The organism is Flaviramulus aquimarinus (assembly GCF_039543205.1).
In the GTDB taxonomy this organism is placed as follows: domain Bacteria; phylum Bacteroidota; class Bacteroidia; order Flavobacteriales; family Flavobacteriaceae; genus Flaviramulus_B; species Flaviramulus_B aquimarinus.
The window spans coordinates 173,015-230,685 of the sequence record NZ_BAABJH010000001.1 but is presented as its reverse complement, the minus strand read 5'-3'; the positions used below and the strand labels follow the sequence as shown (position 1 = coordinate 230,685).

Here is a 57,671-nt window from a genome sequence, read left to right as displayed (position 1 = left end):
TGATGGTGTATTTGCACTAATGGCCATACCAACAATGGTTGCAGCTATAATTCTAGCTCCTAGAGTTGTAAAAGAGACAAAAATATATTTTCAAAAGTTGAAACTTCCTTAAATGTTTAAATAATATATGAAAATGTGAATTTTATACATTTTATAATTGAATTATAGTATCTATGTTTAACTGAATTAAATTATGACCAACAACAACAACAAAGTAAAAACCTATTTAATTAAGAACTAAAAAAGATCGATTTTTTTGGACTTGATTGTTTTATAACCCTGTTTTTGAATGATTTATAGACTATAGATTGCTCAAAATAATATTAAATTTAGTGTTTTGTAAAACACTAATAACCAAACTTAAATTATGACAGATAAAGAAAAAGCTAAAGCCTATTGGAAAGAGAATATAAGATATGTTCTTATGTTAATGTTTATATGGTTTATCGTATCCTTTGGCGCAGGAATTCTATTTAAAGATTCACTTAACGCATTTAAAATAGGCGGTTTTAAATTAGGATTTTGGTTTGCACAACAAGGTTCTATGTATGTGTTTGTTATTTTGATTTTCATTTATGTACGTTTAATGAATAAACTTGATAAAAAGTATGGTTATGATGCATAGTTTATTAGTAGAAGGTATAGGCGTTCAGAATTGGACATATATTCTAGTTGGACTTACATTTACTTTATATATAGGTATAGCCATTTGGTCTAGAGCAGGGTCAACAAAAGAGTTTTATGTTGCAGGTGGTGGAGTGTCGCCTTTAGCAAACGGTATGGCAACTGCAGCCGATTGGATGAGTGCTGCGTCATTTATATCTATGGCTGGTATCATTTCTTTTGCTGGTTATGATGGAGCAGTGTATTTAATGGGGTGGACTGGTGGATATGTGTTACTAGCTCTACTATTAGCACCTTACTTACGAAAGTTCGGAAAGTTTACGGTTCCTGATTTTATTGGAGATAGATATTACTCAAAAACAGCCCGTATAGTTGCTGTTTTTTGCGCTTTGCTGGTATCATTTACATATGTTGCTGGTCAAATGCGAGGAGTTGGTATTGTATTTTCACGTTTTTTAGAAGTCGATATTAATACAGGTGTTATTATAGGAATGCTTATTGTTTTATTTTATGCCGTTTTAGGTGGTATGAAAGGCATTACATATACCCAAGTTGCCCAATATTGCGTACTTATTTTTGCCTTCATGGTACCAGCCATTTTTATATCAATTCAAATGACAGGAAATCCTGTGCCACAATTTGGCTTTGGTAGTGAATTGGCTGATGGCTCTGGAACGTATTTATTAGATAAGTTAGACGGATTAAGCACTGAACTCGGTTTTGCTGAATATACCGAAGGCTCAAAACCCTTAATTGATGTTTTTGCTATTACTTTAGCTTTAATGGTTGGAACTGCTGGATTGCCTCATGTTATTGTTCGGTTTTTTACCGTGAAGCGTGTTAAAGATGCTCGAAAATCTGCAGGTATTGCATTGCTTTTAATAGCTATTTTATATACAACAGCACCTGCTATAGCCGTTTTTGCGAGGACTAATATGATTGAAACAGTTTCTAACCAACCCTATGCTAATGTGCCAGAGTGGTTTAAAAAATGGGAAACGACTGGTTTAATAAGCTTTAATGATAAAAACAATGATGGACGCATTCAATATGTAGCGAATAAAGAGCAAAATGAATTAATTGTAGATAGGGATATCATGGTACTTGCAAATCCAGAAATAGCAAATTTACCTGATTGGGTTATAGCCTTGGTCGCAGCAGGTGGATTGGCGGCTGCATTATCGACCGCTGCAGGATTGTTATTGGTTATATCGGCTTCTGTTTCACATGATTTAATTAAAAAAATAATCAAGCCTTCAATTTCTGAAAAAGGGGAGTTGGTTGCTGCACGTTTATCGGCAATAGGCGCAGTATGTGTTGCTGGTTATTTTGGTATTAATCCGCCTGGATTTGTAGCAGCTGTAGTGGCTTTGGCTTTTGGTTTAGCGGCAGCATCATTTTTTCCAGCTATTATTTTAGGGATTTTTTATAAGCGTATGAATAAAGAAGGAGCCATAGCAGGAATGGTTGTTGGTATTATTGCCATGTTACTTTACATGATAAAATATAAACTCGGTTGGTTTGATCAGGTGCTTCCAGATAAAAGCGAATGGTGGTTTGGTATTTCACCCGAAGGTTTTGGAACAGTAGCTATGGCTTTAAACTTTGTGGTTTCTATTGTGATTATGAATTTCACACCAGCACCTCCAAAAGACGTTCAGGATATTGTTGAAAATATTAGAATTCCTAGTGGAGCAGGAAACGCTACGCATTAATATATAAAATACTTTTTTCTGTATGAAGAATTAGGTTGTTCGTAGAAAAAAGTTATCGTATTGACTGATATTTTATTATTTTAGAACGCAAGATATTCCATATTTTAATATTAAAGATTTCAAAATAAAGTACATGAGTAATTACCACATCAAGCATTTAGAAGAATATTATCAAGTGTATAGAAAATCTCTTAGAAACCCAGAAGCATTTTGGGAAGAAATAGCAGAAGAACATTTTCTATGGAGAAAGAAATGGGACCGTGTTTTGAGTTGGGATTTTAGCAAACCAGAAATCAAGTGGTTTGAAGGTGCCCAACTAAATATTACAGAAAATTGTATAGATAGACATTTAACAACACGAGGCGAAAAAACAGCCATTTTATTTGAGCCAAACGACCCAAATGATCCTGCTGAACATATTACGTATAATGATTTATATGCTAGGGTTAATAAGTTTGCTAACGTTTTAAAAGCCCAAGGCATTAAAAAAGGCGATCGCGTTTGTATTTATTTACCCATGATACCAGAATTGGCAATTTCTGTTTTAGCATGTGCCAGAATAGGAGCTATTCATTCAGTAGTTTTTGCAGGGTTTTCATCAACAGCCCTATCCACTAGAATAAATGATTCCGATTGCAAAATGGTATTGACTAGCGATGGCTCGTACAGAGGATCAAAAACCATCGATTTAAAAGGAATTGTAGATGAAGCTTTAGAGAGTTGTCCGGATGTTCATACGGTTTTAGTTGCAAAGCGAATTCACTCAGACATTAATATGAAATCGGGCCGCGACCAATGGTTACAACCTCTTTTAGATAATGCTTCAGTAGATTGCGAAGCAGAAATTATGCAAGCCGAAGACCCATTGTTTATTCTCTACACATCAGGGTCAACAGGAAAGCCAAAAGGTATGGTGCATACTACGGCTGGCTATATGGTATATACAGCCTATACCTTTAAAAATGTGTTTCAATATAAAGAAGATGATGTGTATTGGTGTACCGCAGATATTGGTTGGATAACAGGTCATAGTTATATTGTTTATGGACCATTGGCAAACGGCGCAACCACAGTTATGTTTGAAGGTGTACCAAGTTACCCAGATTTTGGACGTTTTTGGGATATCGTACAAAAGCACAAAGTAAATCAATTTTACACCGCACCAACAGCCATTCGAGCATTGGCAAAGCAAGGAACAGAATTAGTTGAAAAATATGATTTGTCATCACTTAAAGTATTAGGCTCTGTTGGTGAACCTATAAATGAAGAAGCTTGGCATTGGTATAATGATAATATAGGAAAAAAGCAGAGCCCTATAGTAGATACCTGGTGGCAAACAGAAACAGGAGGTATAATGGTGTCACCTATTCCTTTTGTTACACCAACAAAGCCTACTTATGCTACGTTGCCCTTTATCGGTATTCAACCTGCATTAATGGATGAAAATGGACAAGAGCTAAAAGGAAATCAAGTCGAAGGCCGACTATGCATAAAGTTTCCTTGGCCAAGCATTGCACGAACCATTTGGGGAAATCATGAGCGCTATAAAGAAACCTATTTTTCAGCCTATGAAAACAAATACTTTACAGGAGATGGTGCGTTACGCGATGAAGTAGGGTATTATAGAATAACAGGACGCGTAGACGACGTTATTATTGTATCAGGTCATAACCTAGGAACAGCACCCATAGAAGATGCTGTTAACGAGCACCCAGCCGTAGCAGAATCTGCCATAGTTGGTTTTCCTCATGATGTTAAAGGCAGTGCTCTATATGGTTATGTAACATTAAAAGATACAGGAGAAAGTAGAAACCATGATAACCTTAGAAAGGAAATCAATCAAATAATTACCGAGCACATCGGACCCATTGCTAAATTAGATAAAATTCAGTTTACAAGTGGCCTGCCAAAAACGCGTTCAGGAAAAATTATGCGTCGTATTTTGCGTAAAATAGCACATAAAGACACTAGTAATTTAGGGGATACAAGTACGTTGCTAAACCCAGAAGTGGTTCAGGATATTATGGATAATGTATTGTAAACACAAATTTAATTGGCCTTTAATAACGGTTTCTATATCTTGTTCAGATTACTGATTTTTAAACGTTTATTATTGAATTTATTAAAACGTTTCACAATAACCCCAAAAAGTTTAATTAGTTCATTGTATTAATGATAATAATTAATACTAAATTTATAGAAAATGTAACCAATTAAAGAAAAAAATTATGCAAAAAGTAAATGCTTATGCTGCATTTGATGCAGGAAAGGAATTAAAAGAATTTCAATATGAATTACCTAGTATAGGTAATGAAGAAGTTGATATAAAAGTGCATTATTGTGGATTATGCCATTCCGATATGAGCATGATTAATAATGAATGGGGCATGTCACAATACCCGTTAATACCAGGACATGAAATAGTAGGCGAAGTTTTAGCTTTAGGAAGCGAAGTAAAAGGTCTAAAAGTTGGAGATAAAGTAGGTATGGGGTGGTACTCAGCATCCTGTATGCATTGTAACCAATGTATGGATGGCAAACAACATTTATGTGGTACAGTTGAAAGTACTATTGTTGGTCGTCATGGTGGATTTGCAGATAAAGTTAGAGGACATTGGTCATGGGTAACACCATTGCCCAATGGATTGGACATGGCAAAAGCAGGCCCATTGTTCTGTGGAGGGATTACCGTTTTTAACCCTATAGTTTTATCAGGTGTACAACCCACAGATAAGGTTGGTGTTATAGGTGTTGGTGGACTTGGTCATATGGCTATTAAGTTTTTAAAAGCTTGGGGTTGTGAGGTTACGGCATTTAGTTCTAACCCTAATAAAAAAGAAGCCATTTTAAAAATGGGAGCACATCAGGTGGTAGATTCTACAAATCCAGAAACTTTAGAAAGTATAGCAGGCTCTTTAAATTTCATTTTAAATACAACCAATGTTAGTTTAGATTGGAATTCCTTTTTAACCACATTAGCACCACAAGGTAAATTACATACGGTAGGAGCTGTATTAGAACCTATGGAAATCCCTGCATTTAGTATGATTATGGGTGAAAAATCGGTAGGTGGTAGCCCATTAGGAAGCGTAGCTTTAACGCGTAAAATGTTAGAATTTTGTGTTAGACATGATATTTACCCAACAGTTGAAGAGTTTAAAATGGAAAATGTCAATGAAGCATTGGAGCATCTTGAAGCTGGTAAAGCCCGTTTTAGAGTAGTGCTTAAGGCTTAGATGACCTAAAATTATATTTAAACCACCTTTTTAAAGGTGGTTTTTTTATTTATGATATTATTTAAGTTCATTAATCTCATCCTCATTAAGGGTATATCTTTAAAATAAGTGTCAAATGAAAGAGGTCTTAAAACAATTGATTTATAAGACAAACTTTTATCAGTTTTAATTTTTACACTCTGATATGATTTTATTGTATAACCCGATCCAAAACTTGAATCTTGGATATAATAATGTTCGACCAAGACAATTTCACCCTCTCTTGCCCCACCAGAATCTTTTTTTAATAAACACCAAGCACCGTTCTTAATTTTCTTATTCATAGATTCTCCAATAATTTGGTATATGAAATACCCTCTCTAACATATATATTCATTTTAATTCAACCCATTCAAAATCTTCTTTGCGATTTGTGACTCACTAAAATTACCAGCCACCGCATAAATATAAACTAGAGGTATTGCATTTACATAGGGTTTAACATCTGAAAATGTTAAAATTCTTAATTTGTTTTTAGGATTGTAGAAAACAATATGTTTTTTAAAGTACTCTTGTAAATTTTTGTCACACGCATATGTATAAGTACCTCATAATTCCTCTAAACATTATTTATATGAATCGTTAAAACGATTAGTTAATTTAGCTTATTATTTGCCTCCAAATACCACTTAAATACTACATCTAAAGAATCCTCAAAAGATAAATCCAAAAGTTTAAAAGTGCTGATACAACTGTAGTTCACATTTGTGTGTAAAATTTCGCTTCATAATTATTATGCGCCTATATTTTTGTTATAGCGCTTCATTTTTCTAACTATGGCGAACGCATTTTAAAAAAAATACATTTTGCGCGCATTTATTTTTTTATTAAAAACGACTATCTTGGCAATGCAAACTGTAGCGTATGGCAAAACAAAACAACTCAAATTCGTGGCTTCAAATTATTAAGGAGCTTGTTGAGGCGTATTTTAGAAGCTCAAAATGCACCAATAGAACGTGGCACCAGCACGTCGTACCATACAAGGACGGTTGGGCAGTGCGTCGTGAGGGCAATAAGCGCATCACTTCCAAACACAGAAAACAAAGTACTGCCATAAAAAAAGCCAAAACTATTGCAAAACGACGTAAAGCAGATGTAATCATTCATCGTGCTAGTGGTGGCATACGCGAACGTATTAATTACAACTGACCAACTGTTTTTAGTGTTGTGTTAAGTTTTATCATGAAAACCAAACTCACGATTAGAATAAAGTAATTTGCCTTTATTAGGTGTTTACAAATAATCGTCTTTAACATTTAACCTCGCTCATAAATTTTGTGTTTCTGTAAAAATTTAATCTCCAAGTTTTAAAGTTTTGTGTTTTAAAATAAAAGCATATACCTTAAGTTCTCACATTTTATCTAGCTATAATGCGTAATTTTGCAATCTATATTATTTGACAAATACACATGCAACATCTAAAAGACCCCTCTAAACATAAATCCAAATCAAAACCCAAAGTAACCATGGCGCAAGCCTTTAAAACGATTATATGGCCTAGGCGTAATTTGGTGTTTATAGGTTTAATACTTATCGTAATTAGAAGTTTAGCAGGTTTGGTTTTACCTTGGCAAAGTAAGGTGCTTTTAGATGAAGTCGTACCAAGTAAAGACGCCACACTTTTGTATAATCTAATAGCCATTGTGTTAGCCGCTATTTCAGTACAAGCCGTAACCTCATTTTTGCTTACAAGGATACTTAGTGTACAAGCCCAATATTTAATAAGCGAATTGCGTGCCCAAGTTCAGAAAAAAGTGTTATCCTTACCCATTAGTTTTTTTGACAATACAAAATCGGGTGCCTTAGTATCACGAATTATGAGTGATGTTGAAGGTGTTAGAAATCTTATTGGTACCGGTTTGGTACAATTGGTGGGCGGTTCGTTTACAGCCATAGTATCATTAATCATCTTAATAAAGCTAAATGCATGGATGACCCTATTTGTGTTTGTGCCACTATCTATATTCGGGTACATTGCATTAAGAGCTTTTAAATACATTCGCCCCATTTTTAGAAAACGAGGTAAAATAAATGCCGAAGTTAAAGGGCGACTTACTGAAACCTTGGCAGGTGTGCGCGTTATAAAAGCCTTTAATGCTGAAGCACAAGAAAATATAGTTTTTGAGAAAGGCGTAGATAAACTCTTTCAGAATGTAAAAAAGAGTTTAACAGCTACAGCTTTAATGACTAGTTCATCTACCTTTTTAATAGGTGTAGCAACAACTGGTATTATGGCTATAGGCGGGTATTATATGATGCAAAGTGAAATGACTACAGGCGAGTTTTTGTTCTTCACTTTAATACTTGGTTTTATGATTGCACCTATAGTCCAAATGAGTAACATAGGCAGTCAGTTAACCGAAGCCTTAGCAGGTTTAGATAGAACCGAAGAGCTTATGAATATGACCGCAGAGGAAGATAATCAAGATAGAACGATTGAATTAAGTACTATAAAAGGTGATATTGAATTTACTAATGTATCGTTTTCATATGAATCAGGAAAAGACGTATTGCACCATATTAATTTTAAAGCACCAGCAGGTTCCGTAACTGCTTTGGTTGGGAGTTCTGGTTCAGGAAAATCCACTATGGCTGGATTATCAGCGACCTTTTTAAACCCAAAATCAGGTAAAGTGACTATAGATAATCAAGATTTGTCAAAAGTAAAGTTGAGTAGCTACCGCCAGCATTTAGGCGTGGTTTTACAAGATGAATTTTTGTTTGAAGGCACCATTCGTGAAAATATTATGTTCCCAAGTCCAAATGCTACAGAAGCCGAATTACAAAATGCTGTAAAAGCCGCTCATGTTAATGAATTTACAGATCGTTTTGAGGTGGGCTTAGAAACTTTAATAGGAGAGCGCGGTGTGAAGCTATCTGGTGGACAACGCCAAAGACTAGCAATAGCTCGGGCTATTTTAGCAAACCCAAAAATTATTATTTTAGACGAAGCGACTTCTAGTTTAGATACCGAAAGTGAGGCGCTTATTCAGAAAAGTTTAGGTGAGTTAATTAAAGATAGAACCACTATTGTAATAGCGCACCGGTTGAGTACTATCAGGAAAGCAGACCAAATTCTAGTTATAGAAGCCGGTCATATTTTAGAACGTGGTACACATGATGAATTAATTGCACTTCATGGACGATACTATGATTTATACACCTACCAAGCTAAAATTTAATTAATATTGGTAAATACAAAGTCTATTACAGATAATTAAAGAAACAATTATGATAGTTACAGCATTGAAAAGTACAGAATATAATTCATTTTATAATACATATATCAGTAAAGTGCCAAAGCATATAGATTTAATTTACGGTTTTAAAACTGGCGAAAATCACATTTTGGATTTTTTTAATACCATTCCAGAAGAAAAATTAAACTACAGATATGCTGAAAATAAATGGAGCGTAAAAGAAGTTTTTCAACATATTATAGATACCGAACGTGTTTTTATATACCGATGTTTCACTATAGCCAGACACGATAAAACGGCATTGGCAGGATTTGAACAAGATGATTATATAGTACCTTCAAAAGCAGATAAAAAAACTATTGAAGATTTATTTGAAGAGTATAAAGCAGTTCGATTAAACTCTATAGTACTATTAAAAAGTTTAAATGATGATGATTTAAGTTTTATAGGCAATGCCAATGGAAGTGATATGTCCGCTAGAGCAGCTGCATTTGTTATTCTTGGTCATGAAATCCATCATATGGATGTAATAAAAAAGCGGTATTTGTAATTGTTTTTTTAAGCCATTAAGCTTTAATCAACAATGCTTTCTTTTTCATCATTATAAAAACAAGTACAGAAAGGACTCCAAATATAGAAAACCCTATAAATAGAGGTAACACAGAATCCGTAACAAAACCACCAATATAGTTTGCAATAGGAACAGCCATAACTGTAGAGATAAACCCGTTTATTGCGGCACCAATACCAGCTATATGACCTAGTGGTTGCATAGCTATAGCCCTAAGGTTTCCGAAGAGAAACCCAACAGCAAAAAACTGTAATGCAAAAAAGCTTATTAACACTCCAATACTAGGGTTGTTTGTATTCCAAAATATAACGACGTATAAGAGTGAAATCAAGGCATAGGCTATGGATGCTATGTAAGCAATGCGCATCATACCATATTTAACCACCAGCCTACTATTCAGGTAAGTTGCTAAACCAACAGATATGGCTAAACTTGCAAAAATATAAGGGAATAGATCAGCTAGATTATACTGTATTTCAAAAATCTGTTGCGACGTACTCAAGTACACCATAAACGACCCTGTAATAAAACCAGACACCAATGTAAAAGCAACTGCTTCTTTATATTTGAAAAATTCTTTAGTACCATCAATAAACAAGTGACTTGAAAATTTAATACGTTTTTTTTTCGGCAAGGTTTCAGGTTGTCTTTTCCAAAACCAAAACATAATCAATACACCAAAAATCAAGTTAAAGTAAAAAATAGATTGCCAGTCAAAAAAGTATATTAAAAATTGCCCTAACGTTGGAGCAACAACAGGTACCAGTATAAAAAACATAACAACAATAGATACTATTTTTGCCATATAATCGCCACTATAAGAATCGCGTATCATGGATAGTGCTAAGCTTCTTGGAGAGGATAATCCAATGCCTTGTAATACTCTCCCCAAAATCATAATTTCAAAACTCTTGGTAGTAATACAAACAACACTCGCTATAATAAAAACTATAAATCCAATATATACAATGGATTTTCTACCAAAGCTATCTGATAATGGTCCAAAAATAAGTTGCCCAAAGCCTAAACCTAGAAAAATCATGGTAATTAATAATTGATTATCCGTTGTGTTTACTACATTTAAAAAGTTTCCAATTTCTGGTAAAGCTGGTAATAAAGCATCAATAGATAGGGCTACAATGGACATTAAGGAGGCCATTAATGCTACAAATTCTAATTTAAAATGTTGAGGTTTTTGCATACAGCAAAAGTAGTTTAATTAAAAAGAGTTAAAATTAATTTTCTATTAAATAAACACATGTTATTATTTGTAAATTTGATAGTTCTAAAAAAATACATTTATGTTAACTAAAACATTAATTAAAATTTTCAAAAGAGATTTAGATAAATTAAAAGTTGAAATTGAATCTTATAATAATGAAAAGAATTTATGGGTTTTAAAAGACGGGATTGGTAATTCTGCTGGGAATTTATGCCTGCACTTAGTTGGAAACCTTAATCATTTTATTGGAGCAGAATTTGGAAATACTGGTTATAAAAGGCAAAGAGATTTAGAGTTTTCATTAAAGGATGTGCCTAGAATAGATTTGATAAAGCAAATAAATAATGTCAAAAGTATTGTTGAAAAAACCTTATTAACTTTAGTTCCTGATGATTTAAAAAAAGAATATTCACGTCGCGTTTTTGAAGACAAAATGACTATAGAGTTTTTCTTAATACATTTAGCTACACATTTAGCCTATCACTTAGGACAAATTAATTATCACAGACGCTTATTAGACTCATAAAATGATTAAAGAAAAAGCACAACCTTTATTAAATTATATAAGTAAATATATTTCTTTAACTGAGAGTGAAGAAGCATTTCTTCTCTCTAAAATCACTTACAGAAAATATTTAAAAGGGCAGTTTATGGTCCAGCAAGGTGATGTTTGTAAATATGAATGTTTTGTAATATCAGGTTGTACAAAGACCTTTTATGTAGATGAGGAAGGGCAGGAGCATATTGTTATGTTTTCTATTGAAGATTGGTGGACATCAGACATAGGAAGTTTTATTACCCAAACCCCAGCAGATTATAATGTACAATGCTTAGAAAATACAGAATTAATTATGTTCTTGTATGACGATATTGAACCTCTATATGAGAACATACCAAAATTAGAACGCTTTTTTAGACAAATTATAGAAAAAGCATTGGTGGCTTCGCAAAAGCGGATTGTTAGAAGTTTTAGTCTTTCAGCAAAAGACAGATATTTGTATTTTAGAAATCAATATCCAAAAATAGAACAACGTATACCTCAGTATATGATTGCTTCATACTTAGGTATAACAAAAGAATTTTTGAGTAAAATTAAGAGCCAGCTTATACTAGAACAATAAAAGTTAATCTAGATTAATATCATTTTATAATCTATGTTATTTTCAGTTAAATGGTTCTTTCAGACATTTGTATTATAATACTTAAAACAATATATTATGAATACATTAATTGAAAAAATAAGCACAGTAAACGATTTGATTCTTCAAGGAAGAGCATTAGAAGCTTTTGATGAATTTTATCATGATGATGTTGTGATGCAGGAAAACGATAGCCCCGAGTTTGTTGGCAAAGCCCTTAACAGAAAAAGGGAAGAAGAGTTTTTTGCAGCCATTACCGAGTTTAGAGGCGCGCAACCATTAAAAGTTACAGTAGGAGAAAGTACGACTATGGTAGAATGGTATTTTGATTATACCCATAAAGATTGGGGTATTAAAAACTATACACAAGTAGCCGTGCAAGACTGGAAGGATGGAAAGATTATTAAAGAAAAATTTTATTACGGATCATAAATTTAAAACAATAACAATTAAAAATTTCAAAATGAAAAACACAATTAAAGCATTAGCAATCGTAACACTTGCGGTTTTTACAACACTTTCTTTCACTACAATTGAAGGAAACAAAAAAGAAATAAAAACAGATAAAAGTGAAGTGGTTTGGAAAGGTTATAAAGTAACAGGTTCTCATGAAGGCACCATAGCCATTCAATCGGGTTCCTTAACTTTTGAAGAAGATAAGTTAACCGGTGGGGAATTTATTATTGATATGACCACTATAAATTCAACGGATTTAGAAGGTGAATACAAAGGAAAACTTGATGGTCATTTAAAATCTGATGACTTTTTTGGTGTTACAAATCATCCAACAGCGTCTTTAATTTTTAAAGATGTAGTAAGTTCCGGTAAAAATGCGTATACAGTTTCTGGTGATTTAACCATTAAAGGAAAAACAAACCCTGTAACCTTTACCATTTCAATTTATGGAAATAAAGCAACAGCATCTTTAAAGGTGGATAGAACAAAATATGATGTAAAATATGGTTCTGCAAGTTTTTTTGATGGACTAAAAGATAAAGCTATTTATGATGAATTTGATTTGGTAGCAGACTTAGAGTTTTAATTTAAAGATTAATTAAAATTATAACAAAGGCACTCAGAAATGAGTGCCTTTGTTATTTTAAACAATTTTGGTTAAACGTATTTAATGCTATATTTGCTCTCGTATTACGAGATTCAAATTTATGCCATTTAAAAAACTGATTCAGCCTTTAAAAGACACACTTGAAAACAAAGGTTTTGATACCCCATTAGCATTTCAAAAATCAATATTGTCAAAAATAAAAAGTGGCGCAAATCTCTTTTGCATTGCACCTAAAGGTTCTGGAAAAACTACAAGTATAGTACTTAGTGTGATTCAAAACCTAAACGGAAAGGCTTTTGAAGATGCGCCGAGAGTTTTGATTTTTGTAAAAGACAAACAAGCTGCTTTAAATTTGGAATTAGAATTTAATGCTTTTAAAAGAGGTACAGATTTAAGAGTATATTGCGCTTATGATGAACAAAATATAGATGTACAAAGGGATGAGATCTATGAAGGTGTTGATGTTGTTATAGCGACACCTAAACGCTTAAATAAAATCTTTTTTCTTAATGGAATAAATTTGAACAAGTTGCAAATGTGTATTGTTGAAGATGCAGAATTCTTGTTTAGAAATAACAATTTAGCAGAAATAACGCGAGCACCAGAAAGTATAGGTAAGTGTCAATACTTAGTGTTTTCAACAACGTTTGATAAGCGTTTTGAGCGTTGGCGAGACGCTTTTATGTTTAACGCAAAAATTATTAAATCTAAATAATTTTTAATGAAACAGTATTTTTTGTTTTCTTTTTTTATGGTCTCGATTTTTATTCTCTGTGCTTTTGTTGGAAATGCTCAAATTAAAAAAGAACATTTAAAATTAGGCTTTACTTATGGTACAGGTTCACAAAACAGGTTTCCTTTTGATTTAAAAGATTATACTCATGAGATAACCTTTTATAAAGTCCAAATAAATTATTTGTTAAAGCAAAAGCGTAAATGGGCTTTTGAATTTAATTTAGAACCGAGTTATAATGTTGCTGAACATCAGCTTTTAAATAAATGGTTTGTAAAACAAGAAGATACTGATAACTTTGAAGTATTAAGGGATTTATATACTCAAAAAAGAACGATTAAAGAGTATGTTTTAAATTTAGGCTTAATCGCCAGGTATACAATTTATAAGGATATAAGTATGTATGCTATAGCTAGTGTAGGTCCTATGATTGCAGATAGACCTACAGAGAGACTTGCAAAAGGTTTTGCGTTTTCAGATGTGTTTGGATTAGGGCTTTCATATAAAATCAATACGATTCAATTGGACTTTAGATATACGTTTAGACATACTTCTAATTTGGAATTTCAGCAACCCAATAATGGGCATAACACAACAAATACAGAGATTTCTGTGTTGTTTGATTTATAGCTCCTCTAGACATTAAGACCTTTAATTAATATTAGCTTTTACGACATTAATATTTTTTTTGTAATAGTTTACGCATTTTATTTTATTTCAATACTTTTACTTAACTTTTATAGAGACACTTGCATACTTCTATGTGCTAGTTGTATTAATGATATAGAAATTAGACAATGCTTATAAACAATTTTTCCCTCAAAACAGTTTGCATATATACATACTTTTTTGCGTTTTGTTTATTAGGATTTAGTCAAAAAAATGGAGATTATTATCGATTTATTGACTCCGCAGATTTTTATATAGATACCAGTTCAGATAAAGCTTTAGCTTTTTTAGATTCTATTCCAATACCTCTTGAAGATTATGTTTCAGGAAGACTCGCTGAATATTATGCTCTAAAAGTATTAATACATGATGACTTTAAGGAATACTCAAAAATGCACCAAAGCAATATTCTAACACTTAAATATGCCCAAAAAGAAAAAGCGTATAAGTTAGCAGGTCAGGCCAGTATAGATTTGTTTTCCGATTTATATTTTGTTAATGGAGATACTACTGCATTTAAATATTTAGAAAAAGCTAAGGCATATTATCAAAAGTGTAATTATTCCTATGGTCATATGGAGGTGGAGCAGATGTATGCCTATGCAAAATTCCTTGATGGAGATTACGAGGCCTGTAATAGTTTATTGTTAGAGCATTTAGATGCGTACAGAAACCATACTGAGGATGCTTATTTCAATATGTTTGCTGCCTATATGCTTACTTCTAATTATATATATCTTGATAATTTTAAAGACGCCCATAAGTACTTTAAGGAATTTATGACCTTAAAAAAAAATCAAACCATTGCAAAGTTTAATCATTTATCTTTCGAGAGTGCTATTCATGTTACTTTAGCAGATATACATTTTTATAATAAACAGATAGATTCCACATTCTATTATTTGCAAAAATCAACAAAATTGACAGAGTATATGGGCGAGGACGTGCTAACAAATTATTATGATTTGTATGCTAATGTTTATAAAGAGTTAGGGAATTTTGATGCTTCAAGGTCTTATATGGATTCTTTAATGGTTTTTAAGGATAAAATCTACAAAAATAATATTAATGCAAGTTTTCAAATAAATAAATCACTTTTAAAAGCAGAGTCTAATTTAAAGCTAGAAAAAGAAAAAAAGTTTTTTAGTATTGTAGTCGTTGTCGTTTTAGTTTTTATTTTGGCAGTATTAAGTGTTTTTTATTTTATTTTTTATAGAAAGCAGAAAATTAAGATAGATGATTTTAATAATAAAGCAAGTAATTTTTCTTATCTAAAGTCTAATAATGAAAAGTTGGCTGTAAAAGTTCAAGGTTTAGAAGATTATATAAATAACCTAAAAAAAGAAGTTAAGGAAATAGCAACTATTGATGATGCATCTAACCAGCGCGAAAGAATCAAAAGTTTTTATAAAAACTTACATCAAAAATCTACAACAATTTTAAACAAAAGTGAAAACCATTTGGAATTGGTTAATGACTTAAATGTAGAATTTTTTAAATTAATACAGGAGCACCATCCGGAATTAAATAAATCAGAAACTATTATATGTTATTATTTGTTTATAGGGTTTAATAATAAAGAGATAGCTGTATTCTTAAATGCATCATTAAGATCTATTGAGAGTAAGCGTTATAGAATTTCAAAAAAACTAAATTTTAATAAACAAGAAACGACTTTAGTTGAGTATTTGAACCAAACTTTTAGAGCTACAAAAAAATAGTAAATTTAGTATTTGTTTAGTCATTTTATAGTTTTGCGTAATTAATGCGTAATCTATTTTAATGCTAATTTCGTGGTAATTTATAATATTTGTACAGCTATTAATCAATACCCAATTCTACAAATAAAAACCTACTTGTTTTTTGTTTTTAAGCTTAAAATTATTGTTTGATATGCTTGGGTTGGTTGCGTTTCAAATTAAGTTTAGTTTTTAAAATAAGATTTATGGGGTTAATTAATATAAATTGTTTTTTAAAATAATTTATTTGATTATAAGTAAAAGGAGTCTAGAAATAGGCTCCTTTTGTAATTTATAAAGGGATATTACCATGCTTACGTTTAGGAGTATCTACTATTTTGTCTTCTAGCATTGAAAACGCTTTAATAAGCTTACGTCTGGTGTTTTTAGGGAGGATGACTTCATCTATAAAACCTCGTCTTGCTGCCCGGTAAGGGTTCGCAAATTTTTCAGCATATTCAGTTTCTTTTTCAGCTAATTTTTCGGATGGATTGTTAGCTTTGGCAATTTCTTTTCTAAAAATAATTTCACTAGCACCTTTGGCTCCCATAACAGCAATTTCTGCACCTGGCCAAGCAAAATTTAAATCAGCACCTATATGTTTAGAATTCATTACATCATAGGCACCACCATATGCTTTTCGAGTAATGACAGTAATTCTTGGTACGGTAGCTTCGCTTAAAGCATATAAAAGTTTGGCGCCATGTACAATAATGCCATTCCATTCTTGATCGGTTCCTGGTAAAAAACCTGGAACATCAACCAATACTAATAATGGAATATTAAAGCAATCGCAAAAGCGTGTAAAGCGGGCTGCTTTTTTAGAGCTATTTACATCCAATACACCAGCTAAAAACATAGGTTGGTTTGCAATAACACCAATACTTCTTCCACCTAAACGCGCAAAACCTACAATAATGTTTTCGGCATAATCTTTATGGATTTCATAAAAGGAATCGACATCTATAATTCCAGAAATGACCGAATGCATATCATAGGGCTTGTTTGGATTGTCCGGAACAATTTCGGATAGAATATCCCTAACTTCATCTTTAAGCTCAAAAGCCAGTTTTTCAGGGGATTCTGTGTTGTTTTGCGGTAAGTAACTCAATAGGCTTTTTAAATCCTCTAAACACTCAATATCGTTAGCTGATGTTTTATGAGCTACTCCAGATTTTGAGGCATGGGTGGAAGCGCCTCCTAATGCTTCACTGCTAACTTCTTCATTAGTTACTGTTTTTACAACGTTTGGACCTGTAACAAACATGTAGCTTGTGTTTTCAACCATCATCGTAAAATCGGTCATGGCAGGAGAGTAGACAGCACCACCGGCACAAGGCCCCATAATGGCCGATATTTGGGGGATGACACCCGATGCTTGTACGTTTCTGTAAAAGATATCAGCATAACCGCCAAGAGACCGAACACCTTCTTGAATACGTGCTCCACCAGAATCATTTAAGCCAATAATAGGCGCACCAACTTTAACGGCTAAATCCATGATTTTACATATTTTTTCGGCATGGGTTTCAGATAAAGCTCCACCAAAAACAGTAAAATCCTGTGCATAAACATAAACCAATCGGTTATTGACTGTGCCATAACCTGTAATGACACCATCGCCATAATACAGCTCATTTTCCATACCAAAATCGGTAGTTCTGTGGGTTACCAGAACACCAATTTCTTCAAAAGAACCTTCATCCATAAAATAATTAACACGCTCTCTGGCGGTTAATTTCTTTTTAGCGTGTTGTTTATCAATACGTTTTTGTCCGCCACCTAAATGGGCTAGGGATATACGTTCGTTTAACTTGTTTATTTTATCTTCTTTAGAGCTCATTGTTTACTTTTTATTCGGTTTTGGACAGTAGAAAGGACCAAAATGGCATTATGAAAAGCTTTTATTTTGGCAGACTTAATATTTTTTGGTCTTCTATATACTGTTTTACAGCTATTAAAGCGGCTATTTCTGCTTCGGTTTCGGTTTCGGCTTTTAAAGCTTCAGGGGAATAATAATTTTTAACAAAATGGGTGTCAAAATTCCCAGAACGAAAAGCGTCATGCTCACAAACATATTTACCAAAAGGTAGTGTGGTTTTTACGCCTTCCACATGATAATTGTCAACAGCTTTAATCATGAGTTGAATGGCTTCCTCACGGGTTTGCCCGTAAGTGATTAATTTTGAAAGCATCGGGTCGTAATAAATGGGTATTTCCATACCTTCTTCAAAACCATTATCTACGCGAATACCTTTGCCTAATGGGGGTTTGTAAACATTTAGATGCCCAACACTAGGAAGAAAGTCGTTTAACGGATCTTCGGCATATACACGTAATTCTAAAGCATGACCGTTAATTTTTAAATCGTCTTGTTTGATTTGGAGAACTTCACCACGGGCAATCTTAATTTGTAGTTCAACTAAATCCACTCCAGAAATTAATTCAGTAACGGGGTGTTCAACTTGCAATCTGGTATTCATTTCTAAGAAATAGAAATTATGGTCGGCATCTAATAAAAACTCTACTGTTCCTGCTCCTAAATAATCACAAGATTTGGCAACTTTAATGGCGGCTTCGCCCATTTTTGTTCTTAATTCTGGCGTTAAAATAGAGGATGGTGCTTCTTCAACGACTTTTTGATGGCGACGCTGAATACTACATTCTCGCTCAAAAAAGTGCAATATATTGCCATGGCTATCAGCCATGATCTGTATTTCTATATGGCGAGGCGAACTCACATACTTTTCAATAAACACGGAACCATCACCAAATGCAGAAGTAGCCTCGCTAATAGCACGATTCATTTGAGATTCTAGATCGCTGTCTTTTTCGACAACGCGCATGCCTTTTCCGCCACCGCCAGCTGATGCTTTTATTAAAATTGGAAATCCAATGTTTTTGGCTATGATCTTTGCTTTTTCAACATCTGTAATGGCTTTATCAATGCCTGGGACCATAGGGATGCTGTAATGCTTAACAGCATCTTTTGCTGCGAGTTTACTCCCCATTATTTTAATGGCTTTGGAGCGTGGCCCAATGAAAATGATGTTGTTTTCTTCGCATAATTCAGCAAAGGCTGCATTTTCACTTAAAAAACCGTATCCAGGATGAATGGCTTCAGCATGACATTCTTTTGCAACTTCAATAATTTTATCACCTCTAAGGTAGGATTGACTTGATGGTGCTTCACCAATACAAATCGCTTCATCAGCAAACTTAACATGTGGTGCATTTCTATCGGCTATAGAAAAAACGGCTACGGTTTTTATACCCATTTTTTGAGCCGTTTTCATAACTCTAACGGCTATTTCTCCACGGTTGGCTATTAGTATTTTTTTCATTGATATGTAAAATTAGCCATGAATTTATAATTATTAGATGTATCCAAGTGCTTCATGTTTTATGCTTTCATAATTTTGAAAAGCTGTTTTGTAAATATGTATTATTCGAATTCTATTAGCAATTGATTTTTTTCAACGGCTTCTCCTTTTTTTGCATAAACGGACTTAATAATTCCATCTCTAGGTGATGTAATGCTGTTTTCCATTTTCATGGCTTCTAGGATAAGTAAGGTGTCATTTTCTTTAACTTTTTGACTAGCTTCAATATTAATTTCAAGAATTAAACCTGGCATAGGTGCTTTAATGTCGTTTACATGTTTGGTCGTTCCATGAGCGAACCCCATTTTTTTTATTAATAAATCTAATTCATTGTAAATGTTAATATTGTAGGTGTTATTGTTAACCTTTACTTTATATATTTTATTATTGAAATCTGCATGGGTTATTTCTGCGTTATAGGGCTTTTTTTCTTTAAGAATATGATATTCAGATTTAGAAGTTTGAAGTGTGTTTAGATTTGAAATATCATTTTTATTAACTTCAAAATCAAATGTGTTATTTACTTTTACCTTAAAATTTTTACTCATAGTATGAAAATTGGTAGAAGTAAATATAAGGAATTTATGACCGTAATTCAATTTTGAAAAATAGATTTTTTAGGAAGTTTTTTTAATTTACAAGCGAATTTATTCTCCCGTTTTAATCCTTAAATTGCGAATTCTCTTGATGATTTTTAATGGCTTTTCTAGATAAAAGAATTCCGATAAATAAGGAGATAAAAGCGCCAATCCAAATACCAGGGACAAAATCTATGAATAAGAAAAAATCATAAGCGCCATGAAATACTATCGCTAGTAATAGTCCCGTTAAATTTAAAAACCTTTTGTTTTTTGAAAATTTAGCTTTTCCCATATAAAACCCCATGAGTATACCAAACGTTGCATGGGCAGGAACGGCAGTAAAAGCCCTCAATAAGGCGGTTTGATATCCGCTTTCTAATACGTAAAAAATATTTTCGGTAGCAGCAAACCCCATAGAAACCATTACGGCATATACAATACCATCAAAAGGTTCATTGAATGCTTTGTTAGGCTGTGCGTAGTATCTAACAATAATATATTTACTGAATTCTTCAGTTAGTCCAACTACAAAAAAGGCTTTTATAAATTGTTGAAAAATGCTGGTGTTATTGGTTAGCGGTAAAACAATATCAAAAGCATTATATAGAATGGTGGTAATGATAATACTGATAATTGCACCTAGAAGAAAATTATATAGTAGTAATCGATTTGGTTCTTTTTCGTATTTATCTTTAAAATAGATGTATATAATAATGATGACGATTGGTGCTAGGGCAACAAGAAGTAAGCTCATTTGGGACGATTTATAGTATTCTTTATTTCTTGTAAGACAAACTCATAATATGATTTATTTGAAGAGACAAAATGATTGTTATTGTGGTCTATATTTTTAATAAGTGTTTCAAATTCATTTAAAGAAACTAATTTTAAAGCTTCAACTTCTTCCTCTTGAGGTGTTAATTTAGAAAGTGGTTCTGTTAATTCGGTAATAAATGTATTGTGGAATTCATTGTCTTGAATACCGTTTTCGTAGGTTTGAAAGCATTCAAAAACACCAATTTTAAGTAATGCGTTTTCAGAGATTGATAAACCAATTTCTTCTTTGGTTTCTCTAATAGCTGCTTGTTCAGTAGTTTCTCCAGCATCAATATGTCCAGCAACGGAAACATCCCACATTAAAGGGCAAATGGTTTTTTTTGCTGAACGTTGCGATAATAATATACCACCATGTTTTGTGTAAAACCAAATATGTGCTGTATGATGATAATAGCCTTTTTGATGGATAACTGATTTTAATTCAGATTTCCCTGTTGGTTTTCCTGCTTTGGTAACTATGTCTAGATATTCCATTCTTTAAAATTAAAGTCAGACTATTTTGTTCCTAAATATACTGTTCCTGTAATTGGATTTAAATCGCTGTTAAAAAGATTTATTACATAATAATAAGTTCCTGTAGGCACTTTGTTTGATGTACCAATTGATGTACTGTTGGAAGTTCCGTTCCAGTTGTTTTGATAGTTATCTGATTGGTAAATTAGTGCTCCCCAGCGGTTAAATATTTTTAAATTTACTACAAATCCACAATCTTTTATTTCGTTGATTGTAAAATATTCATTCCATTGATCTTGGTTTGGTGTAACAACCTTGGAAACACTTATACTACTTCCATCAAAAGACAGATTAGAAGGTACGATTATAACTTGAACAAAATCTTCGATAACACGTCCACAGGCATCTATAAAATTCCAAGTATTGGTGTAAGTTCCCGTATAGTCACAATCACTATTTTGAATAAAATCCCCAGAAGTTTTAATAAGGTTAAAGTTACAGTTGTCGACAACGGGAATTAGTGCTTGGGCATCCAATAAGTCGTTTGGGTTATCTATGGATAATGTTCTGTCTAAACTACTAAAAGGTGTTTTCCATTGTGCAATAGGTTGGTTTATGGTTATTGGTAAAGGGGTTCCTAATTGGCAATCATCCAATATGTTTGAGCTGAAAGTAATAAACGCATTTGTATTTTCTTCTCCATTATATGTCGCAGTAAATAAAAGTTCAAAAGCTAAATCGCAGTCATCTTCAAGAAAATAACAGATGTCTTTAATAATTAATTCAAATTGAATATTTAATGCTGGGTCACCAATGTCTGCCAAACCATCTTCTATAAAAAACTGTAACAGCCTTGTATTTGTATTATAAGAATAGGTCACCCCATTAGGTAAATCATTAGCTGAAACAAATTCTACATTGTTAGGAAGGGTTTCAGAAAGTGTAATGTTAACGGCATTGTCATTTCCAGTATTGGAAAAATTAAAATCAAATAAAACAGTTTCACTTGTATTTGTATTGTTATCATTAGTATTAGAGTTAATGGTAATAGGGTATAAGCTTGGTGCCCAGACTTCAACAGACAACCCTACTAAATATAAACCATAGGTTTCTTGATTAGAAGCAAGCCTTAAGGATGCTGATGCTTGGCTATTACCTATAATGCTATTACTCGTATTATCTAATGAAAATACGGCAGCATCAAAACCTAAGGTATTTAAACTGGCTGGGTTTCTATCTGTGAAATTTGTATTATTTACAGTGATTTTGCTATTAAAAAAATTATCAAAATCCCTTAAAGGTGTATTAATGTCTACATAATTGCTTGCCGTGTTCTGAATTTGAAACCGGTCTCCAATTAAACTTCTATCACCTTCTAGGGAACCGATTAACATATTAACATTAACTGGACCGTTTGGTACCGTTCGAAAACCAGAAAAATCGATATCATAATTATTAAAATCTCTGGTAATATGTGCATAGCCATCAAATAGGCTAACGTTTTTTGATATCAATTCTGGGCTTTCATAAATAAAAACGATTTGCCATCCTCCAGATGTTCCTGTATTTCCTGTATTGTGTTGAAATAAAAACCCTGTTTTGGCTTCAACATTTGCAACTTGGTACTTACCGTATGGGTTTCCTAAGTTTGTTACTAAATTGGTAATATCTTTAAAACAGATATAAGGGTCATTACTAAAATGGGTGTCTCGCCCTCTGTAAAGGACATCGTCTGAAGTTAATGTTTCATAAGTGGTTTCATTAGGTAACATCAACTTGATGTCATTAAAATTCCAATCAGGTTGATTGTCCGCTCCACTCTCATTTTCTTTATCTGCTGCTGCCCAATATAGAAAGGCTTTTTTTATAGTTAAACAGGCCAATTGGGGTTGTGGATTAGCGAAATTGGCACTACTGGAATTAAACGTGGAAAGATCATCATCAATATCCACATAAACATTATCATCAAAGCTATGGTTATCGCTTTGACCATTATAGTTTTGGGTTGCTGTCCGCGATAATACATTATTGGCAATCATTGTAAAATCGCCGTGAATCATTTCATTAAATCGAGGGGAGAATTCTTTTTGAATTTGAGCGTAGCTATTCAAACAAAAAACAAATAAACTTATAAATATAAGTTTTTGTTTGGTGAATGGGCGTTTAGTTATATGTATAAAACAGTTGCCCATTAGGTTTTGTGCTTTTTAGTGAATGCTATAAAACTACTAAATTGAGTTCATATTAAGAAGTAGACTCGATTTAGTAGTTTATTAATGATTTTTTTACTTAAAATAACTAAAAGACTCGCCGTCTTTGATGTTAAGCAATGTTTCGTAAATTAATTTTATCACGTTTTCAACATCGTCTTTATGAACCATTTCTACAGTAGTATGCATATAACGAAGTGGTAACGATATTAAAGCTGATGCTACGCCACCATTACTATAAGCAAAAGCATCGGTATCTGTTCCTGTTGCTCTGGATAGGGCAGAACGTTGAAAAGGAATGTTTTTATCTTCGGCAGTTTCCGTAATTAAATCACGAAGTTTTTGTTGAACTGCTGGTGCATAAGCTACAACGGGGCCTTTGCCAAGTTCTAAATAACCTTCTTTTTTCTTTTCAATCATTGGCGTGGTAGTATCATGTGTTACATCTGTAACTATGGCTACATTTGGTTTAATGGTTTGTGTAATCATTTCTGCTCCGCGTAGACCAATTTCTTCTTGTACAGCGTTTGTAATGTAAAGACCAAAAGGTAACTCTTTTTTATTTTCTTTTAGTAGACGTGCTACTTCTGCAATCATAAAGCCACCCATTCTATTGTCTAATGCCCGACAAACAAATTTATCGTCATTAAGTATATGGAATTCATCAGGATATGTTATAACACAGCCTACGTGGATTCCTTTTTTTTCAACCTCTTCCTTAGTGGCGCAACCACAATCAATAAAAATATTGTCTGGCTTGGGCGGTTCTTCTTTTGCTCTGTTACGTGTATGTATTGCCGGCCATCCAAAAACACCTTTAATAATACCTTTTTTAGTATGGATATTAACTATTTTACTTGGTGCTATTTGGTGGTCACTTCCGCCGTTTCTAATCACATATATTAAACCGTTATCTGAAATATAGTTTACATACCAAGAAATTTCATCGGCATGGCCTTCTATAACGACTTTGTATTTAGCTTTTGGATTTATAACGCCTACAGCAGTCCCATAAGTATCTGTAATAAATTCATCTACATAAGGTTTTAGATAATCCATCCATAGTTTTTGACCATCCCACTCATAACCTGTAGGTGCTGCGTTGTTTAAATATTTTTCTAAAAAGTCCATCGACTTTTTGTTAAGTATGCTCTTGCTTGCCATTTATAAAAGTTTTGCACTAAAATAATAATATATTATCTAAAAAATGTTTTAAATATTTTCTTAATTAAAAAGTTTTTGGGTGACTTTTTGTTAATAGAGTCTTAACTCAGGTGTTTTCTAGTTTGTGTTCTAAATTGAAGGTTGTTTTTTTGAGAGGTTTGTTTAACAGTTTGCGTATGGAAAGTGTCAGTTTTAAGAGCCGGGGTTTGTCACAGGGAAATTGGGCTTAGCAAAAAAGGAACAATCATTATTTAAGTGCTAATTCAGTATTTATTTTATAGTGATTAGTTATAGTTTTTATAAATTATTTTATTTTTTTAATTTTTTTATCAAGCTCTTTAAAGTCTTTGGGTGTTATATTATATGAAACTAAAGAATGTTGTTGATAAACTATATCACTGGTTTTACCATTTATTATAGTAATTATTTTATTGGAATTGATTTGATTACACATTAGATAATAAAAATCTGGAGATTGATTGTCTAAAATCATTTTTTCTAGCTCTTCATACTCAATAACTCTATAATCAAAAGAAAAGTTTTTCATTAAGTCCTCTATTTTTGGTGATTTCTTTTCAGATATAGCCCAAGCATTATAACCATAAAGAAAAATCTTGTCGATATACAAAGTTTGATTTTTAATATTCTTTAATTCTGGCTTTACATAATCTTCATAAAGGTTAATAGAGGTATTATTTTTGATGGAATTATTGGTAAACTGTAAGAAGTTTTTAAAATAACCTATCCTAAAATTTAACAAATCCCCTTTTAGTTTTCTAGAGTGTGCACCTGCTTGTTTTCTTAAAGCAATATCAGGTGTGAAATAAATAGTTCCAATTTTTGAAGAATACCATTTTAATTCATCTTCTTTTGGTCTTTTCTTAATCTTATCTACAACATGAAAATCCAAAATATTGAAGATATAATCAACAACCATTCCGCTAGATCTTGTTTTAGTTATACCCATATTTATAAATTGAGCTAAAGCATCATCAACTTTGACATCAGATTCGTTAAATTCATCCTCCATCACTAAATCATAAGGAGTAACATCCCAAACATCATTTAAAATTTTTTCGTAAGCTGCTTTTGGATAAAGCTTTGGCAAGATAAATTTTGTGGTTTTTGATGTAAATCTATTTAGAGATTTCTTATTCAGTTTTTTGAATTTATACATTGCAAAACTAAAATCACCTACTCTTATTTGGGAGTGGCAAAAGAAACTAATCGAAAAAATTAAAGTTAAAAGTAAAGTTCTGGATTTCATTTTGGTATTTTAAGATTATGGCTAACTATTCTTTATTATTAGTTAAACGAAGTACGCTATTTTTTCTAATAAAATCAAGCGTTTTGATAATTTCAAATTTAATATATCCAGTTTTTATAAATTCAGTATTTTTGGCATAATAAATGTCCCATATTTCTAGATGAATTGCATTAAGTACATATTTATAATTTTTCCAGTCATACTCTTTGCTCAGGTTAATGAATTAGAGCAAGATTCTACAGCTGTTCAGTACCTTATTATTGAAGGTGATTCAGTGCCTAGAACATCTATTGATTTAGATGAAGTTAAGCTTTTACACAAGCTCAAGTTTGATAGTCGTGAAGATAGAATTCGGTATTTAATTTTAAGGCGAAAAACCATTAAGGTATATCCGTATGCTAAGATGGCTGCGGAACGTTTAGATTCTATGAACACGCATTTAAAAACGCTTACTAAGAATCGTCATAGAAAGCGTTATACCAAGCGTATTCAAAAGTATATTGAAGGAGAGTTTTCTGAGGAATTAAAAAAAATGACACGTACAGAGGGACAGATACTTGTCAAGCTAATTCATAGACAAACTGGGCGAACGGCTTTTAATCTTGTTAAAGAGTTACGCAATGGTTGGCGGGCCTTTTGGTACAACACTACGGCAAGTATGTTTGATATTTCATTAAAACGCGAGTTTAACCCCATAAATGAAAAGGAAGATTATTTAATTGAAGATATTTTGCAACGTAATTTTCAAAGTGGCCGTTTAGAACGACAAAAACCTGCTGTAGAATTCGATTTTTACGATTTAACCAATAAGTGGGTTCATCAAAAAACACCATAAATTATGCGTATTCAAACACCATTTCAAGAAAAGCTTAATGCCATATCGCATGCTATAGGTGCTTTGTTTGGTATTGTAGCTTTAATCTTGCTTATTGTTTTTGATAATAATAAAACAAACTGGAGCCTTTTTAGTGTTATTGTTTATGGCGTTTCTATAATCGTTTTGTTTACAGCTTCTACACTGTATCATTCGGTAAAAGATGAAAAAAAGAAACATTATTTTAGAATAGTTGACCACATTAGTATTTATCTGTTAATAGCAGGGACTTATACGCCCGTTTGTTTAATAGCATTAGAACAAAGTTTAGGATGGACCATGTTTTGGGTTGTTTGGGGAATAGCTACTTTTGGTGTGATTCTAAAATTGTTTTTTACTGGTAAATTTGAAATATTTTCTACCGTATTGTATTTGATAATGGGTTGGCTCATAGTGCTTGATTTCTCTAATTTATCTGATAGTATTAGAAACTATGGTGTTTTATTGTTATTTGCAGGTGGTTTATCATATACCGTTGGAATTATTTTTTATGCCATTCAAAACATACCGTACAACCATGTTATTTGGCATGTGTTTGTTTTAGCAGGAGCCATTTTTCATTTCTTTATGATTTTTAGTTATGTAATTTAATATGATTGAAATTTCCAAAGCCCATAAAACAATAGATTACCAGCAAATAGAAACTTTGGCAAACACCATTTGGCGCGAGCATTACATTCCTATTGTTGGGAAGTCACAAATAGATTATATGCTTGAAAAATATCAAACAGTGGCGGCTATTAATAAGCAAATTGCGACTGGTTTTGAGTATTTTTTAATACGTTATGATGCTATTCCTGTTGGTTATATTAGTATCAAACAAGAAGAAAACGCTTTGTTTTTAAGTAAAATATATGTGTTAAGTACATATAGAGGTAAAAAGATTGGTAAAGCGGCAATATTGTTTATTGAAGAACAAGCAAAAATTTATCGATTAAAAAACATCAGATTGACGGTAAACATAAATAACACCAATTCTATTAAAGCTTATGAGAAACTAGGGTTTAAGAATGTTGGACCTTTGGTAACCGATATAGGGAATGGATTTGTAATGGATGATTATCAAATGGTAAAGGAGTTGTTTTAGTATTCAGTCTCAGTTACGATCTCAGTATTTAGTTGTTTTCGTTAAAAAGAGTTTTTTTTATTTTATGATAAAAATCTATCAAATAAATTTTTTATTATCAATCAAAAAACCGTCAATCGTAAATCAATTTCATCCTTCAATAACATCCTTATATTCCTCAAAAAAAGCTTCAAACAAACTCATGTTTTTATTAAAGAATTCCATAACATCACGCCAAGCATTTTTGTTATGGATCGATACTTTTTGTTCTAAAGGCAGATAGATTCTGGAGATTTCTTTATGGTTATCTAAAACGTATTCTTCATCATATATAGTATCAGGAAGATAATCATCTAAAAGAATCGATTTTAAAGCCAGTAGTTTTTCCCAGTATTTAATACGGTTTTCTAAGTCGTCTTCTAAATCTAAAGCGACCAAAGCTTTTTTATTGTCAAAGTAAAATTTAAAACTTAAACCTTTAAGTTTAGTATCATACAAAATCCATTTCCTTGGAAACGATTTTCCAAAGCTTGTCCAAAATTCTTGCCGTAAAAGCCTAGATTCTTCTTTGCTAAACATTGAAAAAGATATTAGAAAATAGAGAAAAGACAAAAGACTTATAACCAGTACTCTGTATTTTTTTTTCTCTATTATTTGTTCTCATTTTATATCAAATAAGCTATCCCAACCCCAAGAATAATAGATATAAACTTTGATAAATTGAATTTATGGCCTTCACCACTTTCAAATAAAATAGTGGTTGAAATATGAAAAAATATCCCAATAACAATAGCATTTATACTATGTGCTAAATGTATGCTTAAGTTCGAGGTGTTGGAAATATAAGTACCTAAAGGTGTCATGGCGGTAAAAACCACTAAAAAGGCAATAATTTGCATGTTACTAAATTTCGATTGAAATAAAAACATGCTTATTAAAGTGGCAATAGGAACTTTATGCACTAAAACACCATAAACCATGTCGTTATGCTGGTGTATCGGGAACCCTTCTAAAAAACTATGAATACACAAACTTATAAACAATAACCACGGAAAAGCCGTTTCATGTTTATGAATGTGTACATGCCCATGTTCGGCACCTTTAGAAAATAACTCCAAAACAATTTGCAATAAAATACCGCACATAATAAACAGTCCGGTAAGCTTGGTATCCAAATGACTATAAACTTCGGGCAATAATTCAAAAAGCGTTAGTGCCAATAAAAAAGCTCCACTAAAAGAGAGAAGGAGCTTCGTGTTCCAGTTTTTTTTATTTTTAGATAGTATGGCAATGGCAATACCTAAAATAACAGCATATACAGGAAAAAGAAATTTATTCATTTAAAGAAACTATTCAATTTTAAAACCAACTCATAATAATCTGTAGTAGTAAGTATAAAACTACAAAAACAATTAAAACCAAATGGCAATTATTAACTTATTTAAAAATCATCACTAAACGCTCCGATGTTTTAGTATTAAACTTATGCAATTTATAATCACCAAAAACATCTAGCAAATCTACACAAGCCTGCTTAAAAAGCAATTCAAAATCAGCTAAAGTAAGCCCACGTACACGCTCCTGAAAATTATATAACCGATTATCAGCTGTAAAAGTAATATCTTTTATAATATATCCACCTTCAACATAACGTTTTAAATGAAAATCAATACCATCAACAGTTTTTATCTCCTCGGGAACTAAATTATCAATAACAAAGTCAGTATTCATAAAATCAATAACGCCAAAACCAAAAGTATTTAGTTCGGCTTTTATAGCTTTAATGGTTTTTAAATTATCCGCATCATCATCAAAATACCCAAAGCTGGTAAATAAATTAAAAACTGCATCAAACTGTTTGTGGTAAGGTTTGCACATATCGTGTACATCAAAGCGTAAGCGGTGGTTTTCAAACTGTTTCGCAAAAGCAATGCTGTTTTCACTTAAATCCACACCCGTAACATCATACCCGATTTTGTTGAGGTATAAAGCATGTCGCCCCTTACCACAAGCCAAATCTAGTACGGTGCCACCCTCTGGAATATTCAAATAATTCGTAAGCGTATCCATAAATGCATGCGCTTCAGTATCATTTCGGTCTTTATATAAAATGTGGTAAAATGGTGTGTCAAACCAAGAAGTAAACCAAGTTGTTGTGTCTTTAGTCATAGTTTATTTTTGGGGTTACCCCGCCAGATGCGAGGTCAGGTTTTGCGTTACAAGTCCTCGCTCGTAGCTCGCTGTGGGCTTTCCACTGCAATCCTTAACCCATTATCCGCTATTGCTAGTTAATTTGCGCAAAATTACATTATTTTTGCAACCTATTAGAAGTAGACGAAAAAAATGGTAGAAAATTTCAATATGGTAGCCAAAACATTATTTGGCTTTGAGGATTTATTAGAAAAAGAACTGACGCAACTTGGTGCGCAATACGTAAAGAAAGGGGTTCGAAACGTCGCTTTTTCTGGCGATCAAGGCTTTATGTACAAAGCCAATTTGGCCTTGCGTACAGCCGTTAAAATATTAAAACCCATTCATTCATTTAACGTTAATAACGAAAAAGATTTATACGATAAAATCTATGCCATGGATTGGGCGCAGTATCTAAAACCTACAGGAACACTGGCGGTTGATGCTACCATTCATTCCGATTTGTTTTCGCATTCGCTATATATTGCACAAAAAACAAAAGATGCCATAGTCGATAAATTTAGAGATACCGATGGGCAACGTCCAAACGTAGACCTTAAATTTCCAGACCTAAAAATAAATGTGCATATCGACAGACGACGTTGTACTATTTCCTTAGATTCTTCTGGCGATTCCTTACATAAGCGTGGTTATAAAACCGCGACTAATATAGCGCCTATAAACGAAGTATTGGCAGCAGGACTCATCATGTTATCAGGTTGGGACGGACAAACCGATTTCATGGACCCCATGTGTGGCTCTGGTACCATGCTTATAGAAGCTGCTATGATAGCCTGTAATATACCACCAAACCTTATGCGAAAAGAATTTGCATTTGAACGTTGGCAAGATTGGGATGTCGATTTATTTGAAAAAATTGAGGAATCCTTACTCGGTAAAACCCGCGATTTCCATCATAGAATTATTGGGTATGATAAAGCACCAAGTGCTGTTACCAAGGCTAAGGAAAATATAATAAATGCCCAATTAGAAGATTTTATAGACGTAAAACACGAAGATTTCTTTAAAACCCAAAAAGGAGGTGAAGATAAATTGCACATGGTATTTAATCCACCGTATGGTGAGCGTTTAAATATCGATATGGAAGCATTTTACGCAAATATTGGAGATACCCTAAAACAAAACTATCCAGGAACAGATGCTTGGTTTATAACTAGTAACCTAGATGCGCTAAAACATGTGGGTTTACGACCATCACGAAAAATACAACTCTATAATGCAAAGTTAGAATCCCGATTGGTTAAATATGTCATGTATGAAGGTAGTAAAAAGGGGAAATATATGAAGTGACAAATTCCTTAGAAGACAGAGGTCTTACAACTTCTATGTCTTTAAAACAAAGGTAAGCGCTCATATTGAGAAATCAAAAACAGCTTCCCACAAGCACGTGCATCAGACAATGCATCATGGTGCTTTAAAGCTATATTATGTACTTTGCAACAAGCGTCTAATTTGGCAGGTTTGTAGCCTTTTTTACGGTAAATTTTAAGGGTACATTCCCAATGTTCTTGCATCATTAAATCTGATTGTGGAATGTTGTAATCCTTCATTGTCTTTAACAAAACAGTTCTGTCAAAAGATTCGTTGTGGGCCACGGTAACGATACCAGAAATACGCTTTTTAATTTCAGGGTATACCACACTAAAATTTGGAGAAAACCGAGTGTCGTTTTCTGTAATACCATGTACTTGTTGGTTGTGCCAATTATAGGTGTTGTTTGGTGGTTGAATTAAGGCATGAAACTCATCTACAATAACACCATCTTTAAAAGTTACAATCCCAACAGAACAAATATGGTGCCCTTTAGCAGTTTCGAAGTCTATAGCGGCAAAAGTATTTGACATAGTTGGATTTTGGAGTAAAGTTACAATTTTAGTCTAAAATAAGTTGGTATTAAAACTAGCGGTAAAAACTAGGGTACTATTTATTTTTCAATTCTGTCATAATGCTTCAAAGCCTTTAAAACCGATAGAGTTTGGATACCAGCCCACTCTAGTTTTGTCCCTTCGCTAATTCCATACCAAGTATCCCATCTTCCATCGCTTTTTTGTCGATTAATTAGCGTTTTTATATCAGCATCTATTGTTTCTTGAGAAAATATTGGAGATAGGATACTCTTAGGGGAAGGCGCGTAATTTAAACTATGAGGTTTTCCATAAAGGCCCCAGCCATCATCAGATAGGTCTTTACAAAGCACACCATCAGCTAATATCCAATGTTTTAAATCGTGAATTGTTTGTTTTGCTTTTTCTTGATTTCTAGTGTATTTCAAAAACATGAGCCATCTAGGAATACACAGGTAACAGAAAACGTGTTTTTCTTTTATCCGATCAATTTCACTCCAAACAAATTGCTCTGCCTTTTTCATCCAAGGTAAATTTAAATTGTATTTTTCTAAAATTCCCAATAAAGGCGCCGTTGTACTTAAAGCAGCCCATTCTTTAACCGTTTTAAAATGTTCTTCACAAGGGTATGAACTTATAGGCTTAAACATCCATGGAATTCCTCCATTTTCAGTTGTAATACGTTCAAAGTATGGCATAAAGTCTTTTTGGATCAAATCAGCATTTAGATAGCCAACTTCATCTAAAGTCTCAAGAGCCATAACGCTAAAAAGAGGCTGACTTTCCGGAGATGCTGTATCTGGTTCCATACCATGCCCAAAACCACCATCTGGGTTTCGGTAAGCGTAAACTGCATGAAAAACACCAGTATTATCTCCGTTTTCAAAATAAAATTCAAACAAGCGCCGTTCTATCATTCTCGCATTTGTGAGTATAAAGTTCCGTGCTTTTATATAATCAACCTTAGATAATTTCATTCAATATATGTAAAGGGCTATTTGTCTTTCTTGTAAAGAGGAATCCTATATGATAAAAAATAACTATAACCAGCACCAACACCACTACTGTCATAGGTTTTTCCAAACCCAGGAATATAAATGTTTTCAAAATTATTAGGTACAGTTTCACTAGCTAAAATTTTGAGTTGTACGTTTAAACCTAAAAATAAATTATTGAATAGTTCTATTTTTAGTCCTAAAATAATTTCGGCCCAAAATGCTGTTAATCCATCAAACTCTAGAGCATCTGTTGATAAAAATTGAGGATTCCAATATTGATTGGTCGTATAAACGTTAAAACTATTTAGATCATGGCTAAAACTACTCGCACCTAGACGAAAACCAGCATAAATCATGTTGTCCATATCCAACCAGTTTTGGTACATATTTAAATCTATACCAGCTTTTAAGTAGCTACCTTGAGTGGTGACATCTAAAAAATCTGTAATGGTGTTTTTTTCTTCGATACCAATTTCGCCTGCAATGTATAGGCTTTTTTTAAGTCGGTAGTCTGCCATTATTTCAAATCCAGAAAAATCATCGTCAACAAAAGACCGAATAAGCCTCCCAACATCAGCACCTACACGAAGTCCGTATTTAAGTTTTATTTTAGTAGAATCGTTGGCTGTACTAATAATGCTATCGTTTTGTGCGCTAACAGATACACAAAAGAATAGCATGCAAGCTAAACTACTAATGAGATATGGTAAAGTGTGCTGCTGTTTCATCTTCTACAGATTGGTTATCGGTTGCGGGTTGTCTAGAAAGCATCCAGTTATCGGAATCAGGTTCAATGGTAAGAGTCACATTTTTAAAGATGGTTTTAAAGCCGCAGGCTCGTGATACATAAACTTCTTCCCGGCTATAATTTATGGTAATAATGTCTTGATTTCCGTCATAAAAATCATCACTTGTATCATCAGGTGTATCATTATCATTAACCGAAGCTTCTTTTATAATTATATACTGTGTTGTATTATCATCTGTTTTTAAAGGTAAAATAAGATCGTTTGTGGTAACAATATTGAAATCTGCTAGGACAAAATCATTGCCAACCCCAACCGCAACTAAACCAAAAACATTTTTATTGTTATCTGGATTGCTGGCATTAATAAAATCTATGATTAGTCTAGGGGTGGTAGGCGTGCTTTCTGCACAAATATCATCACGTTCGCAACTTATTGATAGTATAGCTATCAAAACAAGTGGAATTATTAGAATTTTAAAATATTTCATTTTTAATTTAAATAGATTTTCCAGCACCATTCAAGATGAATTTATTAAGATAGCTTTGGTTTTTATTTAACGTTAATCTATCGACGTTCCAAAAGTACAACATTTTCCACATGAAAAGTCTGTGGAAACATATCTACTGCTTGGGTTTTTATGACTTTATATTGTGCATCCATTAATGCCAAATCTCTGGCTTGGGTGGCGCTATTACAACTTACGTAAACTACTCGCTTTGGTGCAATGTTCAAAATTTGTTGCACGACATCTTTATGCATACCATCTCGTGGTGGATCGGTAATTATAACATCGGGCTGTCCGTGGGTTTCAATAAACGTGTTATTGAAAACCTGTTTCATATCGCCAACAAAGAACTCAACGTTATTAATCTTATTTAATTGAGCATTTTCTTTTGCAGCAGTTATAGCATCTGGTACAGATTCTACACCAATAACCTTACTGGCTTGTTTTGCAACAAATTGTGCAATGGTACCTGTTCCTGTGTATAAATCGTAAACCAATTCATGGCCTGTTAAACCTGCAAAATTCCGCGTTATTTTATAGAGTTCAAAAGCTTGGGTGGAGTTGGTTTGATAAAAAGATTTTGCGTTTATTTTAAACTTTAAACCTTCCATCTCTTCAAAAATATGGTCATTTCCTTTATAGCAAATAACGTCTTGATCGTAAATAGTATCATTGGCTTTTCCGTTAATAACGTATTGTAATGATGTTATCTGCGGAAAGGTTTCTGCAATAAAATTCAATAATAGTTCACGCTTAGTTTTATCTTCTTTAAAAAACTGAAGCATTACCATAATATTGCCTGTGCTAGATGTACGAATCATCATAGTACGTAATAAACCTGTTTGATTTCGTGTATTAAAGAATTCCAATTCGTTTTCAACTGCAAATTGTTTTACGGCATTTCTAATGGCATTTGAAGGGTCGGCTTGCAGGTGGCATTTATTTAAGTCTAGAATTTTATCCCACATGCCTGGAATATGAAACCCTAAAGCATTTCTATCTTCTAAATCTTCATCGGACTGAATTTCTTCCAATGTTAACCAACGGCTATCGCTAAAGGAGAATTCCATTTTATTTCGGTAGAAATATTGGTTTTCAGAACCAAGAATAGGGGTTATTTCTGGAAGCTCAATTTGTCCAATGCGTATTAAATTATTGGTCACTTCCTTTTGTTTATAAAACAATTGGTGCTCATAGGCCATGTTTTGCCACTTACAACCACCGCAAACTCCAAAATGTTCGCAAGCTGGTTGTGCTCTTTTACCTGAAAGTTTATGAAAAACGGTGGCTTTTCCTTCATAATAAGCTTTTCGTTTTTTAAAAGTCTGTACATCTACCACATCACCAGGCACGGCATTTGGCAGGAAAATAACTTTTCCATCAGGTGCTTTGGCTATAGTTTTTCCTTTAGCGCCAGCATCAATTACTTCTACGCTTTCAAAAACTTGTTTTCTCTGTTTACTTCTTCTAGACATGCTACAAAAATAATAATCACATTAAATATATGTTGCTTTATTTCTATTAACTTTAGAAGATTTTGAAATAAATTGAAAATAATATGAACCTTTTTTAATATCCAATGTCTTTAATATAGAAGTTAAAAGTTTTTAATGGATAAAAAGCAGCGTAGTATAGATAGAAAACTGGTTTTAGATTATCAGTCTGGAGACCATAAAGCATTGGCATTGTTGGTTAGACGTTGGCATAAACTATTTTGCGAAAAAGCATTTTGGATTGTTAAAGATGCGGATGTTGCAAAAGATATTGCTCAAGATAGTTGGAGTACTATTATTAATAAAATAGATAGATTAAAAGACCCAAATAGTTTTGGAAGTTGGGCTTTAAGGATTGTTTATAACAAGTCTTTGGATACGATTAAAGCAGCTAAAAGAAGACAGCAAACGGTTGAAGCTCATAAATATACACAAGATGAAATACTAACTGAAGAAAAAACCAATGATACCCCATTAAAGAACGCGTTATTAAAAACGATTAAAACTCTGCCTGAAAATCAACAAGTGGTCATTAGGTTATTTTATGTGCAAGACTATTCTTTAAAAGAAATTAGTGGGATTTTAAATATATCAGTAGGAACCACTAAATCAAGATTATTTCATGCCAGAGAAAAATTAAAACAAATTTTAAAACATCAAGATTATGAAATGAGTCGTTAAAAACAATCAATTTTACTATGATTTTGATAACGAATTACATTTGACATTAATTAATAATTAAAAAAGAAACAAATGAAAACTAATAGTAAAGACATTGACAAATTAATTAAAGAGACATTAACCGAAGAAGAAGCTAAGTTTTATGATGATTTAGACGAACAAGATCTTTTTGGGATGTTTAGAGGCTTATTTAAAGGAAAAATGAAGTGGTTGATAATTGCTATGAATATTGTAAACTTAGTAGTTTTTGTGTTGTTGATATATTGTATTGTACAATTTTTTCATACTGAAGAAATTAACGAATTGATCAAATGGGCCTCTGCTGGATTTGTTTGTTTATTAATTGGAGGTATGATTAAACTTTATGCTTGGATGCAAATGGATAAAAATGCTTTGATGCGAGAGATTAAACGTTTAGAGTTACAAGTGTCTTCACTTTCTGCAAGGCTTCCAGAATAAGATTTTTTCAAGCAATTAATATTTATTAGCTTTGTAGCTCCTAGGGATGATTTCTCTCCCACGCTGCTTTTTCGACTCTACGAAAGAATAAAGGTACAGAAGGAATAGTTATTTTACTCGCTAAGCGAGATTTAATTATTAAAGTTTGCACCTATACGGTGTTAAACGGTGTCTTTTATTTAGGCATTAAACCTTAAATTTTTTTAAAATGGCTGTTTTAGACCAGTTAACTTCGCAACAAGCGATTGATTTAGAAAACAAATATGGTGCACACAATTACCATCCATTACCTGTAGTTTTAAGCAGGGGAGAAGGTGTACATGTTTGGGATGTTGATGGAAAACAATATTATGATTTTTTGTCTGCTTACTCTGCTGTAAACCAAGGGCATTGTCACCCAAAAATTGTTAATGCTATGGTGCACCAAGCACAAACATTAACTTTAACGTCCAGAGCATTTTATAATGATGTACTTGGAAAATATGAGAAATTTGCATGCGAATTTTTCGGATTTGATAAACTTTTACCTATGAATACAGGTGCTGAAGCTGTAGAAACGGCTTTGAAGCTTTGTAGAAAATGGGCCTATGAAGTCAAAGGAATTCATAAGAATGAAGCAGAGATTATTGTTTGCGAAAATAATTTCCATGGACGAACCACAACCATTATTTCGTTTTCAAATGATCCAGTGGCGCGTAAAAATTTCGGACCTTATACTCATGGTTTCATTAAGATAGCATACAATAATTTAGAAGCTTTAGAGGAAGCTTTAAAAAAACATCCTAATGTTGGTGGTTTTTTAGTAGAGCCTATTCAAGGTGAAGCGGGAGTTTATGTGCCAGATGAAAACTATTTAACAAGAGCAAAAGCATTATGTGAACAATATAATGTATTGTTTATAGCCGATGAGGTTCAAACAGGTATTGCACGTACGGGACAATTACTGGCGGTAGATCATGAAAACGTAAAACCTGATGTTTTAATTCTTGGAAAAGCGATAAGTGGTGGTGTTTATCCTGTGTCTGCTGTATTGGCAAATAATCATGTTATGAATGTGATAAAACCTGGAAACCATGGGAGTACTTTTGGTGGAAACCCTGTGGCGGCTGCGGTAGCTATAGCGGCACTTGAAGTGGTAAGAGATGAAAACCTAGCTGAAAATGCTTTTGTACTCGGAAATCTTTTTAGAAGCGAATTAAACAAATATATTGAAACAAGTCATATTGTGAATCTTGTTCGTGGTAAAGGATTACTAAATGCTATTTTAATCAATGATGATGAAGAAAGTGATACAGCTTGGAATATTTGTTTAGCATTACGCGATAATGGTTTATTAGCAAAACCAACTCATGGTAATATAATTCGTTTTGCGCCACCTTTAGTTATGACTGAAATACAGTTGTTGGATTGTGTTTCAATAATAGTAAAGACTTTAAAGCAATTCGAAAAATAAATTTTGTATAGTTTTTCAAAAGTAAATGATATAAAAAGAGCGACTATATAGTCGCTCTTTTTACTTTTATAAGTGGTTATAGTTATTGATTTTGATATTGTTCCATTATTTCTTTGGATTGTCTCATCATTTCGTCCCAACCTACATTAGAAATTTGGTAAATAGTATAAACTAAATATAATATGTTAATTATTAGAATAACCAATGCAACTGTTTTTGCTGTATTCATAGAATTAACACTTGTAGGTTCATAATTTTCTGGATTAAGTTTAACCGTGTTTAATTTGCTGTGTGCTATAAAAAATGCAATACCAGCAAGTAGGGCTCCGAAACCACCAAAACAGCAGCATAAAAGACCTATTATGGCTAATACGTAAACAATAGTTGGATTGAGTTTTTGTTGTTCCATTTTATGAATTTTAATTGATTAGTTTAATCATATAGCTTATTACAATTGTTGACACTGATAAAATTGCTAGTATGCTAATTACTTTATTTGAATTTTTAAATTTAAAGAAAATATTTATGCCAATATAAAGAAAAAGAACAATTAAATTATAAATGGCTGGGTACATGTAAAAAGCATCAACAAATTCACCTTGAAAAATTAGAGCTATAGAGCGTTGTAATCCACAACCCATACATTCTACACCAAAGAGTTTTTTGTTTATACAGGGTAGCATATAATCATCCATATATTTTGAAAAAAAAGATTATTAATCGAAAATACAAAAAGTAACTATAAAGACCTGACTAATTATTGCTAACAACTATTTTTTTACTAAATGTTTGATTGTTGTCTAAGTCTATTTTAACAACATAAATACCACCACTAAGCGATTTTGTAGAATAAATTCGCCTTCTTCTATCCGAAGAAATATGATCAATTAAAACTTGTTTTCCAGAAATGTCGTAAAGGCTTAATGAATTGATTTTTAAACTATTTGGATTTAAAATCTTTAATTGAGATATTCTGTTATTTTGAAATACATTAAATTCTACAAAGTTATTTTTTTCAATTGATAAAGTGTTCTCCTGTTTAAAAGTAATTTCAAAACGCTTATCATGAGTGCCTTCATCTAAAGTAACTTCAAAAGTATTGTTTTTAATATCTGTATATGTGTTATTAATGTTATCAAATACATATATGTTAACGTTTTCAGGAACATCTTTTAGAGTGTTAATTTTAATACTATATTCTGTGTTGTCTTTTGAAGATTTTAGACCTAATGGTATCCTAGTGGTTTCATCATAATTAATGGATTTAATGGATAAAGTTTTATCGCTAGAAATTAAATACGCATCATCATTTAACCCATTTATATTGGCTCCGTCGAAAAAACGATTGAAAGTATTATTATCTGGTGTGCTTTCCCTAAACGCAATAACACTTTCTTTATAAAAAGTATTATCTATTTGGGTATGAATCCTTATTTCTGGAATAACTGTTGGGTTTTCAAGAATAGATTTGTAATCTACACCATTATGGGATTTTGCTATGGTTTCTCTTTTTGGTTTTTCACCCTTTTTCTTGTCATCTTTAGCAAAAACAGCACCATCACCTCCAGTTGTGGAATCTTCAGGAATGTATACCAAGCGCATAGAGTTGTCAAAAGTGGCATCACCACCCAAGCCAACACTTTGTATTACAAAACCTTGACCAACCGCAGCATAACGTCTAGAGTTGTTTAAACTATAATCAGCACCTGTGTTTGTAGAACTACCTTGCCCTTCCCCTTGTTCATTATAAAATTGAAAAGGCGCTACCGAGTAGGTTCCATTATCATTTAAATCCCCAAGATCTCCTGGTGTGTAAATAGCATAACCTCCTTCATATGCGGCTAGGTTATGTGAATTAGTGACAGCTTGTTCCCAAAAAAATATTTCTCCACTTAAACGCGATTGATTAGTTGCAGAATTTGCAAAAAACAATTTCAAATCTAAAGATGATGGGTATGGATTTCCTGTTAATGTCTCTGCAGTATCTGGAGTTCCAGATGGTTGGTCATCTGTACCGTCAAAAGCACAGCTTACAGTTATGGTACCATTATTTGGACGTCCTCTAAAATCTAAAACATTATTAGCATTAGGGCTTCCTTTTAGGGTATATCCATAGCCTGGTTCTACGGTTCCAGTATCAAAAATCTGAATCCAGTCATAATAGCCCTCAGAATCTCGTAGGGTAAATAACCAATAATTAGATAGTTCTGTAGTTGTTCCGTTGAATGCAGTTGTGTATGCGTAAGCAGTTGTGTTAACGTTTGTTAAATCGTTATGGTTTGCAGGGTCATGAATGTTTGAACCATTAAAGTTTACATTAGTGTTTGTTGATGTGTCTGCAATACCTACTGGCGAACAAAAGTAATTATATTCATAAATACCGGTAGTTTGGTTTTGATAGATAGATAATTCACCTTCATCCGAATTTTTTGTATCCGTATTTTGTATAAGTTGTGCATCACCTCTAAAATAAAGATTAGATGTTGCGGTTTCAAGTCTAATATCATCATTTACAAATACAACAACATCCCTAGCATACAAATAGCTATTATCATCAACATATAAGTCTTGACTGTAATTTTTGCCAATAAAAATGAAACAAAAGAGTACAGAGATCAGTATTTTTGTTAATCTAATATTTTTAATAAGAAACATAGCCAATTTTAAATTTGGGGTTTTGTTTTTCATAATGAAATACAAATAAGCTTGTTAATAGGAAGCAAATATATAGTTTTTTTATCAAAAACACACCTTTTAGCGTTGATAAATGCATTTTGTCGATATATTGTTGTTTTTTAAGCCTGAAAATAAATTCTTATAATCTAATTTTTAGCGTAATTTGGTCTTTTAAATTTATAGCGAATAGTAGATGAAATATTTAAATTATATTTTTATAATTATAGGGGCATTTGTGGCTATGTATGCCAAAACGGGAACAGGCCAGAACCAGTATATTTTAATTGGTGGTATTGTTTTGCTAATGATTGGTGTTTATAGAATAGCGAGAACCATACCTAGTAAGTCTGATAGTGAAGATTTTGATAATTCCGAAAATGAGTAATTATGACATTTGAGTTAGATGATTATGTTTTGGTTTTAGATGAAGACCTATCAGGAATTATAAAGAGTATTAATGGAAATACTGTTTCTATTGAAACAGAAGATGGTTTTTTAATAGATTTCCAAAGTAATGAGTTGGTTAAAAAAGATGTAAAAGCGTCCATTAAAAAGGATATATTTTCTAACTCAAGCCTAAATGAAGTTGTTTCAGAAAAAGAACAAAAACCTAGAAAAAAACAAGCAGTCAAGAAAGTAAAAGATCGGTATGAGCCAACTATGGAAGTTGATTTACATATTAATCAGCTCGTTAGGTCTTCAAGAGGAATGACTAATCATGATATGTTAACGTTTCAATTGGAAACTGCTAGAAGGCAACTGGATTTTGCCATAGCTAAACGCATACCGAAAATAGTGTTTATTCATGGTGTAGGTGAAGGTGTGCTTAAAATGGAATTAGAATACCTGTTTGGCCGTTATGCCAATGTTAAGTTCTATGATGCAAATTATCAAAAATATGGGTTAGGTGCTACTGAGGTTTATATTTATCAAAATATAGCTGTTAACTAATTAAAATCTGGGGTTTCTTTTCTTGTTGAAGATAATTCGCTGTCCACCAAAGCACCAAAATCAAATTCATCTAATGAGATTAAGGTCAAATCGAAATTTGAAATATTTAAAGTAACCACATAAGTTTCCGAGATACTATGCTCCCTGTATGCTGTTGCTGTAACAGTAGTTGAAACCTCGGGATTTAAATAATCGGCTATTTCACTTTCGGTAAAATCATTAGCGGGGTTTTGATCTTGCGAATCGTTTTCTTCATCACGGGTTTTAACACCGTCTCCATCGTCATCGTCATCTAAATAATCAGGAATACCATCATTATCGGTATCTTGAGCATCACTTAAATCACCATCGCCATTTGGGTCAGGGTTTTCGTTTTTAGTTAAAATATTATCGCCATCATCATCAGCGTCAATATAATTTAGTATGCCATCCCCGTCGGTGTCATCATCGTTCATGCTATCAATATCTAGATTTACAGGAACATCATCATCATCATCTTCAGTAAGAACTGTTTTAATAATTGCTGATCCATCGGTACTTTCAAAATCTTGTGTTATAGTAACTTCTGAGTTAGGGATATCATTGCAAAATAAATTGCTCGGCAAAGTGGTGTTACTATATGTTCTATAATTAAAAGGATTGGAAGTATTTATCGTGATTGTTTCCTCATAAGTATTGTCATCACCTACTTCAAGGAATTCAGCAAGTGAGCGTCCAGAAATTTTTAAAGATAAAGATTCAGATGGATCATCTTTAGTTTTATAAAAAACCAAATCGTTATTTCCACATACTTGAAACGTATCATCAAAATCTAATTCAATGTTAATAATATCGCCATCATCACAGGAATAAAGAGGAATTAAGCTCAGAAATATCAGTACAAAAAATAATTGACGCATTGTATTTGGGTTTTAAGCAAAAATAATAGAATTGTTATTTATAACGCAGCTTATTGATAATAATTTTATTTCAAGTATTTTTGGACTTTATAAGTCATTGAATTATTTAATTGCAATACTTTTATAAAACAAAAAGAAGACTATGGATTCAGTTTATTTTGATAATGCAGCGACAACACAAATGCGTGAAGATGTTATTGATGCTATAACTGATGTTATGAGATATAATTTCGGAAACCCTTCATCTTCACATAGTTTTGGAAGGTCTTCTAAATCTTTAATAGAGCAATCAAGAAAAACAATTGCAAGTTGTTTGAATGTGTCTGCGAGTGAAATTATTTTTACTTCTGGAGGTACCGAGGCTGACAATTTAGTGTTAAAAAGTGCTATTAAAGATTTGGAGGTTTCTCATATTGTTACATCTAAAATTGAGCATCATGCTGTTTTGCACACTATAGAGGAACTCCAAAAGACACATAAATTTTCTTTAAGTTATGTAAATTTGGATGCTCATGGCAATATAGATTATGTGCATTTAGAGACCTTGTTGCAAGCAGATAAAAAAACGCTTGTAAGCTTAATGCATATTAACAATGAAATAGGAAATATTTTAAATATTAAGCGTGTAGCTGATTTATGCAAAGCCAATGATGCTTTATTTCATAGTGATGCAGTGCAATCTGTTGGGCATTATAATTTGGATCTACAAGACATTAAAGTTGATTTTTTAGCTGCATCCGCTCATAAATTTCATGGGCCAAAAGGTGTTGGTTTTACTTTTGTTAGAAAAAACACTGGGCTTAAACCACAAATTATTGGAGGAGATCAGGAGCGGGGACTACGTGCAGGAACTGAAAGTATACATAATATTGTTGGGCTGGAAATGGCTCTTAAAATGGCTTATAAGAATCTTGATAAAGAGAAGCTTTATGTTAAAGAATTGAAGCAATATTTTATCAATAAGATTAAATTTGATATTCCTGAAGTTACCTTTAATGGTCATTCTGCAGATTTGAATAAGAGCACCTTTACGCTTGTAAATGTGTGTTTACCTATACCACCTAAAAAAGCGGCTATGTTATTGTTTCAGTTGGATTTAAAAGGTATTGCTTGCTCAAAAGGTAGTGCTTGCCAAAGTGGTAGTTCTCAAAATTCGCACGTGTTATCTCAAATCTTGAGTGATGAAGATTTACAAAAACCCTCAATTCGATTTTCATTTAGTATTTATAATACTAAAGAAGATGTTGATTATGTAATAGCGGTGTTAAAAGCGTTTATTTAACTGAAAAGAATTGACTGATATTTTATGGAATTATCTAATTTTAATGTAATGATTTCTAAGCTTTCAACACCTTAGGCTTATTTATTGTTAAGCTTTTTTATGAGACTCTTTAATTAAAGTGCTAAGTAAGTTTGTGAAAGTTTTATATGTATTCTAACGAAATTGTTTTTTAACTAAGAGCTTATTTTTTTCACCTTTACTATTTTTAAATACCAGCTCTAAGGTGTTGTTTTCTTTGAACACGGATTTTTTATTGATTAAATCGCAAATATCTGTATTTTCAATGTTTATGTTATTAATTTCTATTATTTCATCACCATATTGAATTTTGTCTTTTAATAAATCGTCCCAAACAAATCCAACAATGAGTTTGTTATTTGAAATAGTTGGTGAGAAACCAAAAAGTTTTTTGTTAAGGTTTTTTACCGATTTAAAAGCTTCAAAATAAAACATCTTTTTTATGAAATTTAATGTTACAATTCCATAATTCAAAATATCAGACCCTATTCTAGAATTATTATCATTTCCAGTTGTGGTTATAACATTTTTAAATACTTGATTGTTTATTTTAAGTTCTGGTATTTTTACACGATATTGTTCACTCTCATTAGCAATACCAAACATACCAAGGCTAGAAGAACCATTTCCTTTGGAAATAATTTTTACGATATTCTTTTTACTTAAAAGTATAAAATTCTTTTTATTAAGATCGTAAAATCCACTTGCACCAGTGTCAAATAATAGGTTTTCTGTTCCTGAATCTTCTCCTTTTAACACTATATTGATGTATGGACTACTTTGATTTCCAACAAGCATTAATTTTGAAGCGTACTTTTTATTAAGGTGTAACTTTTTTGAATCATTAGTTAAAATAAGTAACTTCTGTTTTGATTGTATTTGAACGATCGATTTTCTTAAAAGGTTACTACCTATTATACCATCAATGCCGAAACAATCAAAAACAAAATTATTTTTATTATTAAATACCAACGCTATTGTGTTTTTAAATGATACATTGCCAATAGTTAAATGAGGTATACTGGCAAGCTCCATACGTTGCTTTTTTTGATTAGCATCAGATACGGTAATTTGTTTCATTGTTTTGGAGCCTATTTTCTCCCAAATGTTTTTTGAAATTAGATTTGGAGCTCCAGTATCAAAAAGAAAACGATATGTTTCACCTTCAATAGTAACGGGAATAATTATTTTACTATTAATATCTTCATAGTTGATTTCCGTGTAATAATTTTTAGGAATAGAATGACCCGTTTTAAAATAGTTTTTTTGGGCGTTGGATAAGTTAATGAATACTACAAGAAAACAGACACTAGCTATTATTTTGTTCATGTATAGCTGTATAAATTAAAACTTCATAGTCGTCCTTACATTAAAAACACGAGGTGTTAAGTAATTAGGAATTGCAATTTGCCGTTTACTGCTTACATCTCTTACCCAAGTATTGGTAATAGAGTTTTGAACATCAAAAATATTAAATATTTCAAACCCAAAAGACAATGCTTTAAAAGGTTTTTTCCAGCCACTTTTAAATTGTTTGTTAGTGTCAACTAACACATACTGTAAGCCTAAATCTGCACGCTTGTATGAGGGTAATCTGTTTTGGAATTCATAAGGGTCAGCATAACTAGGGGAACCTCCAGGCAAACCTGTATTGAATACCAAGTTTAAATACATTTTTAAATTAGGCATGTTAGGAACATAGTCTTGAAATAGTGCTGCAAACTTTAAACGTTGGTCGGTAGGACGAGATATATAGCCTCTGTTATTAATGTTTTCTTCGGTTTTTAAATAACCAAAACTAAACCATGATTCTGTACCAGGAACAAACTCGCCATTTAGCCGCATATCTAAACCGTAAGCATAAGCTTTGGCGTTATTATTAGCCCTATACCGAATACGAACATTTTCGAGTGTATAGGGGTTAACATCGGTTAGGTTTTTATAATATACTTCGGATGTTAGTTTAAAAGGTCTGTCCCACATTTTAAAACTGTAATCATTGCCCAATACTAAATGAAACGATTTTTGAGCCTTTACATTGGGTTGGATAACACCGTTGGCATCACGAAGTTCTCTATAAAAAGGTGGTTGATAATACAAGCCAGCTGCTATTCTAAAAAGCATGTCTTTTTCCCAAAAGGGTTTTATAGCAAATTGAGCCCTTGGACTAAAAACTGTTTGGTTAGATGATGAAATACCATCACCTTTAACAGACCAATTATGAACACGAACACCCGCGTTATACCAAACATCGCTAGTTCCTAAAGTACTACGTTTACTCCATTGCCCATAGGCTTGTAATCTGTTGATTTGTGTATTATTTGTGGCCCTTATATTTTGAAAAGGCTCTATAGGTCCGGTAAACGGTTCGTAAGGTTGCTCGTTTCTAGGCAGTGTAGCTGGTGGTCTAATGGAAAACCCTGCTGAATCGATAACTTCCCACTCAACTAAACGGTCGCGTATATCTTCATTGGTGTATTTAACAGACCATTCAATACGGTTGTCATCAATTTTAAAATCACCTTTGTGTTCTATGTTGGTTATTAATGCATCTAAATCGTTTCGCCCATGGGTGAGTTGGCTTCCAATACCTTCACTAAATTCAACTTCACCTAAATCCTCATCGCCAATATTCGTGTTTACTTCACCTAATCTATATTGTGCCAAAATATCAAAGTATTCTTCTTCTGTGGTGTGATAGGTTGAAGCAATCAGGTGAAGCGTTAAATCGTCATTGGCAAAATAAGACCCTTTAAAAGCTCCAAATACGGTTTGGTATCGGTCTTTTTCTTGCCCGTCATAAAAGACTAAAAGTGCTACTGGGTCACTTAAAGTTCCAAAATTGGTTTGACGCGTTTGTGGTTCGTAATCGTATTTGTTTATAGAAGCATTTCCTAAAAAACTTAAATGGAAATTATTAGAAAATTTATAAGTAAAATACCCTTGCAAATCGGCAAAAGCAGGTCTGAAATTGGTTTCGGTTTCTTTGGCGTTTACTAATAAGCTGTTGTCGCGATAACGGACACCAGTAATACCAGAAAACTTAGAATTTTTGCTAATATGTTCAACAGAAAGACTACCGCCTAGTAAACTTAAATCGGTATTAACTTCGAATTGATAAGGGTTTTTATAAGTGATGTCTAAAACGGACGATAGTTTATCTCCATATTTTGCTTGAAAGCCACCAGCTGAAAAGTCAACGTTTTGAACCATGTCTGTATTTACAAAGCTTAAACCTTCTTGCTGTCCTGAACGCACTAAAAACGGACGATAGACTTCTATGCCATTTACATAAACCAAATTTTCATCATAATTTCCGCCTCTAACCGAATACTGCGTACTTAATTCGTTATTGTTGCTAACGCCCGGAAGTGTTAATAATAGATTTTCTACACCTGCATTTGCTCCAGGTATTTTTCTGATGGTTTCAGGCTTTAAGGTAATAACACCTTCAACTTCTTTTCGTCTATTACTATTTACAATAACCGTTGCTATTTGTTCTATTGAAGTACTCATTACAGGATTGAATTCGTATTCTTCGCCCTTTTTTAAATTGAATGTACTGATCACTTTTTTATGGGAAAGGTGTGAGAATTCTATAGTGATATCTTGATTTTCAGGGATGTTTATGGTGTAAAAACCATTGGTGTTGGTTTTTGTTCCGCTGCTGTTAGTTTTAATATTTACGTTTTCAATTGGTAGATTGTTTTCATCTAAAACAATTCCTTTAACGGTTGCTGTTTGCGAAAAACCTGTAATATTTATAAAAATAAATAGAAATACGGCTAGTAGAAGTTTTGCTTTCAAAAGTGTAAAAAGTTTATTTTCGATAAAATAACGTTTCAAAAGTAGAATTATTTCCAACATTATCGGTAACAATTACTTTTAAATTATTTTTAGTGTCGTTAATAATGCCATCATTAAAATCGTGGGTTAAGGTTTTGGTTTTATAATCGTATTCCATTAAAATCCATTTTCCGTTAATAGTAGCTCTATAATTAGAAATCCCGGAACCCTTGTCATCTATCTTAATTTTTAAATACCTGTATTTACTGAGCCATTGTCCTTTTTTGAAATTAACAGCCGTTATGGTTGGTTTTATAGTGTCCATGGCCAAGGTATAAGTCCCTAATGTTTTTGTGTTAGCGGTTAACAGGTTTTCTTTTCTTTTGGTATGCGTGTAAGCAGGATATTTTTTATAACCAATTAATCTGGCGATATATAATTTGTTTTTATCGTCATTTGAATATTTGCTAACATCATAACTGATACTGAAGTTTTTTTTGGCAGCCTTAATATTTTTATGCAAAGTAAGCGTATCGTTTTTTACTTTAAAATCCATATAAAAATCGTCATAGAATGTGTTCTTATATAAGTCAACAGAAAAGTTGCCTTCTTTTAAATTAATGGTTTGATTGGCTTTTATAAAGTAGGGTGTGATTTTTTGTTTTTCGGGTTTAGGTATGCCTTGCTTTGTTCCTTTAATATTTATGGTTACCCAAGATTCATTGTTTTTATAATCGGCAACCCTTATTTTATAAACGGAATATGTACTGTCTTCAATAGCAATAAATCCATTGTTTATTGTAGATTTAAAAATACTTAACGGGTTGTTTATTTTGAATAATTTCTGGATGCGCTGTTTTTTTGTGGCGTAATGTTCATAATCAATAAGCTGATTAAGATGTTTGGTTTCATCAAAAGAAAATCGTTTGAAATCTAATTCGAAATTTCGACTTCCATTAAAAAAGGTTTGGATATTATAAACTCCGTTGGAATTGGCTGCTAAATCCTGTCTGTCTATAGTTTCAATACCAAAACCTATATTACCAATGGCTTCAATACTTTTAGTGGTGTAATCGCCATTTTTTAAAGGTATTAGTCTTAGTTTTTGTTTAGTGTTGTTTTGCTTAACAAATGATTTTTCATCTAAAGGATAGACAAAAATAGATTTTACAATAGGGTTGGTACTATCTTTTATATCAATACCAAAAAGCATTGGGTTTATTGGACGTTCTTCCTTGTCTCTAATTTCATAATGTAAATGAGGTCCACCAGAACCACCTGAGTTCCCACTATATGCAACTAAACTATCCTTTAAAACTGGTAAAGTTCCGGCTTTTGGAAACATTTCAATTTCATAAGATTCATTTTCATATTGATACTTTTTTACATAAGCTTCAATCTCAGGTTCAAATTTTTGCAAATGTGCATAAACCGTTGTGTACCCATTAGGGTGCGTAATATAAAGGGCTTTACCATAGCCGTAATGCGATACTTTTATTCTGCTTACAAACCCATTTGCCGATGCATTTACTTTTAATCCCCTTCGTTGTTGTGTTTTGATGTCTATACCTGAGTGGAAATGGTTTGAGCGTAATTCTGCAAAAGTCCCCGATAATATCAAGGGAATATCTAAAGGATTGCTAAAATAATCTTGTGGATAATTATTTTGGGTATTTGTAAATATTGATAAAAGAAGAAAGAAGGGCAGGATTAATTTCATATAAGAGTATTGTGGCTAAAATATTAATTTGATGCGAATATGGCAAGAATAAAACAAAAATCAAGCCATAGTGTTGACTATGAGTCAATACTGTCCATTTTGAAATTTTATGAAAAAACAATTGTAATTTATAGCTAGGTATGTTAACTTTGTGTGATTAGTATTGAAATTTGTAAATGAGTAATATTGAAGATATTGTAGATTCTTTAGAAAACAAGATTAGTAAAGTATTACACAAACTAGAGCTTTTAAAACTTGCTAATTTGAAATTGAATGAAGAATTAGAAGTTTCAAAGCAAAAGCTTTTAACCCAAAAAGAACATATTGCAAGTTGGGAAGAAAAGTATGAAGCTTTAAAAGTAGCAAATACAATACTTGGTAGTGACGATAATAAAAGAGAAACTAAGCTTAAAATAAACGCATTAATTAGAGATATTGACCATTGTATTGCTCAACTCGCTGATTAAAGCACCAAAAACTTAATGTCAGAAAAGCTTAAAATAAAGCTGTCTATAGCCAATAGAGTGTACCCTTTAACGATTGAGTCCAGTCAAGAAGAAGGGTTGCGCAAAGCGGCTAAAAACATTGAGGTGATGATAAAGCAATTTGAGCAAAGTTATTCTGTTCGAGATAAGCAAGATGTATTGGCCATGTGTGCTTTGCAATTTGCATCTCAAGTAGAACAGAAGTCAATTGATAAAGCAAATGTAAATGAACATGTGGAAGAAAAGCTAAATGCTTTAAATGATTTATTACATGCGCATCTGGTCTCTTAAACGTTCTTTAAAATAAACTAAAAGTTACTGCCTACATTGGTTATTTTTTTTGATAAACTCAACGTTAATTCTTTAAAAAGGGTGAGTTTAAGTTGTAAAAGCATGCTGCTGTTCTGAATTTATTTTGGTACTAAGCAGACCCTTGATCAGCTTGTTAGCCCTAAACTTGTTTTTAAGGAGTTTATACAAAACTTTATACCGGTGTAGGCTTTCTTTATATATAATAACAACTAAACAAACGATGGATAACTCAATTATATTTGTAGTAGGCGGTGTTATATTAGGGCTGGTAATTGGCTTTATTATAGCAAAAGGACTAGAGAAAAACAATGCTTCAAAACTTATAAAAGGTGCTAAAAAAAATGCAGCTTCAATATTAAAAGAAGCTAAAATAGATGGTGAAAACTTAAAAAAGGAAAAAGAACTAAAAGCTAAAGAACGTTTTTTAGAACTCAAAGCAGAACACGAAAAAGTAATCTTGTCTCGTGATAAGAAAATGGCAGAAGCCGAAAAGCGTACACGCGATAAAGAATCGCAGATATCCAATGAACTTTCAAGGAATAAGAAGGCTAATGATAGTCTAGCTAGCAAAATAAAAGATTATGACCATAGGCTTGATCTACTTGAAAAAAAGCAGGAAGAGCTTGATAAACTTCATAAAAGCCAAGTGCAACAACTAGAAGTTATTTCTAGTCTTTCGGCAGAAGAAGCTAAAGAACAATTGGTTGAATCTTTAAAAGGAGAAGCCAAAAATGATGCTATGGCCTATGTGCAAAGCTCTTTAGAAGAAGCTAAATTGACTGCTGAACAAGATGCTAAAAAAATCATTATCAATACTATTCAACGTATAGGAACAGAAGAAGCGGTAGATAATTGTGTATCTGTTTTTAATATAGAATCGGATGATGTTAAAGGACGTATTATTGGTCGAGAAGGACGAAACATTAGAGCCATTGAAGCTGCAACAGGCGTAGAGATTATTGTAGATGATACACCTGAAGCAATTATACTATCTTGTTTTGATTCCGTACGAAGAGAAATTGCACGTTTATCACTTCATAAATTAGTAACTGATGGTAGAATACACCCAGCACGTATTGAAGAGGTTGTAAGAAAAACACAAAAACAAATAGAACAAGAAATTATTGAAGTTGGTAAGCGTACCGTTATAGATCTAGGAATTCATAATTTACACCCAGAACTTATTAAAATGGTCGGTAGAATGAAATACCGTTCGTCTTACGGTCAAAACTTATTACAGCACTCTCGCGAAGTGGCTAAACTTTGTGGTGTTATGGCGGCTGAGTTAGGGTTAAACCCAAAATTTGCTAAGCGAGCAGGATTGTTACATGATATAGGAAAAGTGCCAGATGCCGAAGCCGATATGGAAACGCCACACGCTATTTTAGGAATGCAATGGGCTGAAAAATACGGTGAGAAAGACGATGTGTGTAATGCTATTGGTGCGCATCATGATGAAATAGAAATGAAATCATTGCTTTCGCCAATAATCCAAGTTTGTGATGCTATTTCTGGTGCAAGACCAGGAGCGAGGCGTCAAGTGTTAGATAGTTATATACAACGTTTAAAAGATTTAGAAGATATTGCGTTTGGATTTAACGGTGTTAAAAAAGCATACGCTATTCAAGCGGGTAGAGAGCTTAGAGTTATTGTAGAAAGTGAAAAAGTAGATGACCAAAAAGCAGCAGATTTATCATTTAGTATCTCTCAAAAAGTACAAACCGATATGACTTATCCAGGACAAGTAAAAGTAACGGTTATAAGAGAGACCAGAGCAGTTAATATTGCTAAATAATAATCCATTCCTTTGAAAAAGGAATCTTTAAAAAATCAACAAAAAAATCCAGTGTAAGCTGGATTTTTTTTATTTTCTACTAACCACTTACTTCCTAGGATGATATTTCTCAACAACCTTGATCAAATGGCTTTTATCCAAATGCACATAAATTTCGGTAGTTGTTATACTTTCATGACCTAGCATTAATTGTATGGATCTTAAATCGGCATCGTTCTGTAAAAGATGTGTAGCAAACGAGTGTCTAAATGTGTGTGGTGATATATTTTTTTTAAGATTTATTTTTTCTGCCAGTTGTTTGATAATGGTAAAAATCATAGCTCTGGTTAGCTGTTTACCGCGTCTATTTAAAAAAAGGGTATCTTCAAATCCAGCTTGGATATTTAAATGGTTTCTTATTTCACTTCTATATATATTTATGTATTTCTGGGTAATATCTATAATGGGAACAAAGCGTTGTTTATCCCCTTTACCAGTAACTTTAATAAAACCTTCATCAAAAAATAAATCCGAAATTTTCAGATTAACAAGTTCACTAACCCGCAATCCACAACCGTATAAAGTTTCCAGCATGGCTCGATTGCGTTCGCCTTCAGGTTTACTTAAATCAATGGCCTTTATGATACGGTCTATTTCTTCTTCAGACAATGTATCAGGAAGTTTCCTGCCGATTTTAGGAGACTCAATAAGTTCTAATGGATTGTTAGATCTGTAATCTTCAAATACTAAATAATTAAAAAAACTACGAAGTCCAGATATGAGCCTTGATTGCGATCTAGCATTAACTTGCTTAGCAACATGGTAAATAAATTGCTGAATAGTTTCTGAATTAATAGAAATAGGTGAAGTGCTTATCGTATGTTCTTCTAAAAACGTTATTAGTTTTTTAACATCGAGCACATAATTATCTATGGAATTTTTAGATAAACCACGCTCTATTTTTAAATAAAGTTGATAGTCTTTTAATGCGCTTTTCCATTCCATTAGGGTAAAAATACATAATATAGAAGTATAGTCAATGCTTTTTAGAGTTCATTTTGTAAAAAAAATGTTAATAACTATATTTTTAAATATTTGATAATCAATTATTTATAATTTAATGTTAATAAATTTGTTAATAACCTTACTTTTTTGTAGTATTTTTAATCAAAATGTGTTTAATTTGTTGTAATCAAACTAAAAACTTTATATATTATGAAAAAATTATTTTTATGTGCTGCTGTTGCAGTATTCGCATTTAGTAGCATGAATGCCCAAGAAGAAGGAAAGACTTATGGATTTTCTCAAGGAAATATTTATGCTTCCGGATCATTAAACTTTAATTCTTCAAAGACTGGAGACTTTAAAGACAATTCTTTTAACTTTATACCTTGTGTAGGCTTTTTTGTTTCTGATAATGTGGCTGTAGGAGCTCAATTAGGTATTGGATCTAGTAAATCAGAAAATGGGAGCTCAACAATTAGTGAGTTTAGTACTTTCGCAGTTGGAGCTTATGCAAAGTATTATTTTACGCCGGCAGAGCAGTTTTCTTTCTTTGGTAGGTTTGGTGTTAATTATGAATCTGCAAAGAATAAAATAAGTGATGTTAAAGCAGATGGTTTTGCTTTTGAATTAAATCCAGGTCTTAACTATTTTTTATCTGAGTGTATAGCAATACATGCTACGTTTGGGGCTTTAGGTTATAGTTCATTTAAACAGGATACCCCTGGTGCTGAGTCAACCAATAATTTTGGATTAAATTTAGATTTAAAAGATATTGGTTTTGGAGTAATAGTAGTATTTTAAATAGATTAAAAAATACTAAAGAATTTATAAAGGAAAAGGCTATCTGTAAAGATGGTTTTTTTTTATAATATTTTTTATCTTTTATTATAGTCTTTGTATTTTCAAAGACTAATGCTCAAGAAAACAGCGTTAAATTTAATATCTTTAACCCATGAAAAAACTAATCATCATTAATGGTCCCAACTTAAATCTATTAGGTAAAAGAGAACCAAATATTTATGGCAGCTTAACATTTACTGAGTTTCTAGATGAAATAGTGCATAAATACCCAAAAACAGATATTGATTATTACCAATCAAATATTGAAGGCGAGCTTATCGATAAATTACATGAGGTTGGTTTTACTTATGATGGTATTATTTTGAATGCTGCGGCATACACGCACACCTCGGTAGGCATTGGAGATGCGGTTAAAGCTATTGAAACGCCAGTTGTTGAAGTGCACATTTCTAACACTTTTAATAGAGAGGAATTTAGACATCAATCCTTTATATCACCTAATGCTAGAGGCGTAATTCTTGGTTTTGGCTTACAGAGTTATGAATTGGCTATTCAGAGTTTTTTATAATTTTATTAAGTTTTTTAAGAAATAATTAAGCTGATTTTATAATTTGTTTATGACTGAATTGTGATTTATTAACGGGCTTCTAAGATAGTTTTGAATCATAATTAAATAAACAAATTATGAGAAAAACTATTTTTCTATTTACATGTCTAATTTGCATGTTTTCCTTACAAGCGCAAAAAGAAGCTGAACAATTAAAAGATAAAAAAGTAACTTTTGGGTTACGTACTGGTTATGAATTTCAGGCTAACAGCAGTGATTTAAATTACACTCTTAGTTTACCCTATATTGGTGTTTTGTCTTATTTTAAGCTTAGTGACAATTGGCGTTTACAATTAGAATTAAATTTGAGGTCTGAAAAAAGAGAAAGACTTTTTAGTAATGGTTTTAAGGAATCTATTGATGAGCTTTATTTAACAGTTCCACTATTATTAAAATACCATTTTAATGAAAAAACTATAGTATATACGGGTACGCAAGTTTTATCAGCATCTTTAATGAATGATATTTCTGGACTCAAAAAATGGAACGGTATTTTAGGTATAGAATACTACGTATCAAAAAGTATATTTTTAGATACACGTTTTAGGCATGGTTTTGAGGAACAAAAGCCTAATAGCAATTTTAGGGATAATAGAATAAGCTTTGGGATAGGCTATAAATTTTAAGCAAAAAAAAATACGATTCAATATTTTGAATCGTATTTTTTTTTTAAAGTTTTACACTGTTTATGTAAAAATTCTAAATGATGTAGAATACCATAGGAGTTGTTTATTATAAATGAATCACTTCATCATAAGCAGCAGCAACCGCTTCCATAACCGCTTCACTCATTGTAGGGTGTGGGTGTATGGCTTTTAATACTTCATGCCCTGTGGTTTCTAGTTTTCTACCTAAAACAGCTTCGGCAATCATATCGGTAACTCCAGCACCAATCATGTGGCAGCCAAGCCATTCGCCATATTTGGCATCAAAAATCACTTTTACAAACCCATCTTTATTTCCGCCAGCACTGGCTTTACCAGAGGCAGAGAATGGAAATTTTCCAACTTTAATATCTAGACCTTTGTCTTTTGCTTGTTTTTCAGTTAAACCTACAGATGCAATTTCAGGTGAGCAATAGGTACATCCTGGGATGTTTCCATAGTCTAGGGCTTCTACATGCTGACCTGCAAGTTTTTCAACACAAAGAATCCCTTCTGCAGAAGCGACATGTGCTAACGCAGGGCCAGGAGTTACATCGCCTATGGCATAATAGCCTGGTATGTTGGTTTGATAAAAATCGTTAACAATAATTTTGTCTCTATCAACCACAATACCAACATCTTCTAATCCTATATTTTCAATATTAGTTTTAATACCTACGGCACTTAAAATAATATCGGCTTCAAGAACTTCTTCACCTTTACTGGTTTTAACCGTTGCCTTAACGCCTTTTCCAGAAGTATCTACACTCGTTACTTCTGCAGAGGTCATGATATTAATTCCAGTCTTTTTAAAAGACTTTTCTAATTGTTTAGATACGTCTATATCTTCAACAGGAACTACATTTGGTAAATACTCAACAATAGTAACCTCAGTACCCATAGAATTATAGAAATAAGCAAACTCAACACCAATAGCACCAGAACCTACCACAATCATTTTCTTAGGTTGTTTTTTTAAAGTCATAGCTTCTCTGTAGCCAATAACTTTTTTTCCATCTTGGGGCAAACTTGGTAACTCTCGTGAACGTGCACCGGTTGCTATAATGATGCTGTCGGCGCTATATTCAGTACCATCTACATCAACTTTCTTTCCTGGTTTAAGTTTTCCAAAACCTTCTATAACATCAATTTTGTTCTTTTTCATTAAAAACTGAACACCTTTACTCATACCATCAGCAACACCACGGCTACGCTGTACAACAGCATCAAAATCGTGTTCGGCATCTTTTACTTTTAAGCCATAATCTTCCGCATGTTTAAGATATTCAAAAACTTGAGCGGATTTTAATAAAGCTTTTGTTGGAATACAACCCCAATTTAAACAGACACCACCAAGACTTTCTTTTTCTACAATAGCAGTTTTAAAACCTAATTGTGATGCTCTAATAGCTGTAACATAACCCCCTGGGCCACTTCCAAGAACTATAATATCGTATTTACTCATGTGTTAAAATTTAGGCTACGAATTTACGAAATCGATTTTGAATAAAGAATTTAGAAGCCTTTAAATTTATATCTTAAATCTTACCTTTGTACTGCAAGTCATCTTTTATGAATATACCTAGAACAAGTTACCCTCGAATAGTTATTATTGGAGGAGGTTTTGCAGGCGTAGCCTTGGCAAAAAAATTATCGAAACAAGAAGTACAGGTAGTGCTTTTGGATAAAAACAACTATCATACCTTTCAACCTTTGTTATATCAAGTTTCTACAGGAGGCTTAGAGCCAGATTCCATTGCATATCCTATTAGGAAGATACTTAAGGATTTTCCTAATTTTTATTTTAGATTGGCTAATGTTGAAGAAATAGATACTAAAAAAAATAAAATAAGAACCAACATAGGGAATCTAAAATTTGATTATTTAGTTGTGGCCTCTGGTTCTAAAACCAATTATTTTGGAAACTCGGAGATTGAAAAGCATAGCATGGCTATGAAAACCATACCACAATCTTTAAATTTAAGAAGCTTGATTCTTGAAAATTTTGAAGATGCTTTATTGACTTCGGATTTAAATGAGCGTAATGCACTTATGAATTTTGTTATAGTTGGTGGAGGTCCAACAGGTGTGGAATTAGCAGGTGCTTTAGCTGAAATCAAAAAAGGAATTTTACCAAAAGACTATCCCGATTTAGATACGCGTTTAGCGCAAATCAATATTATTCAGTCTAGTGATTGTATTTTAAAAGGCATGAGTGTAAAGGCTTCTGCTAAAGCTGAGGATTTTTTAGAAAAATTAGGGGTTAATATCTGGAAGAATGTTCGGGTAACGAACTACGATGGAAAAACAGTGACTACAAATACCGATTTAATTTTTGAGTCGGCAACCGTTGTTTGGGCAGCAGGCGTTAAAGGTGCTACTATTAAAGGTTTGGAAGCAGAAGAATTTATGACTCGTGGTAATAGATTATTGGTCAATGTCTTTAATCAATTAAAAGGTTTTGAACATATTTTTGCCATTGGGGATATTGCCTGTATGGTTAATGAAGAATTCCCGAATGGCTTGCCTATGA

59 protein-coding genes and 1 other RNA gene (2 of these 60 running past the window's edge) are annotated in these 57,671 nt (G+C 32.5%); 33 read left to right on the top strand and 27 right to left on the bottom strand.

Annotated features, from left to right (window positions below):
* The 5 genes from ABD941_RS01005 to ahr all read left to right on the top strand — a co-directional run.
* Nucleotides 1–112: the 3' portion of an alanine/glycine:cation symporter family protein gene (locus tag ABD941_RS01005; RefSeq protein WP_345272063.1), read on the top strand. The gene continues 1,253 nt to the left of window position 1, outside the view; only the last 112 of its 1,365 coding nucleotides appear in the window; its start codon lies beyond the left edge, outside the window; the stop codon is at nt 110–112.
* A gap of 255 nt (nt 113–367) precedes the next feature.
* Entirely contained in the window at nt 368–625 is a 258-nt protein-coding gene (locus ABD941_RS01000; RefSeq protein ID WP_345272062.1) for a DUF4212 domain-containing protein, read from the top strand.
* 16 nt (nt 626–641) lie between these two features.
* Nucleotides 642–2,339, top strand: a complete 1,698-nt coding sequence (locus ABD941_RS00995; RefSeq protein WP_345273650.1) for a sodium:solute symporter family protein — start codon at nt 642–644, stop codon at nt 2,337–2,339.
* A 133-nt stretch (nt 2,340–2,472) separates the two neighbouring features.
* Nucleotides 2,473–4,380: an acetate--CoA ligase gene (gene acs, locus ABD941_RS00990; RefSeq protein ID WP_345272060.1), complete on the top strand. Its 1,908-nt coding sequence runs from the start codon at nt 2,473–2,475 to the stop codon at nt 4,378–4,380.
* 187 nt (nt 4,381–4,567) lie between these two features.
* On the top strand, nt 4,568–5,575 hold the full coding sequence (gene ahr / locus ABD941_RS00985; RefSeq protein ID WP_345272059.1) for an NADPH-dependent aldehyde reductase Ahr: 1,008 nt from the start codon (nt 4,568–4,570) through the stop codon (nt 5,573–5,575).
* A gap of 17 nt (nt 5,576–5,592) precedes the next feature.
* Here ahr and ABD941_RS00980 read toward each other — a convergent pair whose 3' ends face one another.
* Nucleotides 5,593–5,898, bottom strand: a complete 306-nt coding sequence (locus ABD941_RS00980; RefSeq protein WP_345272058.1) for a hypothetical protein — start codon at nt 5,896–5,898, stop codon at nt 5,593–5,595.
* A 580-nt stretch (nt 5,899–6,478) separates the two neighbouring features.
* Here ABD941_RS00980 and ABD941_RS00975 point away from each other — a divergent pair.
* The 3 genes from ABD941_RS00975 (at nt 6,479) to ABD941_RS00965 (ending at nt 9,364) form a co-directional block, all read left to right on the top strand.
* Complete coding sequence (locus ABD941_RS00975; protein ID WP_345272056.1) at nt 6,479–6,763, top strand: DUF2188 domain-containing protein; 285 nt, start codon at nt 6,479–6,481, stop codon at nt 6,761–6,763.
* Between the two features lie 260 nt (nt 6,764–7,023).
* Complete coding sequence (locus ABD941_RS00970; RefSeq protein ID WP_345272055.1) at nt 7,024–8,796, top strand: ABC transporter ATP-binding protein; 1,773 nt, start codon at nt 7,024–7,026, stop codon at nt 8,794–8,796.
* Between the two features lie 49 nt (nt 8,797–8,845).
* On the top strand, nt 8,846–9,364 hold the full coding sequence (locus ABD941_RS00965) for a DinB family protein (protein WP_345272054.1): 519 nt from the start codon (nt 8,846–8,848) through the stop codon (nt 9,362–9,364).
* A gap of 16 nt (nt 9,365–9,380) precedes the next feature.
* On the opposite strand, the gene ABD941_RS00960 is transcribed toward ABD941_RS00965, so the two are convergent.
* Nucleotides 9,381–10,586 (bottom strand): multidrug effflux MFS transporter, encoded by a 1,206-nt coding sequence (locus ABD941_RS00960; protein WP_345272052.1) that lies wholly within the window; start codon nt 10,584–10,586, stop codon nt 9,381–9,383.
* Between the two features lie 100 nt (nt 10,587–10,686).
* On the opposite strand from ABD941_RS00960, the gene ABD941_RS00955 reads away from it, so the two are divergent.
* The 7 genes from ABD941_RS00955 (at nt 10,687) to ABD941_RS00925 (ending at nt 15,932) form a co-directional block, all read left to right on the top strand.
* A complete protein-coding gene (locus ABD941_RS00955) occupies nt 10,687–11,133 on the top strand; it encodes a DUF1572 family protein (protein WP_345272051.1) in 447 nt (148 codons plus the stop codon).
* Between the two features lies 1 nt (nt 11,134).
* Complete coding sequence (locus tag ABD941_RS00950; protein WP_345272049.1) at nt 11,135–11,728, top strand: Crp/Fnr family transcriptional regulator; 594 nt, start codon at nt 11,135–11,137, stop codon at nt 11,726–11,728.
* Between the two features lie 96 nt (nt 11,729–11,824).
* Entirely contained in the window at nt 11,825–12,178 is a 354-nt protein-coding gene (locus ABD941_RS00945; RefSeq protein WP_345272048.1) for a SnoaL-like domain-containing protein, read from the top strand.
* 31 nt (nt 12,179–12,209) lie between these two features.
* Nucleotides 12,210–12,788, top strand: coding sequence for a YceI family protein (locus ABD941_RS00940; protein ID WP_345272046.1), 579 nt, complete (start codon nt 12,210–12,212; stop codon nt 12,786–12,788).
* Nucleotides 12,789–12,909: 121 nt separating this feature from the next.
* Nucleotides 12,910–13,524, top strand: coding sequence for a DEAD/DEAH box helicase (locus ABD941_RS00935; protein ID WP_345272045.1), 615 nt, complete (start codon nt 12,910–12,912; stop codon nt 13,522–13,524).
* A gap of 6 nt (nt 13,525–13,530) precedes the next feature.
* Nucleotides 13,531–14,172, top strand: coding sequence for an acyloxyacyl hydrolase (locus ABD941_RS00930; RefSeq protein ID WP_345272044.1), 642 nt, complete (start codon nt 13,531–13,533; stop codon nt 14,170–14,172).
* A 167-nt stretch (nt 14,173–14,339) separates the two neighbouring features.
* Nucleotides 14,340–15,932, top strand: a complete 1,593-nt coding sequence (locus ABD941_RS00925) for a hypothetical protein (RefSeq protein ID WP_345272043.1) — start codon at nt 14,340–14,342, stop codon at nt 15,930–15,932.
* Between the two features lie 310 nt (nt 15,933–16,242).
* Here the strand turns inward: ABD941_RS00925 and ABD941_RS00920 are convergent, their stop codons facing one another.
* The 8 genes from ABD941_RS00920 to ABD941_RS00885 form a co-directional block, all read right to left on the bottom strand.
* Nucleotides 16,243–17,793: an acyl-CoA carboxylase subunit beta gene (locus tag ABD941_RS00920; protein WP_345272041.1), complete on the bottom strand. Its 1,551-nt coding sequence runs from the start codon at nt 17,791–17,793 to the stop codon at nt 16,243–16,245.
* A gap of 61 nt (nt 17,794–17,854) precedes the next feature.
* Nucleotides 17,855–19,294 carry an acetyl-CoA carboxylase biotin carboxylase subunit gene (gene accC / locus ABD941_RS00915; RefSeq protein ID WP_345272040.1) on the bottom strand — a complete coding sequence of 480 codons (1,440 nt, stop codon included), beginning with the start codon at nt 19,292–19,294 and terminating at the stop codon, nt 17,855–17,857.
* A 101-nt stretch (nt 19,295–19,395) separates the two neighbouring features.
* Nucleotides 19,396–19,881, bottom strand: a complete 486-nt coding sequence (locus tag ABD941_RS00910) for an acyl-CoA carboxylase biotin carboxyl carrier protein subunit (RefSeq protein ID WP_345272039.1) — start codon at nt 19,879–19,881, stop codon at nt 19,396–19,398.
* A 112-nt stretch (nt 19,882–19,993) separates the two neighbouring features.
* A complete protein-coding gene (locus tag ABD941_RS00905; RefSeq protein WP_345272038.1) occupies nt 19,994–20,668 on the bottom strand; it encodes a PrsW family intramembrane metalloprotease in 675 nt (224 codons plus the stop codon).
* Nucleotides 20,665–21,225 carry an NUDIX hydrolase gene (locus ABD941_RS00900; RefSeq protein ID WP_345272036.1) on the bottom strand — a complete coding sequence of 187 codons (561 nt, stop codon included), beginning with the start codon at nt 21,223–21,225 and terminating at the stop codon, nt 20,665–20,667. The genes ABD941_RS00905 and ABD941_RS00900 overlap by 4 nt, the downstream gene beginning before the upstream one ends.
* Before the next feature lie 20 nt (nt 21,226–21,245).
* On the bottom strand, nt 21,246–23,315 hold the full coding sequence (locus tag ABD941_RS00895; protein WP_345272035.1) for a T9SS type B sorting domain-containing protein: 2,070 nt from the start codon (nt 23,313–23,315) through the stop codon (nt 21,246–21,248).
* Nucleotides 23,316–23,489: 174 nt separating this feature from the next.
* Nucleotides 23,490–24,578 carry a M42 family metallopeptidase gene (locus ABD941_RS00890; RefSeq protein ID WP_345272034.1) on the bottom strand — a complete coding sequence of 363 codons (1,089 nt, stop codon included), beginning with the start codon at nt 24,576–24,578 and terminating at the stop codon, nt 23,490–23,492.
* Between the two features lie 304 nt (nt 24,579–24,882).
* Nucleotides 24,883–25,845 (bottom strand): hypothetical protein, encoded by a 963-nt coding sequence (locus ABD941_RS00885; protein ID WP_345272033.1) that lies wholly within the window; start codon nt 25,843–25,845, stop codon nt 24,883–24,885.
* A 160-nt stretch (nt 25,846–26,005) separates the two neighbouring features.
* Between ABD941_RS00885 and ABD941_RS00880 the strand changes: the two genes are divergently transcribed.
* The 3 genes from ABD941_RS00880 to ABD941_RS00870 are packed head-to-tail and all read left to right on the top strand — an operon-like array spanning nt 26,006 to nt 27,806.
* Nucleotides 26,006–26,680, top strand: coding sequence for a DUF4294 domain-containing protein (locus ABD941_RS00880; protein WP_345272032.1), 675 nt, complete (start codon nt 26,006–26,008; stop codon nt 26,678–26,680).
* Between the two features lie 3 nt (nt 26,681–26,683).
* Nucleotides 26,684–27,310: a PAQR family membrane homeostasis protein TrhA gene (trhA, locus tag ABD941_RS00875; protein ID WP_345272031.1), complete on the top strand. Its 627-nt coding sequence runs from the start codon at nt 26,684–26,686 to the stop codon at nt 27,308–27,310.
* Between the two features lies 1 nt (nt 27,311).
* The gene (locus ABD941_RS00870; protein ID WP_345272029.1) at nt 27,312–27,806 is read left to right on the top strand and encodes a GNAT family N-acetyltransferase; all 495 of its coding nucleotides are present in this window, start codon (nt 27,312–27,314) and stop codon (nt 27,804–27,806) included.
* A 129-nt stretch (nt 27,807–27,935) separates the two neighbouring features.
* Here ABD941_RS00870 and ABD941_RS00865 read toward each other — a convergent pair whose 3' ends face one another.
* From ABD941_RS00865 to ABD941_RS00855, 3 genes are all read right to left on the bottom strand, one after another.
* On the bottom strand, nt 27,936–28,364 hold the full coding sequence (locus ABD941_RS00865) for a DUF4268 domain-containing protein (protein WP_345272028.1): 429 nt from the start codon (nt 28,362–28,364) through the stop codon (nt 27,936–27,938).
* An 86-nt stretch (nt 28,365–28,450) separates the two neighbouring features.
* The gene (locus tag ABD941_RS00860; RefSeq protein WP_345272027.1) at nt 28,451–29,125 is read right to left on the bottom strand and encodes a ZIP family metal transporter; all 675 of its coding nucleotides are present in this window, start codon (nt 29,123–29,125) and stop codon (nt 28,451–28,453) included.
* Between the two features lie 97 nt (nt 29,126–29,222).
* Nucleotides 29,223–29,954, bottom strand: coding sequence for a class I SAM-dependent methyltransferase (locus tag ABD941_RS00855; protein WP_345272025.1), 732 nt, complete (start codon nt 29,952–29,954; stop codon nt 29,223–29,225).
* Between the two features lie 174 nt (nt 29,955–30,128).
* On the opposite strand from ABD941_RS00855, the gene ABD941_RS00850 reads away from it, so the two are divergent.
* On the top strand, nt 30,129–31,286 hold the full coding sequence (locus ABD941_RS00850; RefSeq protein WP_345272024.1) for a THUMP domain-containing class I SAM-dependent RNA methyltransferase: 1,158 nt from the start codon (nt 30,129–30,131) through the stop codon (nt 31,284–31,286).
* Nucleotides 31,287–31,327: 41 nt separating this feature from the next.
* Here the strand turns inward: ABD941_RS00850 and ABD941_RS00845 are convergent, their stop codons facing one another.
* The 5 genes from ABD941_RS00845 to rlmD all read right to left on the bottom strand — a co-directional run bounded on the left by ABD941_RS00845 (nt 31,328) and on the right by rlmD (nt 35,567).
* On the bottom strand, nt 31,328–31,840 hold the full coding sequence (locus ABD941_RS00845) for a 3'-5' exonuclease (RefSeq protein ID WP_345272023.1): 513 nt from the start codon (nt 31,838–31,840) through the stop codon (nt 31,328–31,330).
* An 80-nt stretch (nt 31,841–31,920) separates the two neighbouring features.
* A complete protein-coding gene (locus ABD941_RS00840) occupies nt 31,921–32,817 on the bottom strand; it encodes a hypothetical protein (protein WP_345272022.1) in 897 nt (298 codons plus the stop codon).
* A gap of 17 nt (nt 32,818–32,834) precedes the next feature.
* Entirely contained in the window at nt 32,835–33,566 is a 732-nt protein-coding gene (locus tag ABD941_RS00835; RefSeq protein ID WP_345272021.1) for a DUF6048 family protein, read from the bottom strand.
* Nucleotides 33,532–34,074, bottom strand: coding sequence for a DUF6452 family protein (locus ABD941_RS00830; protein WP_345272019.1), 543 nt, complete (start codon nt 34,072–34,074; stop codon nt 33,532–33,534). Before ABD941_RS00830 ends, ABD941_RS00835 begins: the two co-directional genes overlap by 35 nt.
* A 77-nt stretch (nt 34,075–34,151) precedes the next feature.
* Nucleotides 34,152–35,567 (bottom strand): 23S rRNA (uracil(1939)-C(5))-methyltransferase RlmD, encoded by a 1,416-nt coding sequence (rlmD, locus tag ABD941_RS00825; RefSeq protein ID WP_345272018.1) that lies wholly within the window; start codon nt 35,565–35,567, stop codon nt 34,152–34,154.
* 135 nt (nt 35,568–35,702) lie between these two features.
* On the opposite strand from rlmD, the gene ABD941_RS00820 reads away from it, so the two are divergent.
* The 3 genes from ABD941_RS00820 to rocD all read left to right on the top strand — a co-directional run bounded on the left by ABD941_RS00820 (nt 35,703) and on the right by rocD (nt 38,178).
* Nucleotides 35,703–36,266, top strand: a complete 564-nt coding sequence (locus ABD941_RS00820) for an RNA polymerase sigma factor (RefSeq protein ID WP_345272017.1) — start codon at nt 35,703–35,705, stop codon at nt 36,264–36,266.
* Nucleotides 36,267–36,338: 72 nt separating this feature from the next.
* On the top strand, nt 36,339–36,725 hold the full coding sequence (locus tag ABD941_RS00815) for a DUF6768 family protein (protein WP_345272015.1): 387 nt from the start codon (nt 36,339–36,341) through the stop codon (nt 36,723–36,725).
* Nucleotides 36,726–36,933: 208 nt separating this feature from the next.
* On the top strand, nt 36,934–38,178 hold the full coding sequence (gene rocD / locus ABD941_RS00810) for an ornithine--oxo-acid transaminase (RefSeq protein WP_345272014.1): 1,245 nt from the start codon (nt 36,934–36,936) through the stop codon (nt 38,176–38,178).
* Nucleotides 38,179–38,260: 82 nt separating this feature from the next.
* Here the strand turns inward: rocD and ABD941_RS00805 are convergent, their stop codons facing one another.
* From ABD941_RS00805 to ABD941_RS00795, 3 genes are all read right to left on the bottom strand, one after another.
* Nucleotides 38,261–38,587 carry a CCC motif membrane protein gene (locus tag ABD941_RS00805; RefSeq protein ID WP_345272012.1) on the bottom strand — a complete coding sequence of 109 codons (327 nt, stop codon included), beginning with the start codon at nt 38,585–38,587 and terminating at the stop codon, nt 38,261–38,263.
* Nucleotides 38,588–38,597: 10 nt separating this feature from the next.
* Nucleotides 38,598–38,819: a DUF2752 domain-containing protein gene (locus ABD941_RS00800; protein WP_425557096.1), complete on the bottom strand. Its 222-nt coding sequence runs from the start codon at nt 38,817–38,819 to the stop codon at nt 38,598–38,600.
* Between the two features lie 112 nt (nt 38,820–38,931).
* Entirely contained in the window at nt 38,932–40,866 is a 1,935-nt protein-coding gene (locus ABD941_RS00795; RefSeq protein ID WP_345272009.1) for a T9SS type A sorting domain-containing protein, read from the bottom strand.
* Between the two features lie 181 nt (nt 40,867–41,047).
* Between ABD941_RS00795 and ABD941_RS00790 the strand changes: the two genes are divergently transcribed.
* Both ABD941_RS00790 and ABD941_RS00785 read left to right on the top strand, forming a co-directional pair.
* Nucleotides 41,048–41,239, top strand: a complete 192-nt coding sequence (locus ABD941_RS00790) for a hypothetical protein (protein ID WP_345272007.1) — start codon at nt 41,048–41,050, stop codon at nt 41,237–41,239.
* Between the two features lie 2 nt (nt 41,240–41,241).
* Nucleotides 41,242–41,805, top strand: coding sequence for a Smr/MutS family protein (locus ABD941_RS00785; RefSeq protein ID WP_345272006.1), 564 nt, complete (start codon nt 41,242–41,244; stop codon nt 41,803–41,805).
* Here the strand turns inward: ABD941_RS00785 and ABD941_RS00780 are convergent.
* Nucleotides 41,802–42,704, bottom strand: a complete 903-nt coding sequence (locus ABD941_RS00780; protein WP_345272005.1) for a hypothetical protein — start codon at nt 42,702–42,704, stop codon at nt 41,802–41,804. The genes ABD941_RS00785 and ABD941_RS00780 overlap by 4 nt on opposite strands.
* A 142-nt stretch (nt 42,705–42,846) precedes the next feature.
* Here ABD941_RS00780 and ABD941_RS00775 point away from each other — a divergent pair, with 142 nt between their 5' ends.
* A complete protein-coding gene (locus tag ABD941_RS00775; protein ID WP_345272003.1) occupies nt 42,847–43,986 on the top strand; it encodes a cysteine desulfurase family protein in 1,140 nt (379 codons plus the stop codon).
* Nucleotides 43,987–44,139: 153 nt separating this feature from the next.
* Here the strand turns inward: ABD941_RS00775 and ABD941_RS00770 are convergent, their stop codons facing one another.
* The 3 genes from ABD941_RS00770 to ABD941_RS00760 are packed head-to-tail and all read right to left on the bottom strand — an operon-like array spanning nt 44,140 to nt 49,510.
* Nucleotides 44,140–45,333 (bottom strand): retropepsin-like aspartic protease, encoded by a 1,194-nt coding sequence (locus ABD941_RS00770; protein WP_345272002.1) that lies wholly within the window; start codon nt 45,331–45,333, stop codon nt 44,140–44,142.
* 15 nt (nt 45,334–45,348) lie between these two features.
* Nucleotides 45,349–47,871, bottom strand: a complete 2,523-nt coding sequence (locus ABD941_RS00765) for a TonB-dependent receptor (protein WP_345272001.1) — start codon at nt 47,869–47,871, stop codon at nt 45,349–45,351.
* Nucleotides 47,825–49,510, bottom strand: a complete 1,686-nt coding sequence (locus tag ABD941_RS00760; RefSeq protein ID WP_345272000.1) for a M23 family metallopeptidase — start codon at nt 49,508–49,510, stop codon at nt 47,825–47,827. The genes ABD941_RS00765 and ABD941_RS00760 overlap by 47 nt, the downstream gene beginning before the upstream one ends.
* 176 nt (nt 49,511–49,686) lie before the next feature.
* Between ABD941_RS00760 and ABD941_RS00755 the strand changes: the two genes are divergently transcribed.
* The 4 genes from ABD941_RS00755 (at nt 49,687) to rny (ending at nt 52,102) form a co-directional block, all read left to right on the top strand.
* On the top strand, nt 49,687–49,977 hold the full coding sequence (locus tag ABD941_RS00755; protein WP_345271998.1) for a hypothetical protein: 291 nt from the start codon (nt 49,687–49,689) through the stop codon (nt 49,975–49,977).
* A 15-nt stretch (nt 49,978–49,992) separates the two neighbouring features.
* Nucleotides 49,993–50,286, top strand: coding sequence for a cell division protein ZapA (locus ABD941_RS00750; RefSeq protein WP_345271997.1), 294 nt, complete (start codon nt 49,993–49,995; stop codon nt 50,284–50,286).
* 56 nt (nt 50,287–50,342) lie between these two features.
* Nucleotides 50,343–50,469, top strand: a non-coding RNA gene (gene ssrS, locus ABD941_RS00745) — 6S RNA.
* 58 nt (nt 50,470–50,527) lie between these two features.
* Nucleotides 50,528–52,102 carry a ribonuclease Y gene (rny, locus tag ABD941_RS00740; RefSeq protein WP_345271996.1) on the top strand — a complete coding sequence of 525 codons (1,575 nt, stop codon included), beginning with the start codon at nt 50,528–50,530 and terminating at the stop codon, nt 52,100–52,102.
* Nucleotides 52,103–52,189: 87 nt separating this feature from the next.
* Here rny and xerD read toward each other — a convergent pair whose 3' ends face one another.
* Nucleotides 52,190–53,086 (bottom strand): site-specific tyrosine recombinase XerD, encoded by an 897-nt coding sequence (xerD, locus tag ABD941_RS00735; protein ID WP_345271994.1) that lies wholly within the window; start codon nt 53,084–53,086, stop codon nt 52,190–52,192.
* Nucleotides 53,087–53,296: 210 nt separating this feature from the next.
* On the opposite strand from xerD, the gene ABD941_RS00730 reads away from it, so the two are divergent.
* From ABD941_RS00730 to ABD941_RS00720, 3 genes are all read left to right on the top strand, one after another.
* On the top strand, nt 53,297–53,887 hold the full coding sequence (locus ABD941_RS00730) for an outer membrane beta-barrel protein (protein ID WP_345271993.1): 591 nt from the start codon (nt 53,297–53,299) through the stop codon (nt 53,885–53,887).
* Nucleotides 53,888–54,038: 151 nt separating this feature from the next.
* Nucleotides 54,039–54,455 carry a type II 3-dehydroquinate dehydratase gene (gene aroQ, locus ABD941_RS00725; RefSeq protein WP_345271992.1) on the top strand — a complete coding sequence of 139 codons (417 nt, stop codon included), beginning with the start codon at nt 54,039–54,041 and terminating at the stop codon, nt 54,453–54,455.
* Between the two features lie 116 nt (nt 54,456–54,571).
* Nucleotides 54,572–55,120: an outer membrane beta-barrel protein gene (locus tag ABD941_RS00720; RefSeq protein ID WP_345271991.1), complete on the top strand. Its 549-nt coding sequence runs from the start codon at nt 54,572–54,574 to the stop codon at nt 55,118–55,120.
* A 106-nt stretch (nt 55,121–55,226) separates the two neighbouring features.
* Here ABD941_RS00720 and lpdA read toward each other — a convergent pair whose 3' ends face one another.
* Nucleotides 55,227–56,603, bottom strand: a complete 1,377-nt coding sequence (gene lpdA, locus ABD941_RS00715) for a dihydrolipoyl dehydrogenase (protein ID WP_345271990.1) — start codon at nt 56,601–56,603, stop codon at nt 55,227–55,229.
* A 107-nt stretch (nt 56,604–56,710) separates the two neighbouring features.
* On the opposite strand from lpdA, the gene ABD941_RS00710 reads away from it, so the two are divergent.
* Nucleotides 56,711–57,671, top strand: the 5' portion of a protein-coding gene (locus ABD941_RS00710; RefSeq protein WP_345271989.1) for an NAD(P)/FAD-dependent oxidoreductase. Its footprint extends 323 nt past the window's final position; 961 of the gene's 1,284 nt are visible here — the first part of the coding sequence; it begins with the start codon at nt 56,711–56,713; its stop codon lies off the right edge, out of view.

Excerpts from the sequence above, each read along its gene's own strand:
- ABD941_RS01000 (WP_345272062.1), top strand. The coding sequence starts at position 368 with ATGACAGATAAAGAAAAAGCTAAAGCCTATTGGAAAGAGAATATAAGA.
- acs (WP_345272060.1), top strand. The coding sequence starts at position 2,473 with ATGAGTAATTACCACATCAAGCATTTAGAAGAATATTATCAAGTGTAT.
- ahr (WP_345272059.1), top strand. The coding sequence starts at position 4,568 with ATGCAAAAAGTAAATGCTTATGCTGCATTTGATGCAGGAAAGGAATTA.
- ABD941_RS00980 (WP_345272058.1), bottom strand. The coding sequence starts at position 5,898 with ATGAATAAGAAAATTAAGAACGGTGCTTGGTGTTTATTAAAAAAAGAT.
- ABD941_RS00975 (WP_345272056.1), top strand. The coding sequence starts at position 6,479 with ATGGCAAAACAAAACAACTCAAATTCGTGGCTTCAAATTATTAAGGAG.
- ABD941_RS00970 (WP_345272055.1), top strand. The coding sequence starts at position 7,024 with ATGCAACATCTAAAAGACCCCTCTAAACATAAATCCAAATCAAAACCC.
- ABD941_RS00965 (WP_345272054.1), top strand. The coding sequence starts at position 8,846 with ATGATAGTTACAGCATTGAAAAGTACAGAATATAATTCATTTTATAAT.
- ABD941_RS00960 (WP_345272052.1), bottom strand. The coding sequence starts at position 10,586 with ATGCAAAAACCTCAACATTTTAAATTAGAATTTGTAGCATTAATGGCC.
- ABD941_RS00955 (WP_345272051.1), top strand. The coding sequence starts at position 10,687 with ATGTTAACTAAAACATTAATTAAAATTTTCAAAAGAGATTTAGATAAA.
- ABD941_RS00950 (WP_345272049.1), top strand. The coding sequence starts at position 11,135 with ATGATTAAAGAAAAAGCACAACCTTTATTAAATTATATAAGTAAATAT.
- ABD941_RS00945 (WP_345272048.1), top strand. The coding sequence starts at position 11,825 with ATGAATACATTAATTGAAAAAATAAGCACAGTAAACGATTTGATTCTT.
- ABD941_RS00940 (WP_345272046.1), top strand. The coding sequence starts at position 12,210 with ATGAAAAACACAATTAAAGCATTAGCAATCGTAACACTTGCGGTTTTT.
- ABD941_RS00935 (WP_345272045.1), top strand. The coding sequence starts at position 12,910 with ATGCCATTTAAAAAACTGATTCAGCCTTTAAAAGACACACTTGAAAAC.
- ABD941_RS00930 (WP_345272044.1), top strand. The coding sequence starts at position 13,531 with ATGAAACAGTATTTTTTGTTTTCTTTTTTTATGGTCTCGATTTTTATT.
- ABD941_RS00925 (WP_345272043.1), top strand. The coding sequence starts at position 14,340 with ATGCTTATAAACAATTTTTCCCTCAAAACAGTTTGCATATATACATAC.
- ABD941_RS00920 (WP_345272041.1), bottom strand. The coding sequence starts at position 17,793 with ATGAGCTCTAAAGAAGATAAAATAAACAAGTTAAACGAACGTATATCC.
- accC (WP_345272040.1), bottom strand. The coding sequence starts at position 19,294 with ATGAAAAAAATACTAATAGCCAACCGTGGAGAAATAGCCGTTAGAGTT.
- ABD941_RS00910 (WP_345272039.1), bottom strand. The coding sequence starts at position 19,881 with ATGAGTAAAAATTTTAAGGTAAAAGTAAATAACACATTTGATTTTGAA.
- ABD941_RS00905 (WP_345272038.1), bottom strand. The coding sequence starts at position 20,668 with ATGAGCTTACTTCTTGTTGCCCTAGCACCAATCGTCATCATTATTATA.
- ABD941_RS00900 (WP_345272036.1), bottom strand. The coding sequence starts at position 21,225 with ATGGAATATCTAGACATAGTTACCAAAGCAGGAAAACCAACAGGGAAA.
- ABD941_RS00890 (WP_345272034.1), bottom strand. The coding sequence starts at position 24,578 with ATGGCAAGCAAGAGCATACTTAACAAAAAGTCGATGGACTTTTTAGAA.
- ABD941_RS00885 (WP_345272033.1), bottom strand. The coding sequence starts at position 25,845 with ATGAAATCCAGAACTTTACTTTTAACTTTAATTTTTTCGATTAGTTTC.
- ABD941_RS00880 (WP_345272032.1), top strand. The coding sequence starts at position 26,006 with ATGAATTGCATTAAGTACATATTTATAATTTTTCCAGTCATACTCTTT.
- trhA (WP_345272031.1), top strand. The coding sequence starts at position 26,684 with ATGCGTATTCAAACACCATTTCAAGAAAAGCTTAATGCCATATCGCAT.
- ABD941_RS00870 (WP_345272029.1), top strand. The coding sequence starts at position 27,312 with ATGATTGAAATTTCCAAAGCCCATAAAACAATAGATTACCAGCAAATA.
- ABD941_RS00865 (WP_345272028.1), bottom strand. The coding sequence starts at position 28,364 with ATGTTTAGCAAAGAAGAATCTAGGCTTTTACGGCAAGAATTTTGGACA.
- ABD941_RS00860 (WP_345272027.1), bottom strand. The coding sequence starts at position 29,125 with ATGAATAAATTTCTTTTTCCTGTATATGCTGTTATTTTAGGTATTGCC.
- ABD941_RS00855 (WP_345272025.1), bottom strand. The coding sequence starts at position 29,954 with ATGACTAAAGACACAACAACTTGGTTTACTTCTTGGTTTGACACACCA.
- ABD941_RS00850 (WP_345272024.1), top strand. The coding sequence starts at position 30,129 with ATGGTAGAAAATTTCAATATGGTAGCCAAAACATTATTTGGCTTTGAG.
- ABD941_RS00845 (WP_345272023.1), bottom strand. The coding sequence starts at position 31,840 with ATGTCAAATACTTTTGCCGCTATAGACTTCGAAACTGCTAAAGGGCAC.
- ABD941_RS00840 (WP_345272022.1), bottom strand. The coding sequence starts at position 32,817 with ATGAAATTATCTAAGGTTGATTATATAAAAGCACGGAACTTTATACTC.
- ABD941_RS00835 (WP_345272021.1), bottom strand. The coding sequence starts at position 33,566 with ATGAAACAGCAGCACACTTTACCATATCTCATTAGTAGTTTAGCTTGC.
- ABD941_RS00830 (WP_345272019.1), bottom strand. The coding sequence starts at position 34,074 with ATGAAATATTTTAAAATTCTAATAATTCCACTTGTTTTGATAGCTATA.
- rlmD (WP_345272018.1), bottom strand. The coding sequence starts at position 35,567 with ATGTCTAGAAGAAGTAAACAGAGAAAACAAGTTTTTGAAAGCGTAGAA.
- ABD941_RS00820 (WP_345272017.1), top strand. The coding sequence starts at position 35,703 with ATGGATAAAAAGCAGCGTAGTATAGATAGAAAACTGGTTTTAGATTAT.
- ABD941_RS00815 (WP_345272015.1), top strand. The coding sequence starts at position 36,339 with ATGAAAACTAATAGTAAAGACATTGACAAATTAATTAAAGAGACATTA.
- rocD (WP_345272014.1), top strand. The coding sequence starts at position 36,934 with ATGGCTGTTTTAGACCAGTTAACTTCGCAACAAGCGATTGATTTAGAA.
- ABD941_RS00805 (WP_345272012.1), bottom strand. The coding sequence starts at position 38,587 with ATGGAACAACAAAAACTCAATCCAACTATTGTTTACGTATTAGCCATA.
- ABD941_RS00800 (WP_425557096.1), bottom strand. The coding sequence starts at position 38,819 with ATGGGTTGTGGATTACAACGCTCTATAGCTCTAATTTTTCAAGGTGAA.
- ABD941_RS00795 (WP_345272009.1), bottom strand. The coding sequence starts at position 40,866 with ATGAAAAACAAAACCCCAAATTTAAAATTGGCTATGTTTCTTATTAAA.
- ABD941_RS00790 (WP_345272007.1), top strand. The coding sequence starts at position 41,048 with ATGAAATATTTAAATTATATTTTTATAATTATAGGGGCATTTGTGGCT.
- ABD941_RS00785 (WP_345272006.1), top strand. The coding sequence starts at position 41,242 with ATGACATTTGAGTTAGATGATTATGTTTTGGTTTTAGATGAAGACCTA.
- ABD941_RS00780 (WP_345272005.1), bottom strand. The coding sequence starts at position 42,704 with ATGCGTCAATTATTTTTTGTACTGATATTTCTGAGCTTAATTCCTCTT.
- ABD941_RS00775 (WP_345272003.1), top strand. The coding sequence starts at position 42,847 with ATGGATTCAGTTTATTTTGATAATGCAGCGACAACACAAATGCGTGAA.
- ABD941_RS00770 (WP_345272002.1), bottom strand. The coding sequence starts at position 45,333 with ATGAACAAAATAATAGCTAGTGTCTGTTTTCTTGTAGTATTCATTAAC.
- ABD941_RS00765 (WP_345272001.1), bottom strand. The coding sequence starts at position 47,871 with ATGTTGGAAATAATTCTACTTTTGAAACGTTATTTTATCGAAAATAAA.
- ABD941_RS00760 (WP_345272000.1), bottom strand. The coding sequence starts at position 49,510 with ATGAAATTAATCCTGCCCTTCTTTCTTCTTTTATCAATATTTACAAAT.
- ABD941_RS00755 (WP_345271998.1), top strand. The coding sequence starts at position 49,687 with ATGAGTAATATTGAAGATATTGTAGATTCTTTAGAAAACAAGATTAGT.
- ABD941_RS00750 (WP_345271997.1), top strand. The coding sequence starts at position 49,993 with ATGTCAGAAAAGCTTAAAATAAAGCTGTCTATAGCCAATAGAGTGTAC.
- rny (WP_345271996.1), top strand. The coding sequence starts at position 50,528 with ATGGATAACTCAATTATATTTGTAGTAGGCGGTGTTATATTAGGGCTG.
- xerD (WP_345271994.1), bottom strand. The coding sequence starts at position 53,086 with ATGGAATGGAAAAGCGCATTAAAAGACTATCAACTTTATTTAAAAATA.
- ABD941_RS00730 (WP_345271993.1), top strand. The coding sequence starts at position 53,297 with ATGAAAAAATTATTTTTATGTGCTGCTGTTGCAGTATTCGCATTTAGT.
- aroQ (WP_345271992.1), top strand. The coding sequence starts at position 54,039 with ATGAAAAAACTAATCATCATTAATGGTCCCAACTTAAATCTATTAGGT.
- ABD941_RS00720 (WP_345271991.1), top strand. The coding sequence starts at position 54,572 with ATGAGAAAAACTATTTTTCTATTTACATGTCTAATTTGCATGTTTTCC.
- lpdA (WP_345271990.1), bottom strand. The coding sequence starts at position 56,603 with ATGAGTAAATACGATATTATAGTTCTTGGAAGTGGCCCAGGGGGTTAT.